51 protein-coding genes and 1 pseudogene (1 of these 52 running past the window's edge) are annotated in these 57,671 nt (G+C 59.8%); 21 read left to right on the top strand and 31 right to left on the bottom strand.

Annotated features, from left to right (window positions below):
- Window positions 1-447 precede the first annotated feature (447 nt).
- The 10 genes from D2E25_RS06640 (at window position 448) to D2E25_RS06685 (ending at window position 11,307) form a co-directional block, all read left to right on the top strand.
- Window positions 448-654, top strand: a complete 207-nt coding sequence (locus tag D2E25_RS06640) for a hypothetical protein (protein ID WP_025263185.1) — start codon at window positions 448-450, stop codon at window positions 652-654.
- Between the two features lie 18 nt (window positions 655-672).
- Window positions 673-1,518, top strand: a complete 846-nt coding sequence (locus tag D2E25_RS06645; RefSeq protein ID WP_125981113.1) for a VirB6/TrbL-like conjugal transfer protein, CD1112 family — start codon at window positions 673-675, stop codon at window positions 1,516-1,518.
- A gap of 42 nt (window positions 1,519-1,560) precedes the next feature.
- Window positions 1,561-1,941: a PrgI family protein gene (locus tag D2E25_RS06650; RefSeq protein ID WP_125981115.1), complete on the top strand. Its 381-nt coding sequence runs from the start codon at window positions 1,561-1,563 to the stop codon at window positions 1,939-1,941.
- The gene (locus D2E25_RS06655) at window positions 1,934-4,330 is read left to right on the top strand and encodes a VirB4-like conjugal transfer ATPase, CD1110 family (RefSeq protein WP_125981117.1); all 2,397 of its coding nucleotides are present in this window, start codon (window positions 1,934-1,936) and stop codon (window positions 4,328-4,330) included. Before D2E25_RS06650 ends, D2E25_RS06655 begins: the two co-directional genes overlap by 8 nt.
- A gap of 524 nt (window positions 4,331-4,854) precedes the next feature.
- Window positions 4,855-5,919, top strand: coding sequence for a CHAP domain-containing protein (locus D2E25_RS06660; RefSeq protein ID WP_241217077.1), 1,065 nt, complete (start codon window positions 4,855-4,857; stop codon window positions 5,917-5,919).
- A 21-nt stretch (window positions 5,920-5,940) separates the two neighbouring features.
- Window positions 5,941-7,182: a hypothetical protein gene (locus D2E25_RS06665; RefSeq protein WP_239511820.1), complete on the top strand. Its 1,242-nt coding sequence runs from the start codon at window positions 5,941-5,943 to the stop codon at window positions 7,180-7,182.
- 443 nt (window positions 7,183-7,625) lie between these two features.
- Complete coding sequence (locus D2E25_RS10895; protein WP_420897336.1) at window positions 7,626-7,880, top strand: lactococcin 972 family bacteriocin; 255 nt, start codon at window positions 7,626-7,628, stop codon at window positions 7,878-7,880.
- Window positions 7,881-8,007: 127 nt separating this feature from the next.
- Complete coding sequence (locus D2E25_RS06675; RefSeq protein WP_125981122.1) at window positions 8,008-8,304, top strand: hypothetical protein; 297 nt, start codon at window positions 8,008-8,010, stop codon at window positions 8,302-8,304.
- 133 nt (window positions 8,305-8,437) lie between these two features.
- Entirely contained in the window at window positions 8,438-10,597 is a 2,160-nt protein-coding gene (locus tag D2E25_RS06680; protein WP_125981124.1) for a hypothetical protein, read from the top strand.
- A 59-nt stretch (window positions 10,598-10,656) separates the two neighbouring features.
- Window positions 10,657-11,307, top strand: coding sequence for an ABC transporter ATP-binding protein (locus D2E25_RS06685; RefSeq protein ID WP_125981126.1), 651 nt, complete (start codon window positions 10,657-10,659; stop codon window positions 11,305-11,307).
- 280 nt (window positions 11,308-11,587) lie between these two features.
- Here D2E25_RS06685 and D2E25_RS06690 read toward each other — a convergent pair.
- The 13 genes and pseudogenes from D2E25_RS06690 to D2E25_RS06750 all read right to left on the bottom strand — a co-directional run.
- Window positions 11,588-12,512, bottom strand: a pseudogene (locus D2E25_RS06690) (IS256-like element ISBibr1 family transposase); the annotation flags it as partial.
- 438 nt (window positions 12,513-12,950) lie between these two features.
- Complete coding sequence (locus D2E25_RS06695) at window positions 12,951-13,610, bottom strand: ATP-binding cassette domain-containing protein (protein WP_125981128.1); 660 nt, start codon at window positions 13,608-13,610, stop codon at window positions 12,951-12,953.
- 3 nt (window positions 13,611-13,613) lie between these two features.
- Window positions 13,614-15,710: a hypothetical protein gene (locus D2E25_RS06700; protein ID WP_125981130.1), complete on the bottom strand. Its 2,097-nt coding sequence runs from the start codon at window positions 15,708-15,710 to the stop codon at window positions 13,614-13,616.
- A 189-nt stretch (window positions 15,711-15,899) separates the two neighbouring features.
- Window positions 15,900-16,106 carry a lactococcin 972 family bacteriocin gene (locus D2E25_RS06705; RefSeq protein ID WP_125981132.1) on the bottom strand — a complete coding sequence of 69 codons (207 nt, stop codon included), beginning with the start codon at window positions 16,104-16,106 and terminating at the stop codon, window positions 15,900-15,902.
- Between the two features lie 348 nt (window positions 16,107-16,454).
- Complete coding sequence (locus D2E25_RS06710; protein ID WP_125981135.1) at window positions 16,455-18,113, bottom strand: VirD4-like conjugal transfer protein, CD1115 family; 1,659 nt, start codon at window positions 18,111-18,113, stop codon at window positions 16,455-16,457.
- Window positions 18,110-18,544 carry a hypothetical protein gene (locus D2E25_RS06715; protein WP_125981137.1) on the bottom strand — a complete coding sequence of 145 codons (435 nt, stop codon included), beginning with the start codon at window positions 18,542-18,544 and terminating at the stop codon, window positions 18,110-18,112. Before D2E25_RS06715 ends, D2E25_RS06710 begins: the two co-directional genes overlap by 4 nt.
- Complete coding sequence (locus D2E25_RS06720) at window positions 18,541-18,849, bottom strand: hypothetical protein (protein ID WP_125981140.1); 309 nt, start codon at window positions 18,847-18,849, stop codon at window positions 18,541-18,543. The genes D2E25_RS06715 and D2E25_RS06720 overlap by 4 nt, the downstream gene beginning before the upstream one ends.
- Complete coding sequence (locus D2E25_RS06725) at window positions 18,846-19,559, bottom strand: hypothetical protein (protein WP_125981142.1); 714 nt, start codon at window positions 19,557-19,559, stop codon at window positions 18,846-18,848. The genes D2E25_RS06720 and D2E25_RS06725 overlap by 4 nt, the downstream gene beginning before the upstream one ends.
- A gap of 18 nt (window positions 19,560-19,577) precedes the next feature.
- Window positions 19,578-21,038: an antirestriction protein ArdA gene (locus tag D2E25_RS06730; protein ID WP_125981144.1), complete on the bottom strand. Its 1,461-nt coding sequence runs from the start codon at window positions 21,036-21,038 to the stop codon at window positions 19,578-19,580.
- Entirely contained in the window at window positions 21,035-22,033 is a 999-nt protein-coding gene (locus tag D2E25_RS10695; protein ID WP_239511819.1) for a hypothetical protein, read from the bottom strand. Before D2E25_RS10695 ends, D2E25_RS06730 begins: the two co-directional genes overlap by 4 nt.
- A 39-nt stretch (window positions 22,034-22,072) precedes the next feature.
- On the bottom strand, window positions 22,073-22,975 hold the full coding sequence (locus D2E25_RS06740; protein ID WP_125981147.1) for a PcfB family protein: 903 nt from the start codon (window positions 22,973-22,975) through the stop codon (window positions 22,073-22,075).
- Between the two features lie 51 nt (window positions 22,976-23,026).
- The gene (locus D2E25_RS06745; protein ID WP_125981150.1) at window positions 23,027-24,478 is read right to left on the bottom strand and encodes a relaxase/mobilization nuclease domain-containing protein; all 1,452 of its coding nucleotides are present in this window, start codon (window positions 24,476-24,478) and stop codon (window positions 23,027-23,029) included.
- On the bottom strand, window positions 24,469-24,873 hold the full coding sequence (locus D2E25_RS06750) for a MobC family plasmid mobilization relaxosome protein (protein ID WP_125981152.1): 405 nt from the start codon (window positions 24,871-24,873) through the stop codon (window positions 24,469-24,471). Before D2E25_RS06750 ends, D2E25_RS06745 begins: the two co-directional genes overlap by 10 nt.
- A 259-nt stretch (window positions 24,874-25,132) precedes the next feature.
- Here D2E25_RS06750 and D2E25_RS06755 point away from each other — a divergent pair, with 259 nt between their 5' ends.
- Entirely contained in the window at window positions 25,133-25,669 is a 537-nt protein-coding gene (locus tag D2E25_RS06755) for a hypothetical protein (RefSeq protein ID WP_125981155.1), read from the top strand.
- A gap of 28 nt (window positions 25,670-25,697) precedes the next feature.
- Complete coding sequence (locus D2E25_RS06760) at window positions 25,698-26,030, top strand: hypothetical protein (protein ID WP_125981157.1); 333 nt, start codon at window positions 25,698-25,700, stop codon at window positions 26,028-26,030.
- Between the two features lie 118 nt (window positions 26,031-26,148).
- Here D2E25_RS06760 and D2E25_RS06765 read toward each other — a convergent pair whose 3' ends face one another.
- The 3 genes from D2E25_RS06765 to D2E25_RS06775 form a co-directional block, all read right to left on the bottom strand.
- Window positions 26,149-27,711, bottom strand: a complete 1,563-nt coding sequence (locus D2E25_RS06765) for a ParB/RepB/Spo0J family partition protein (protein ID WP_125981159.1) — start codon at window positions 27,709-27,711, stop codon at window positions 26,149-26,151.
- Between the two features lie 88 nt (window positions 27,712-27,799).
- Window positions 27,800-28,417: a DUF4192 family protein gene (locus D2E25_RS06770; RefSeq protein ID WP_125981161.1), complete on the bottom strand. Its 618-nt coding sequence runs from the start codon at window positions 28,415-28,417 to the stop codon at window positions 27,800-27,802.
- A 517-nt stretch (window positions 28,418-28,934) separates the two neighbouring features.
- Window positions 28,935-30,260 carry an ABC transporter substrate-binding protein gene (locus D2E25_RS06775; RefSeq protein ID WP_125981164.1) on the bottom strand — a complete coding sequence of 442 codons (1,326 nt, stop codon included), beginning with the start codon at window positions 30,258-30,260 and terminating at the stop codon, window positions 28,935-28,937.
- Between the two features lie 233 nt (window positions 30,261-30,493).
- Here D2E25_RS06775 and D2E25_RS06780 point away from each other — a divergent pair, with 233 nt between their 5' ends.
- From D2E25_RS06780 to D2E25_RS06805, 6 genes are all read left to right on the top strand, one after another.
- Window positions 30,494-31,612 (top strand): ROK family protein, encoded by a 1,119-nt coding sequence (locus D2E25_RS06780; protein ID WP_125981166.1) that lies wholly within the window; start codon window positions 30,494-30,496, stop codon window positions 31,610-31,612.
- A gap of 130 nt (window positions 31,613-31,742) precedes the next feature.
- Window positions 31,743-32,672: an ROK family protein gene (locus tag D2E25_RS06785; RefSeq protein ID WP_163194572.1), complete on the top strand. Its 930-nt coding sequence runs from the start codon at window positions 31,743-31,745 to the stop codon at window positions 32,670-32,672.
- 396 nt (window positions 32,673-33,068) lie between these two features.
- Entirely contained in the window at window positions 33,069-34,379 is a 1,311-nt protein-coding gene (locus tag D2E25_RS06790) for a sugar ABC transporter substrate-binding protein (protein WP_204311310.1), read from the top strand.
- A 10-nt stretch (window positions 34,380-34,389) separates the two neighbouring features.
- A complete protein-coding gene (locus D2E25_RS06795; protein ID WP_164514759.1) occupies window positions 34,390-35,325 on the top strand; it encodes a carbohydrate ABC transporter permease in 936 nt (311 codons plus the stop codon).
- 2 nt (window positions 35,326-35,327) lie between these two features.
- Window positions 35,328-36,200, top strand: a complete 873-nt coding sequence (locus tag D2E25_RS06800) for a carbohydrate ABC transporter permease (protein WP_100495472.1) — start codon at window positions 35,328-35,330, stop codon at window positions 36,198-36,200.
- A gap of 132 nt (window positions 36,201-36,332) precedes the next feature.
- A complete protein-coding gene (locus D2E25_RS06805; RefSeq protein ID WP_125981168.1) occupies window positions 36,333-38,354 on the top strand; it encodes a beta-N-acetylhexosaminidase in 2,022 nt (673 codons plus the stop codon).
- 122 nt (window positions 38,355-38,476) lie between these two features.
- Here the strand turns inward: D2E25_RS06805 and D2E25_RS06810 are convergent, their stop codons facing one another.
- Window positions 38,477-39,754, bottom strand: a complete 1,278-nt coding sequence (locus D2E25_RS06810) for a tyrosine-type recombinase/integrase (RefSeq protein WP_125981170.1) — start codon at window positions 39,752-39,754, stop codon at window positions 38,477-38,479.
- A gap of 652 nt (window positions 39,755-40,406) precedes the next feature.
- Here D2E25_RS06810 and D2E25_RS06820 point away from each other — a divergent pair.
- Entirely contained in the window at window positions 40,407-40,979 is a 573-nt protein-coding gene (locus tag D2E25_RS06820; protein WP_125981175.1) for a DUF2599 domain-containing protein, read from the top strand.
- A 302-nt stretch (window positions 40,980-41,281) separates the two neighbouring features.
- Here the strand turns inward: D2E25_RS06820 and D2E25_RS10700 are convergent, their stop codons facing one another.
- The 11 genes from D2E25_RS10700 to D2E25_RS06870 form a co-directional block, all read right to left on the bottom strand.
- Window positions 41,282-42,019: a hypothetical protein gene (locus D2E25_RS10700; RefSeq protein WP_239511817.1), complete on the bottom strand. Its 738-nt coding sequence runs from the start codon at window positions 42,017-42,019 to the stop codon at window positions 41,282-41,284.
- On the bottom strand, window positions 42,016-42,516 hold the full coding sequence (locus tag D2E25_RS06830) for a hypothetical protein (RefSeq protein WP_241217078.1): 501 nt from the start codon (window positions 42,514-42,516) through the stop codon (window positions 42,016-42,018). The genes D2E25_RS10700 and D2E25_RS06830 overlap by 4 nt, the downstream gene beginning before the upstream one ends.
- 296 nt (window positions 42,517-42,812) lie before the next feature.
- Window positions 42,813-44,057 carry a tyrosine-type recombinase/integrase gene (locus tag D2E25_RS06835; RefSeq protein WP_125981177.1) on the bottom strand — a complete coding sequence of 415 codons (1,245 nt, stop codon included), beginning with the start codon at window positions 44,055-44,057 and terminating at the stop codon, window positions 42,813-42,815.
- A gap of 627 nt (window positions 44,058-44,684) precedes the next feature.
- On the bottom strand, window positions 44,685-44,960 hold the full coding sequence (locus D2E25_RS10705; RefSeq protein ID WP_241217079.1) for a hypothetical protein: 276 nt from the start codon (window positions 44,958-44,960) through the stop codon (window positions 44,685-44,687).
- A gap of 10 nt (window positions 44,961-44,970) precedes the next feature.
- The gene (locus tag D2E25_RS10710) at window positions 44,971-45,123 is read right to left on the bottom strand and encodes a hypothetical protein (protein ID WP_241217080.1); all 153 of its coding nucleotides are present in this window, start codon (window positions 45,121-45,123) and stop codon (window positions 44,971-44,973) included.
- A 64-nt stretch (window positions 45,124-45,187) separates the two neighbouring features.
- The gene (locus D2E25_RS06845; protein WP_206430755.1) at window positions 45,188-46,552 is read right to left on the bottom strand and encodes an ATP-binding protein; all 1,365 of its coding nucleotides are present in this window, start codon (window positions 46,550-46,552) and stop codon (window positions 45,188-45,190) included.
- Between the two features lie 377 nt (window positions 46,553-46,929).
- A complete protein-coding gene (locus D2E25_RS06850; RefSeq protein ID WP_125981182.1) occupies window positions 46,930-48,915 on the bottom strand; it encodes a CAP domain-containing protein in 1,986 nt (661 codons plus the stop codon).
- A complete protein-coding gene (locus D2E25_RS06855; protein ID WP_125981184.1) occupies window positions 48,855-50,171 on the bottom strand; it encodes a coiled-coil domain-containing protein in 1,317 nt (438 codons plus the stop codon). Before D2E25_RS06855 ends, D2E25_RS06850 begins: the two co-directional genes overlap by 61 nt.
- 174 nt (window positions 50,172-50,345) lie before the next feature.
- Window positions 50,346-50,906, bottom strand: coding sequence for a low molecular weight protein-tyrosine-phosphatase (locus tag D2E25_RS06860; RefSeq protein WP_125981186.1), 561 nt, complete (start codon window positions 50,904-50,906; stop codon window positions 50,346-50,348).
- Window positions 50,907-51,034: 128 nt separating this feature from the next.
- On the bottom strand, window positions 51,035-51,691 hold the full coding sequence (locus D2E25_RS06865) for a dihydrofolate reductase (RefSeq protein WP_125981188.1): 657 nt from the start codon (window positions 51,689-51,691) through the stop codon (window positions 51,035-51,037).
- 67 nt (window positions 51,692-51,758) lie between these two features.
- Complete coding sequence (locus tag D2E25_RS06870; RefSeq protein WP_206430756.1) at window positions 51,759-52,559, bottom strand: thymidylate synthase; 801 nt, start codon at window positions 52,557-52,559, stop codon at window positions 51,759-51,761.
- Between the two features lie 283 nt (window positions 52,560-52,842).
- Between D2E25_RS06870 and D2E25_RS06875 the strand changes: the two genes are divergently transcribed.
- A complete protein-coding gene (locus tag D2E25_RS06875) occupies window positions 52,843-53,256 on the top strand; it encodes an OsmC family protein (RefSeq protein WP_125981192.1) in 414 nt (137 codons plus the stop codon).
- 220 nt (window positions 53,257-53,476) lie between these two features.
- On the opposite strand, the gene D2E25_RS06880 is transcribed toward D2E25_RS06875, so the two are convergent.
- The 3 genes from D2E25_RS06880 to D2E25_RS06890 form a co-directional block, all read right to left on the bottom strand.
- Window positions 53,477-54,514 carry a universal stress protein gene (locus D2E25_RS06880; protein ID WP_125981195.1) on the bottom strand — a complete coding sequence of 346 codons (1,038 nt, stop codon included), beginning with the start codon at window positions 54,512-54,514 and terminating at the stop codon, window positions 53,477-53,479.
- A gap of 330 nt (window positions 54,515-54,844) precedes the next feature.
- Entirely contained in the window at window positions 54,845-55,639 is a 795-nt protein-coding gene (locus tag D2E25_RS06885) for a C40 family peptidase (protein ID WP_241217082.1), read from the bottom strand.
- Window positions 55,640-55,750: 111 nt separating this feature from the next.
- Window positions 55,751-56,713: a CHAP domain-containing protein gene (locus tag D2E25_RS06890; protein WP_125981197.1), complete on the bottom strand. Its 963-nt coding sequence runs from the start codon at window positions 56,711-56,713 to the stop codon at window positions 55,751-55,753.
- Between the two features lie 337 nt (window positions 56,714-57,050).
- On the opposite strand from D2E25_RS06890, the gene serC reads away from it, so the two are divergent.
- A protein-coding gene (serC, locus tag D2E25_RS06895; protein ID WP_125981199.1) for a phosphoserine transaminase crosses the window boundary here: on the top strand, window positions 57,051-57,671 show its 5' portion. The gene runs 522 nt beyond the window's last position; only the first 621 of its 1,143 coding nucleotides appear in the window; the start codon lies at window positions 57,051-57,053; its stop codon lies off the right edge, out of view.

Below are 57,671 nucleotides of genomic sequence, written 5' to 3' on the forward strand. Positions count from 1 at the left end.
CACCATCACCACCCTCCACATCAAGGAACGACACCTCTTCACCTACTTCAAAGAACGATAAAGCGCAGAAAATCATTGGAATTACGTGATCCGTAGATTCCACAATTCTCATCATCGTCGGCGGACACTATCGGCACGGCAGCCTATCGATTCATAGGCTGCCGTTTTCATCTATCAATGCTCTCACGAAGGACGCGTAAGACATTTAGCAACCACATCAACGATAAACTCTCAGTATCTTTCCGATAAAAATAGTTATCGACTTATCAAAACAACCTTCGGAAATCCCTGCTATGGGATGCATAGTCGCATCTTCGGGGACATCCCCATGTTCTGAACTATTCAGAAAGTCTGTCCGCCGCTATTCCGCCGGTTTTCCCTGACGATGGGTGTCAAACGGAGGCCGTTGCCTGTCGGGCTCCTTGATCGTCGTCAGAGGAGGCCGTCGTGGATTTGTTGAATCAGGTGCTTCAGTTGTTCGTCAGGTTCGCCACTATCGGCGGCGGCCTGTGGCTGGTGTGGGGCGCCGTCACCTTTGGCGGCGGTCTGAAGGATCATAACGGGCCGCAGACACAGTCTGGACTGTGGCAGATCGTGGGTGGGGGCATGATCATCGCGGCCGCGCAGATTTTCAACGCGGTGGCTCTGGGCTGAGCTGGTTCGGGGCCTGCTGTGGAGGACTTCATCGTAGCCATGCTCAACATGATCGGCGGCGGAGGTGCCGGTTCGATTACGGCCGGGCTGTTGTCTCAGGCGCCGGAGACGTGGAATCCCGCTCTTTACCAGTTGGCGGTGAATGTGCATGGAGTCGCCGTCAAGCCTCTGACGTCGGTGGTGCTCGCGGTCATGTTCACGTTGGAGCTGGCGCGTAACTCGACGCGCATCGAGTCGGACCGTGATCTGGGTGTGAAGATCGTGGCCGGCACCATGTTCAAGATCGCGTTGGTGTTCATCGCCGTGCAGAACGCCAGCCTATTCATTCAGATGTTCAATCAGGTCACGCAGTTCCTCATGCAGGGCGTGTCTTCTCAGATGTCGTATGAGGCGACGGGCGACGGCGGTCAGCTGGGTGATCTGATGCGTGACCAGATTCGCGATGCCGGGGTGATGGGGCAGGCGGCGTTGTTCTTTCTGCTGGTGATCCCGTGGCTGTTGTCCCAGTTGGCGTCGGTGGTCTTCACGGTGGTGCTATATGTGCGGTTCGTCGAATTGTATGCGTTGACGGCGTTCCAGTCGTTGCCATTCGCATTTCTGGTGCATGAGGACACCAAGCCGATCGGCGTGGGCTTCTTCAAGTCGTATGCGCGCACGTCGGTGAATGCGGTATGCGTGTTCATCTGTCTGGTGTTCTATCAGCGGATCGTGGTCGATGCCGTGAAAATCCCGGATTCCGCGGACAAAGGCATGGTGGCGTGGGTGACGGGCAACTTCGGCAATCTCATGATGGCTGGCATCCTGCTGTTCTTCGTGATCGCGGTGAGCCAGCGTGTCAGCCGGACCATAGCCGGCGGCGAGTAGCCGCTTACCACAACCGGGGCCAATCAGGGAAAGGATTCTTTCATGTTGCAGATGCGCGTATATAAGGAGATCGCCAATGTCGAGGCGAAGGTGATGTGGGGGCTGAGCTGGCGTCAACTGGCGGCCGCCGCGTGCATGCTCGTTCTGGGCGGAGGCGAGGCTGCGGTGTTCTGGTCGTTGGGGCTGTCCGATCTGGGGTCGTATCTGCTGTTTGTGGTGTGTCTGCCGTTCGCGCTGTGGGGTTGGTGGCGTCCGAAGGGGCTGAAGCCTGAACGGTATCTGGGATACATGCTGCGCCAGCGTTTCGGTCCGAAGATCTATTTGCTTGAATCCTATGTTCCCGCGAGGTTTCCCGGCAAACCGTCGTTGAGGGAGAAGACCCGTAGACGAATCAAGGGAAGGAAGGCACGTCGTCATGTCTGACATCAGCAGCGGCAAGGCGGTCAAAGGCAACGGCAAGCGACATGGAAAGGCAGGGAACAGGCGATCCGGGAATCGTCGCATGCTTCGTTCGTCGAAGGAGTTGCTTGGCTATGATTCGATGCTGTCCAATGGCATCGCGTTCCTTGGCTGCGATCGGTGGAGTGTGTCGCTGCGAATCAGCGACATCAATTATCAGGTCGCGACCCAGGATCAACAGTTGGACGTCGTGGACCGGTGGGGGCGTTTCCTGAATTCGGTCGGCGAGAATATGGGTGTCCAGATCACGGTCGCCACGCGCATGCTGGATCCCGAGGAGGTGACGCGCAGCATCGCCATGTCGCTTCAGGGCGATGCGTTGGACGGATTGCGCGGGGACTTCAACCGCAATGTGCGTCGGCGTCTCGCCGGTCGTTCGCAGGGTGCGGTGACGGACAAGTATCTGACGTTGACGTTGCGTGAGCGGGACGGGGAACGTGCGGTCACGCTGCTGAACCGTGCCGCGTTGCGTGCCACGGCGCAGCTGCGGTCGGTGGGCGGCTGCGTCGGCGTCCGCTTGAACCGTCAGTCGCGTCTGGCGGTGTTGCACGGGATGCTGCGGCACGGTGTCCGGTTCTCGTTCACCGAGGATGGTTTCCTGAAATCGCATGGCATGTCCACGAAGGATTATGTGGCCCCGTTCGCCGTGGACGTGTCGGATCGCCGTCGGCTCCGGTTGAGCTCGGGCACTGCGGAGGTGTGGCATCAGTGTCTTTTGGTGCGTGATTTCCCGGATTATCTGAGTGATCAGCTGGTGTCGTCCATCACGGACATCAAGGCGGATATCACGGTCGGCATTCATCTGTCCCCGCGGGGCAAGGCTGAGGGCTTGAAGCTCGTGAACCGGACGATCGCCGAGATGGATATGCAGGCCATCGACGAGCGGCGCAAGAATCGCAAACAGCATCTGCCCGAGGACATGCTGCCTCATGATCTTCAGGAATCCATGACTCAGGCGGGCGAACTGCGCGATGATCTGGAGCATAACGGCGACCGTCTGGTGGATTCCCTCATGATCGTGGACGTGTCGGCGGACAGTCGCGAGCAACTGGACCAGACGGTTCGTGACGTGACGGCCGCGATCGATGGACAGTCATGTGTGGCCGAGACCTTGGCCTACATGCAGGTGGAGGGACTGAACGCCGTGCTGCCATTGGGCAATCCTTTGCCGCCGATGCGTCGCACACTGACCACGTCGAGCGCGGCGATTTTGGTGCCGTTCACGTCGCAGGAGCTGTTCGAGCCGGGCGGGGTGTTCCATGGGGCGAACGCCCGCACCGGCAATCCCGTGGTCATCGACCGTACGAAAGGCATGAACGGCAACGGATTCGTTTTGGGTACGACCGGTTCGGGCAAGAGCCAAGCGGCGAAGAACGAGATCACCCAGATCTATCTGACCCGTACGGACGATGATCTGATCGTCATCGACCCGGAACGTGAGTTCACGCCGTTGTGCACCGGTCTTGGCGGCGAGCGAGTCGAGATCGGGGAATCGTCGCGCGCGCATATAAACGCGCTGGATATCGAGTATGAGGATGATTCCGAGGGTGATCCGATCCGGTCGAAATGCGCGAGCGTGCTGAACATGCTCGGCGTGCTGATCGGAGGACAGGACGGCATCGACCGCATGCAGCGCAGTCTGATCGATCGTACGGTCATCGGCATGTATCGCGAGGTGCGGGAGCATCCCGAACTGGGCATGCCCACGCTCGTCACCCTGCATGATCGTCTCGCGGCTCTGGACGAGCCAGGTGCCCGTGATGCGGCACGAGCATTGGAGATCTACGCGACCGGCAGTCTGAATGCCTTCGCCCATGTCACCGATGTGAACACGTCCAGCCGGTTCCTGGTCTATGACGTTTCCGGCTTGGGAGCTGAGCTGCGCACGTTTGGCATGCTCGTCGTCCTGGATCAGATATGGAACCGGGTCGTCAGGAATCGCCGTCTCGGCCGGCGCACCTGGCTATGGGTGGACGAGTTCCATCTGCTGTTCTCGAACCGGTATGCGGCCGAATACTTCCTGCGTCTGTACAAGCGCGCCCGCAAATGGGGCTTGTGTCCCACCGGCATCACGCAGAACATCGAGGAACTACTGGCCAACCAGGACGCGCGTCTGATGCTCGCAAACAGCGACTTCCTGCTGCTGCTGAACCAGACCGCCACGGATGCCGACGCCTTGTGCGAGCTGCTGAAGCTGTCCGATGAGCAGCGGGCGTTTTTCACCGGGGTACAGCCCGGTCAGGGCATGGCCAAGAGCGGCACCGCGTTCATACCGTTCGACGGGCGTATCGATGCCGATAGTCTGCTTTACCGGCTGTACACCACGAAATTCGAGGATCGGAAACCCGAATGAGACCCGTCGTCCCAGACTCATTCCACGCCACGCGCAATCTCGTTCGGCCGAACGGCACGATTCATGGCTTGAAGGTCCGTCATGTCAATGGACTCTCACATGGTCCCGTGCTGGCCGGGCTAAAACAGCCACAAACTATCATCAGGAACAGTGAATCCGAAGCGTCGCACCCGATCGGCACAACAACCGTCAGCGCTTTGAACCGTGGTGTGAAAGCGACACGGTCCGTGCTTGAATCGCAATCGACACAGACGGAGACCAGCGAGGACGACAACCCGTTATCACCAATGGCCCCCGTAAGCCGGATATGCGACGGCGTGACCGGTATTATTCGCACAAGACATATCGCAAGAGGTTCAACGGCGCGTGCCGCGGCGGGAAGAACGGCTTCGGTTCGTGCCAGACGTGCGAGGCGTTCCGGCAAGACCGTACGATCGGGTGTTCAGAGGGCCAAATCCGCTGCCAGAGCTTCGACGCAGATTGCACGACAAGTCACACAGGCGGTTTCTCGGACCGTAACGGCGGTGAAGGCCGGTGTCGCAGCATCGGCATCAACTGCGGTCAGCATTCCATTTTTATTGGGCGCAGCGGCGGTGCTGATGGTCTTCAGTCTGCTGCTGTGGTTCATCCCCACCGTTGCCGTCGGAGATGACGGAGGCTGCGAGGCCAGTGTGATCGAAGTCCCGGACGAGGCGAAGCCATGGGTAAGCGAGGCGGCTCGATCGAGCGGATTGAGCGCTGATTTCATCGCGGCGATCATGAAGCAGGAATCCGGTTTCCGACCGGATGCGTATGCCGACGACAGCAACGGCGGAACATGGGGATTGCTGCAGATGAACAGGAGCGTATGGCGCGGCGTGCATCCAGAAGGCGCCGACCAGACGCCGCCTGAAGGCATCACCGAGCCCATGGTCCACGCCCATTACGGCGGCATATATCTGAAAAACCGCTTGGAAGACGTCAAACAACTCAAAGCCGCGCATCCGGGCATGCCGTTCGCCGAGCTTGACGACCTGACGGCTTTGGTCATCGCCCATAACGCGGGCGAAGGCAACCTCATGAGGTACCCGGATATTCCCAACATCACCAAACGGTATCTCGACAACGTGAAGCCGGCGATTGATGCGGGAGGCGGCTGTTCGGCCACGGCAGGACGAACCATCGGCAAGCTCACGCCACCGTTGGTCATGCAGTCTGGCACGCTGAACGTGGATGTGGCGGCGACCGGCGCGCCCGTGGGCAAGATCACCACCTATGAAACCGGCCAATGCACATGGTGGGCGGCCGCTCGCCGATTGCAGATCGGCAAACCGGTGGACGGATACATGGGCGACGGCTGGATGTGGGCGTCAAGCGCCAGAAAATTCGGATACCCGACGGGCGGCGGCATACAGCTCGGCGACGTGGCGAGCTTCGCCAAAGGCTATCTCGGCGCAAGCTCCGATTATGGACACGTCGCCATCGTCGAGGAAATCAAGGACGACGGCAGCATCGTCGTCAGCGAATCCGGCGGCGGCCTCCCATACGCATGGCTCAGGACCCTCACCAAGGAACAGGCCAACAATCCCAGCATCACTTACATCCACTAATCCTGAGGGAAAGAAGGAATCATGCGTCGTATCAATCCCAAACTTGATTCGTACGAGCTTGCCGATCTTATGAGCGATTCCGACAACTGGGATCTTCTTGCGCAAATCCACGATCATCCCAGTACATGGGCGGAACTCGGCCAATGGGCTGCACATGCCATCGCACATCCCGAAACCGCCGGAGCTCCACCGGAACCGTTGGCAGACAGGAAATCCAAGCATCGGTTGTTTCCCATCACACCCGTCATCGACGATGAGTTACCGCGCGATGTGCGGAACAGTAACGCTCCCGCCTCCGAGCCCGACAAGCGGACGGGAACGACGATAGGCATGCCGATGGAGGACGGAGAGCACACCAGGGATGACGTGTCCTTGGCAGAAGATTCATCTACTGACGACGCGGATGAGGTAGTCGTCCATCGGCATATCCCTTTTACTCGCATCGCCGGCATCATGCTCGCTTCGGTCATCGTAACGGGATTAGCCGCAGGCCTTGTCATGACGAAGAAGAACTACGACCATCGGGAGGCGCTCACGTCATGCAATCACGCAATCAAGCAATCTGACATAGTGCGGATTGAATGGAACAAGGCATTGGAACAGGCGGAACCATATGCGAAGCTCCAGGATAAAGATGTGCAGGATCCCAAATCTTTGGAACTGCTCAGCAAAATCATGCAATATCAACCATCGGTCTCAACGGAGAATTGCGATCCGAGTCTGACGGCCGACCGTCTCGATCGCAATTGCGCAGAAACAGAGAAAACGAACAACCAGCTCAGAATCCAAATCAGGAACCTGCATGACACCGTTGACACGGTCAAGGCATCACAGGAACAACAACAGATCGACAACGCACAGAACGTACTGAGCCAAACCATTGAAGACGCCGATAGGCTCTACAAAGAATCTGAGAACAAGGTCAGGGACGACAACACCCGTGCACGACTCAATGAGCAGATCACCCGTGCACGGCTCATGACGCGCGACCAGCAGAGTCTTGATGTCTATAACAGAACCATCCAGGACCTCAACGCAGTCATGCAAATTGTCCGGGATTCCATGACGACTGTGGAGAACGAGGAAATATCCGATGCGGGCCGTTCGGATGGTTCCACGCAGCCAGGATCAGATTCCCAATCATCGGACCAACAGCCCGCACCATCATCGGAAGGTTTATCCTCGCCAGTCACGCAAGGCAATCCCGCTTGGGATGTGCCTGGGCAATCGGTAACCCCCTCATTCCCCGATCGGCTGGGATAGCATCATCGCTGGCTGTACTGTCATCTAAAGATGACAGTACAGCCAGCTGTGCGAGCAATCTCTTTCTATAAGTGACAAACTCTATACCGTAAGCAAGGATTAGCGACAGGAGAACCAATGTAAGTCCGCTCTGCAACAATTTCATGTTCCATCAATCAATACGGTAGGCATAGATGGGCACTGTGAAATCATCGGTGATTTTGAATCCATCGGGAAGGAAGTTGCAATCGACGTTATTCACGGCGATTATTCCTATGCAAATACATGATGAGGACTATATACACTGCATCAGTACCGAGCGAGATGGCATCGAGACAATTCTCGATGGCAAACGTCTCGAGGCATGCATCGCGGCATTGGTCCGGCAATAGCCCTACAACCTTAACAATGAATACGCAAAGGAGCTTTTCATGAGAAAAACAAAAGCGCTACTATGCACGCTGATGGCAGTCACTCTCTTCGTTGCCCCTGCAAGTACCGCTTTCGCCGATGGCCCAGCATCGGGTGGAGTTCTTCAGACCGGTTCAAGCTGGGGAATGTTCTGGGTGAAATACAACCACCCCTCAAGAAACCACTCAGTCACGATTCAATGCGGTAACACGACGATACGATCAATAACCGCACCTCCCGGGGTATGGGCCGAGGCAAAGGTATCTACATGGTGGTGTTCACCCCACTACAGCTACCAATTGGACTAATTTGATTCGATCGTTGTGAGACCTCTCGCGCGTATACGACATGGAAAGGAGGGTAAATCCACTAAACAACAACACGTTATTAACCACATTTCCCAAAAGAATAAGCATGATTTCAAAGGAGAAAAACATGTTCGATAAAATCAAGAAGCCTGTTGTTGCAGCGCTGCTCACAGTCACCGTTCTGTTTGGCGGAGCGGGAATGGCCTTTGCGGACACCGTGTACTATCAGGGTGTTGCCGTTTCATGGGACCATGGGCGAACCGCAGGCGTATTCAGTTATTCCAATGTACAAACTAGCCGATTTTCGCATCTCGCCACTGCAAATACCGTTTCTTCTGGATGGCAAGAACCGGGAGTTCCGGCAAAGGCATTAGCATTCGTCGGAACCGGTCAAGCCACAGCATTTTGGGATTGCCGTGGTTGAGTAGGAAATAATCGGTATGTTTCGCGCTTAATTCTGATTCTTTTCAATTAAGCGCGAAACATACCGATCTGCGTTGAAGGGATCACACGCAATGCGTAGGTGGCTGCGTTGGACGTCGTATCTAATCGTTTGCATGATGGCGGTGTTGTCGGGCGTGCTGTCGCTGTTTACTTTGAGCGATGGATATCTGGCGGCGATGCGCGCGTATCCGTCACAGGGGCGGATGTTGTCGCTGACGGATGTGTCTCAGGACCGCTCCGCTCGGACGTTGAGCACTCTGACGAGTGTCGTGGCTCAGGCGCGGGCGGTCGTTGTGCGTTCGGATGTACTGCTTTCGCCGGTGGATGGATCTGTAGAAGGGTATCGTCTGGGCGTGTATGGTGACGTGGCCGCGCATCCCGATGAGATGGCGTTCCGTTACCAAGACGCTAATGTACTGGACGCAAAATTGTTGTCGCGTTTGCTTCAATCGGATGTCGATGCGACTCTGGGTTTGGACCGAGTGAGCGCCGACACGATCGTCTCTTTACCGAGCGCGAGGTTCGGCGCACGGCTGACCGTGATCCAGTTAGATGCGTTGGTGCGCAGGTCCGGGACAGTCAACGGCGACTATCGGATCATCGGCCTTGACGATGCCGGGTTCCGGTCTTTGGTGCGGCAAGTGAGCAAGGCGAGCGGTGTGGATGCGGACCGGTTGACGTCACCATTACATGGCTCTAGCACAGAGGACAGTTTCATGCGGCTTATCGTGCTCGCGTTACTGGTCGTGGCGGCCGGGGCGCTAGTGTTACTGTCGGTGTTGGGTGCATTCCAGGAGTTCTCCCGTTTGGGTGTGTACCTGATGTTGGGATGGTCGCGTTTGGGATATGCCGCGCATATATACCGGTCTTTGTTAGTGTGTTCCCTCGTGGTGATGGCGGTGCCGTTCGCTGTGACTTTGTGGGGCATGGAGGGTTTCCCTCTCACCGTGCAACTGGCTGTGTCGGGTTTGACGCCCGGTTTGATAGTAGCCGGCATTGTATTGGCCGCGTCAGCGTTGGGCGCGTTGGTGCTGCTGTCGGTGCGTCCGGTCTCGGCGATACGCAACCGCGTATCCAAGAAGGCACTGCTGGTCGTGATCGCCATGGTGTACGTGCTGGCATCCGTCGGTCTGGTAGCGGGCGCTCATGCGTTGGACGCGCCGATGAACGAGGTCTCCAAGCTCGGTCAGGTGAACATGCGCTGGAGCCGTTATGATTCGCTCCGTCTCTTGTACAAGGAGTCGCGCGGCACGAACCATACCGAATCGTCGGGCCTGTCCGGCGACCATATGCGCGAAGTATACGACTGGTATACATCCATCGAGGGTAAAGACGGCGTGTACATCGCCAACACCCGCCACTTCAACACCGGTTTGCTCGCACAATGGAAGGGACTGTACGAGCAGGTGCCCGAGCAGGCGTTCTGGTACTTCATTGCCTCCCCGAACTACCTGAACGACCAGGGATTCGACCTAGATCCGGACACAGCCGCGCGTGCCGAGGCCGGCGAGCGGATGTTCCTAATTCCCGACACCATGGACTCCGCGGAGCAGGAACGCATGAGAGGCTACCTGACCGAGACCAGCATGAAATACAAGGACTGGACCAGCAGCATCCATACCACGTTCATGGATGCCGGCAAGATCGGATTCGCCACCTACCATCCGTCCACGCCCTTGTTCACATGGAGCGACGACCTGAGCCAGCCCGCCGAAACCACGGATCCGGTGATCCTCGTGGCCACCGGTGCGGATATGACGCCGTTCGAGGCGGAAAGCCTCGGCGCGACCGGGCTGACGAACAGCTACGTCAAACTCAGCGAGACCGCTGCCCAGCGGTATACGGCAACTACATATCTTGCCCAATACCAGCTGGAGGACAACAACCCGATCTACCGGCCCGCCAGCGACTTCATCGCCGGACTGCGCAAAAGCCTGACCGAGTTCATCCAACTGTTCGGCGGCATCGCCTTGCTCGCGGCACTGTTCCAACTGGTCGGCATGGTCACCCTGTGCCGCATCTACGCGGTGACGTACCGGGAGACCATCGCCGTCAAACGGCTCCTCGGCTACTCGCTCACGGACATCTTCGCGCCCGCGTTCATCATGGTCGTCGCGGTGTCCGCCATGTCGATTCTGGCCGCCATATTGCTCGGGTCGACCGCAGGCATCGCCGCCACCGCCATGATGCTTGTATTCCAGCTGATCCTGCTTGCCGTCCAGTCCCGCACGTTGTCCTCCGGACAGGTGCAGGTCATGATCAAATCCGAATAAGCTCGCCGCGCGCATGCATACGGCCGTCCCTATCATTAACCCCGCAAAGGAGCATCATCATGAACACGAAGCTCGTCGCCGACCACCTCTCAAAAACCTACGGCAGCCGCACCATCCTGCACGGCCTGTCCTTCAGCGTGGAGGAAGGTACCAGCATGGCCATCACCGGCCCGTCCGGCTCGGGCAAATCCACGCTGCTGAACATCATCGGCCTGCTGGACGCACCCACCGGCGGCGCAATCATGCTCGACGGGCAGCCACTGCCGGGCATTGACAGCCGCAATGCGACCATGCTGCGCCGCAACAAGATCAACTACCTGTTCCAGTCATACGCACTTATCAATGACATGAGCGCCCTTGACAACGTCACGCTCGGCATGCGTTTCACCCGCGACAGCAATCAGGTCAGACAACGCAAGGCCAAGGCCATGCTTGCCCGGCTCGGCCTCGGCCACGTCACAGGCGACAAGATCATGACTCTCTCCGGTGGCGAACAGCAGCGCGTCGCCCTCGCACGATGCATCCTGAAACCCGGTGACCTGATCCTCGCTGACGAACCCACCGGTGCCCTCGACCACGATCTCGCCCAACACGTCTTCGACGAAATGCTCCGACTCCAACACGAATACGGCAAGACCCTCATCGTCGTCACCCACGATCCCGGCATAGCCGCACAATGCGATCACGCCATCGAGTTACAGGTGGTTTGACGAGAACGCTGTCATATCGCTTTTGATTTAGTGGTATACCTCTGAGTAGGTAGATGCACTGGCTGGTGGAGATGCGCCCGAGTCCGTCCGAGGGTGAGAAGTTTCGGGGTTTTGCGGGGACTACGCGCCCAACTGCCGTTGAGTCCTTTGGTCTGCTTGGTTCATTGGATCTATTGTGGCGTTTGAGACCGGTTGGAGTAAGGACGACTAAGGAGGGGTTCGCTCTATGGGTGGCAAGGGGTATTGGTCGCGTCTGCCCGCTACCCGATATGAACTCATCCCAGCCAATGCCGGTACTGTATTCTGGCACGCTCGTGTCCTCGGCGCCGACCTTGACGGGTAATGGTCTTGTCGGCTTGTAGGCTTGGACCTGATGAGCACCCCGGGGCCAGTCGTGATTTTTCGCAGCACCATCCATTTGCATGCGCGTCGCATGTGTTCCTTAGGCAGTCTGCGATGGTTGAGGAACACATGCTTTCGGCGAGTTAACGCCACCCTTCATCCGATTTGTGGTGTGCGCCACCGGTCCGCCGACAGTGAGTGCGGGTTCGGGAAGCATGAACAGCCTCTCCAGCCGTCGGTAGCGAATGTCGCAGCTCCTGATGAATCCACTACTCCGGTTTGGATGCCTTCAGATTATCCCTAGCATAGGTGCGTTCGGCGATGGAAGGTCCCCACCTGAGGCGCCACGCGTTGAGCGTCTTACCCCACCGGGTCGCCGTTCCCGCATCGTGCACCAGACCAACGCGTGGATCCACGCGACCGGTCATACGACGCCGCAGGCCGTCTCGGCCACTGCACAGCCCGTCCGTGATCAGACCGTCTGGGACGGGGATGTATGAGAACAGCGCCATATAAGCGGCCTTCGACTCGTTCGGACACCATTGGAGACCCTGTGCCTTGTCGTTCTCACTATCTATGGCTATGATCAGGCGCTGACCGTGGTTCATGTACGTGCTGTCAGCCATCACCGTATGATGTCTGGCCACTGAAGGCGGGATAACGGGCCAGACGTTTCAGCATCACGTGATCCGTTTGCTCAGAGCCCGCGAATCGCCGTCACACATGGACTGGCTCGTGCGGCTGAGCAGCCAGCCGAGGAATGTACGAGCTGTCTGACTGTGCCATCCCTTCTTGCAGCATCGTCGAACTCAGTGAGTGAGTGGGCCACACATTCCCATCGTTGGTTCTGCCGTCTTCTTCATCTCCCGTCCGTAGACTGGGCATTTCTTCGCCTTACCGGCCTTACGTACTCATAAGTCCAGCCCATCACCGTAACGTCTCTGTCCCCGGGAAGAAAAGCTCCCCTGACACATCCACTGTTACAAGGCAAACCCCAGTTACAAACACCGCAAAAGTTCCTATAACCCATGATTTGGTCACCTCGCCGGTCGCTGATGTATTTGGTGGTGCTGGGTTCATTACCGTCAAGGAAGAGCGGGCCGTCGCAGTGCCGGTGATGTCTCCCTGTCATCCTTGTAGAGGCTTTTGCCTTGGCTGATCCGGAGGATGATGATGCAGCTGATGCGCCGGCTTCGTATAGTGGTGAGCCACACGCAGTCGGTAATCTTGCGAATGCGGCGAATCACAAACTGTGATTCCAGCCGTGGCCGGAAGCTATACAAGTATAGCTTCCGGGTTCGTTATCCGAGTTGGATGGTGTCGTCGCAGGCGTTGGTGACTTGGTCGGAGTGGGTGGCGATGATGACGACGGCGCCGTTCTCGGCCATGCTGCGCAGGGTGTGGATGACCATGTCAGCGTTGTCGTGGTCGAGGGCGCCGGTGGGTTCGTCGGCGAGGATGATGCCGGGGCGTTTGACGATGAGGCGCGCCAACGCGACGCGCTGCTGTTCGCCGCCGGAGAGCTGGTAGACGGGGTCGTGTTCACGTCCCTTGAGTCCGACGCGGTCCAATGCCCGGCTGATTCGGTTTCGCCTGTCCTGCCGGCTGGCTGTGCCGTGCATTGCCACGTCGAGGTTCTGTTCGATGTCGGCGTTGTCGATCAGCGCGTAGTCCTGGAACAGGTAGCCCAGGGTGCGTTTGCGGAACAGCCTGGCATGACGCGGGTTCATGGCCGTCAGGTCGTCTGGGCCGCATTCCAGGGTTCCGGCGGTGGCGTGTTCGAGCAGGCCGATGATGTTCAGCAACGTCGATTTGCCCGAGCCGGACGGTCCGGTCAGCGCGATCATCTGTCCCGGTTCGATGCGGAACGTGAGGTCGTGCCACAGGGTTCGTTTCCCGAAGGTCTTCCCGAGTTTGGTGGCGATGATGGGAGCTCCGGGCAGGGAGTGGTGATCGTGCATGGTTTATTCCTCTCTGGAGTGATTGGCGGCGAGGGCGCGCTCGTAGCGCGCGGTCGCCAGCAGGTAGATGAGCATGTTCACGATGGTGACAGCGGCGATGAACGCGGGCTGCCAGCCGCCCAGCAGGTAGATGTCGGCGACGCTCTGGGAGCCCGTGGGGGTTCCGGCGCGCAGCCCGCTTTGGATGACCAGGTATGCCGAGTAGAGGATCGGTGTGAGGGCCAGGACGGTTTCGACGGTGATCGCGAGCCGGTGGGTGGCCGGAAAGCTCCAGCCGTGCACGTAGCGGGCGAAGATGCGTTGGGCACCGCTGCGCACATGCGTCTGGGCGGCGGCGATGGCCGAGGCGATGAGGATGGCGATGGCGACGAGCACGTTCATCAGGTGGGTGCGCAGATTTGCCTGAAGTTTCGCGAAGTCCGCAGCCGCTTTTGCGCTGACGCTGCTCACGGCGTAGATGAACGGCTGTAGCCCGGCCTCGCGCAGCGAGACGAGCGCCTGGTCCGGGTCGGTGAGCATGGCATTGCCTCCGGAGGCGTAAGCCGTGTAGTCGTCGGGAGAGAGCACTCCGGTGTCGGAATCCACGCCGACGAGCACCGCGTCGTGGAACAGGGTCTTCTGGTTCGGCATGTTCTGCTGTCCGTAGCCGAACAGGGACTGGCCGGGCTTGCCCGTCAGCACGGTGATCCGGGGCGTCGCGACGCCATGCATCTGGCTCTGCGAGCCGATGAACGCCCGTACGATGTTCTCGATCTTCTCGCGTTGATCCTGTTTCGAGGCTGGTATCACCACCAGCACCCCATGGTCCGGCACTCGTGTGATCCGCTGGCCCGAGGCGTCTTGCACCGTCTGCGCGTGCAGATAGTTCGAATTCACCATCAGCACGTCCCCGGACAGGGAGGACGTACCGTCCGCGGACGAGCCCGTCTGGTTCGCAAAGGCGGAAAGCTGTTCCAGCGTGTATCCCTCCTCGGCGAGGATCATCCGCCCTTGTCGCTCCTGTGAGATCAGCCATTGGCCCGTCGCGGCCGAATACCGGTCCTGCTCATCCTGGGAGAGCCGGGGGTTGAGTCTGATGGCGCTGGCCCGGCCCGCCGTGGCCCATGCCTGTTGGGCTTCGGCCTGGTCCAAGGCCTGGCCTGCGGCCATCCCCGCGTAGATGACCGCCCAGACGGCCAGGATGACGGCGGGCACGCGCACGCAGTAGACCAGCCCGGACGCCAAACGCGCCGGCAGACGTCCCTTGAGCGCGGCCAGCATCGACGAACGGGACGCCACCGCAAACCCGATGAGATACGCCACGACGATCACCATGAGGAACACGGCGAACACACCGGCCGCCAACGCCAACGCCGCGCCCATATGCGACGCATGGTTGTACAGCGCCAGGAATCCCATGAACCCCAGCAGCACAGCCAGAGTCGAGGCCAGGGCCTGGCGGATGTTGGCGCGGGCGTCACGCGCGATGACGCTCCAGTCGGAGTTGCCCTGCAGACGCTGCACGGCATACCCTTTGACGTTCATCAACGCGAACATGCCCGCCAGCATCGCGCACAGCAGAACCGTCACCGCAAAACTCACCCCCAGCGGCTGATTGCTCAGCCACTGCGCGTACGAAGCCGTGTAGTCGGTCTTGACATCCACGTCGTATCCGTCGGCATGGAACCGCTCGGCGAACGCCCGGGTCGCGGCCGGATCGCCGTACACGTAGTAGCTGCCGCGAGGATCCTGCCCCGAAAGCCGGCCGAAAGGCAGCACCGTCGTGTTCATCGAACGCGTGAACCCCGGATACCCGTCGGCCAGCCAACGGGCCGGTTCCCCCGACCTGTCCCCGACAGCCACATACACGGACCTCGCGCCGCCCGGATCCTTGATATCCTCCACCAGCTTGACGATGTCGGCGCCCGTGTCGCCGGCCGTCCGTTCGATCCCCACGATGGTCGACGAACTGGGCACGGACGGCATCGACCCCGACACCTGCACCGTGCCCTGCACACCCAACGGCGCCACGGCATCCAACCCACTGAGCATCACGAACGAACCAATAACGGCGACCAACACCGCCACCAGCACCGCAAACTGAATGGTCCTACCTCGCATCACGGCCTCCATGCAAAATCAAAGGGTTTGCCTGAACTAAGGGCTCAGGCAAACCCGTTCTTGACGATTACACTTATGAATCAGGCATACCGCCAATACGCATGGTCGATACGGAACGGGTTGCTATCCCAAGCCCAAGCATGCGACTCTATTCCAGCAACCGCATCAGGAGAGCGTTGAAGGCCTGCGTCACCCTCCACGCTTGAACCATGTGCTGTCGGCATGATAGTAGTGCGACCAGTTCGTGCTGGGAAGTAGATTTGCGATGCCGTAATTCCAGGTTCCACCACCTGCCGAAACAACTGCGGCCATGGCCGTACCAGCTGTACCCGCAGCCAAACCGAGCGCCAACAACGCAGCGCCCACCGATTTGACAGCTTTATGTCCCTTTTCCATCGTTACCTCCTTGTAACTTACCGTTGGAGAATCCGGTATTGAATTCCCCAGTACAAGCGAAACACCCCGCGCAGAAACCCACAATGTGAAACGTTGGAACTGCCATCTGAAGATGACAATGATCTCGTATGTTTCAATCAAAGATATCCGGAAGCCGGAGTCGAATCAGTTTGTCTTCACGACAGGATCATCGGTCATGCCCAGGTATCTTGGTTGAAACTTATGCAACGACCTAAAGCCACACAGTTTCCCAGCAATCCGCCTTATCACCTTCCACGCGACAAGTAAAGGAGAGACGGTCTCGCCAACGGATCACATCAGCCAAAGAGTCCCATAGTAAATTGCCAATTACTTCTTCTGGCTGAAAAATGGTGGTATGCCTCTGAGTAGGTAGATGCACTGGCTGGTGGGGATGCGTCCGAGTTCGTCCGGAGTGAGGAGTTTACGAGCGTTTTTGCGGGTGCTGCGTGTCCAGCTGCCGTTGAGACCTTTGGTTTCGCTGGTTTCAATGACATCGATGGTCTGGTCTCCGAGTCGGTCGCTGATGTATTTGGTGGTGCTGGGTTCGTTGCCGCCGAGGAAGAGCTGGCTGTCGCAGTTGCCCGCGATGGTCTCCCAGTCATCTCGGTAGAGGCTTTTGCCTTGGCTTACGGTCTGGAGGATGATGCTGCAGCTGATGCGCCGGCTTCGTATGGTGGCGATGAGTCTTACGAAGTTGGGGATTTTGCCGATGTTGGCGAATTCGTCGAGCATGCAGTGCACGTCGCGGTCGAGCACGCCGTCGGGTTTGGCGTCGGCTTTGCGTACAAGCGTTTCGAAGAGGCATTGGTAGAAGACGCTGGCGATGAAGGAGAATGTGGCGTTGGTGTCAGGTAGTTCGAGATAGATGATGCGTTTGCCTTGGTCGAGGGTTTCGAGCCGGATGTCGTCGCCGTCGAGGATCCGGCGTACCTCGCGCACTTGGAGGGGCGCGATGTGGACACCGGTGGTGATGATGATGCTTTTCTTGGTTTCGCCGGCGCCTTTGAGGAACGTGTTGTATTGGGCGCATGCGAACGCGAGCCCGTCGAGCATGTTCCGGGTCTCCTCATCGTAGTCGTCGGGGTGTTCGCGCATGCGGTGGATTTCGGTTTGGGTTTCGGCGAAGAGCGCGTCGATGATGTATTCCTTGTCTTCGTCCTGTTCGCTGGCTCCCATGCGGTCGAGGATGTCGGTGACTTGGTTGAGAGTGGGGCTGTTTTCGGTGTAGTAGGTCCATGCGATGAGGGCGCATAGGAGTGCTTTTTCGGCGTCCTGCCAGAAGCTGTCTCCGGTTTTGCGGTCTCCGTTGGCGTTGGTGACGAGGTTGTCGGTCAGGCGCAGGATCGCGGATTGGGGTTCTTCGGAATCGATGTAGCGCATGGGATTGAACCGGTCGGACCGGTCGAGGTGGATGAGGTCGAGCGTGTTGACTTGGTAGCCGCGGTCGCGCATGGCGTGTTCCGTGTCGCGTTTGAGTTCGCCTTTGGGGTCGGTGACGGCCCAGTTCATGTCCACGGACAATAGGTTGGGTTTGACATAGTAGCGGGTTTTTCCGGAGCCTGATGACCCGAGCAGGAGTGCGTTGAGGTTGCGTAGGGTGCGTCGCGTGTCTATGGAGAGCCGTTCGGTCGCGGTGAATCGAATGTTGTGGGATTCGATGGGGTCGATGAACGGTTTGATGTCCTTCGGGGTGCCCCAGTGGGCAGAGCCGTGTTCCTCGCCGCTGCGCAGGTTCAGGCGCGCCGTGTACTTGTATGCCCAGATCAGCAGGCCGACGCCCATTGCGGCGAGCCCGCACAGCAGGTCGGTATGGTTCGTGGACAGGTGGAATGGATGGTACAGGTCGAGCCAGAACCTGTTCATCAGGTCGATCACGCTCGTGCCTTCATCCAGGTCGGTGCGTATCTGATAGCCGATCTTGTCGCCCAGCCAGAACAGCGTGAACAGTCCCATGGCCGCGGGCATTATGGCTTGCAGTCGTTTCATTGGTTTCCCCTGTCTCTTTCCGTGCCGCTGCGGTGCTGCGTCATGGTTCGTCGCATGTCATCTCCAACGGGTGCTTCGGCCGCTTGCGGGATCCGACTGTTGATGCGGTGTTCGGCGCGAACGCGGATGTTCGTGAGCGTCTGTTCCTTGGTCCATGGCGGATCGTCGGCCGTCGGATGCATGACGGCGGTGTCCGCCGGCAAAAGCTCATCGTGCCCGGGCGTCGGCTGTCTGTTTCCCGCGTCGGCGGCGTTGGTGATGCGCGTGAGGCCTTGGCGGTTCTCGATGGTGTCGTCTCCGTCGCACATCGCGGCAAGGATGCGCCCCACGGGTGTTTCCGCATCGTAGATGGCCGGGTTCCCGCGTGTGATTGGAGTGCCAACGGTTTCCTCGCCTGCATCGATGATCGTGATTGTTCGCGCCGCGTTCACGGGAGTGTGTCCTTGACGCTGGTGTGCAGGGCCATCTCGTCGGCCAGGATGTAGGCTTCGTCGGCGTTTTCCTCTTCGTGGATGATGCCGTGGACGATGAGCTGTCGTCCCTGCAGCGCGCCCTGTTCGCGCAAGTATGCCGCATGGTCTCCGGCCGCGTGCACGCGGATGATGAGCGGCGTGTCCAAGGTGCCGGCGTTCACGGTCAGGGTTGCCGTCGTCCTGCCGTCGCCGTCGGTGTGGAATCTGGCGTCATCGGTGAGGATGCCGCGCGCATAGGCCTGCGGATGTCGGGCGTCGCTCATCGGCTTGGCCTGCGTTTTCTGGCGGGTTTGCCGATGTTCGGGGCTTTGCCTTGGACGGCGTTGATGGCGTCGCGTCCGATGGCGCGGGCGTCGCGGCCGCCGCCGGTGAGCGCGTCGGATTCTGCGCGGGCCTTGGCCACCCGGACGTGCTTGGAGGAGAGCGTGTCGAGGGCCTGCTCCCGTGCGGCCATGACACGGATGCTCCACGGGTCCCGGTAGTCGTCGATCGGCTGGCTGATGCGGGTGCGGTCGGGCAGGTCGTTGCGTCGGGTCTTGCGGTCCACTGGGTAGGAGCGGCATGCGGGGTTCGTGGATCGGATGTAGTGGATTGCGGTGGCGAGGTCGGCGATGCGTTCCTCCGCCGTTTTGTCCATGTCGATGAGCACGCGGCCCTGCACGTGTTGTTCGTCACATACGGTGCGCGTCCATGTTTCGTAGTCGCGCACGTCAACGGTGTCCCGTTGTTCGCGGTCGTGCTGGTATCGCGTGGCGTCGAACCGGTAGGTGATGTCATGCGGGTGCACGTCGGCCGACCATTCGGGCAACGGTTCGATGGGGATCTCGCGCAGGGTGACGAGCCGGTACGGTGGTTCGATGTCCCCGTAGGAGCCTTGGGGCTGGAGGATGCCGAAGCCTTCCATGCGCAGCTCGTAGCCGAGGCGTTTGAGTTCATCCTGCAGTTGCCGGTAGGCGGTGTCCATGGTGGTCATGCTGGTCTCCTCGGCGGCTTATCGGTTGCGGGTCTTCGTCCGGTCCGGCGTGGATGGATGGGCTGTGGGGTCGTCGGCGCGTTGGCCCGCCCGTTGGCGTATGCCGTCGAGCACCGCGTCCTTGCCTTTCGACGTGTTCAGCTCTTCCTCTTTCGCTGGTTTGGGGTTGAAGGAGGTTATGGGTGCGGGCAGCGCGTATCCTTGGTCGATCGGGGTGATGCCATTGGTGGGGTCGAGTTCGTCGGCGGGTCTGGCGCCCATGGTTTCGGCGAGTATCGCGGCTGTGTCGCCGCGCCCGGTCCGGTCGGCGATGATACGTTGGAGAGTGTCTTCCAATCCGGCGCTGATGTCGGTGGAATCGGCGGGCATGATGCACTGGTAGACGGGTGCTCCCCAGTTCGTCGCCGTGCCGGCGAGCGTGTATTCCATGATGCGTTCGCCGGGTTCGAGCAGCGATTCGAGCCGGAACGGTTCCCGTGTCGGCATCTGGTCGGGATTGGCGTGTTCTGCTGCGTGTTCGGCGACGAGTCGGGCGAACGTGGCCGAGCCTGAGGGCATGTCGCCGTCCAGCTGGTCGGCCACCGGTTTGACGAGGTCCCGAACCTGTTGGCGCAGGGTTTCGTCATCGGTGTCGTTGGCCTGCATGATGCGTTCGGTGATGCGTGTGGCGTCGTCCGATCGCATCACGTTGTCGTGCGTGTCTCCCCAGCGTTCGATCATCCGCATTGCGTCGGAGACCGTCGGCATCGTGGCGTCGAGGCCGGGCTCGTCGTCGGTGTAGGCGTCGATGATCTGCTTGAGTTCCGTGCCGGAATACCGTTTGGTGTCGGGGATGGTGGAGTCGAGCAGGAACCCGTGGTCGGCGAGGGTGACGTTGTCGTTGATGGCGGCGTCGCGCCCGTATTTCGCCACGTCGAAGTACATGCCGTATGGTCCGTCAAGGAGTTTCGCGAGTTCGGTGCTTTGGTTGACGCAATGCCAGCCGTACATCTCGTCCAGGTCGGGCGTGTTCTCCTGTGTGATGCCTTGCGGCGGGTCGTAGGTCATGTATTCGATGTCCTCGGATTGGACGAGCAGGTTCGCCAGTCCGATCGGGTCGTGCACGCCGTTCATGTCGGCCGCCAGCCGTACCGCCTCCAATGCTTCGGGCTGGTCTTGCGCGAAGATCCGGGCGGCTTGTGCGAGCGTGTTCAGGGCGTGGAGGTCTTCGTATTCGCCGGGCCGGTAGTCGAGTGCGGCGAGCAGGCCCGTGTATTCGTGGTCGAAGATGCCGTATTCCTCATAAGTGACGCCTCCTTGGCGTCCGATCTCATAGGCTTGCTGCGCGTCGAGCGTCAGTCCTACCTGTTCGGTGAGGAACCGGTCGATCCGCTGCTCGTCCGTGGGCAGGCGCAGCCATCCGCCGATGAGCGTGCCCTCGTTGTATCGGCCGAGGTTGCCTACCCATACGTTGATCGTCAGATCGTCTTCCGCCATCATCGGCTCCTTGTCTGTGTTTGCGTCTGCGTTCTTGTCTGCGTGGTGTATGGTGTTTGCGTGCGACGTTCGGCCCTGTCCTTGATGGCGTCGAGCGTCCGGCTCTTGCCGGCCGGCAGGGATTGCTCGGCCGCCTGTTCGGGGTTCTCCGGATCGGCTGCTGTGGGTGGTTCCTCGCCGGCTGGGGTGCCGGTGGTGGCGGTGACCGGTTTGTTTTCGGCGCGTTGCCTCGCATAGGCCATGCGTTGCGCTTTGACGGCGCGGCACAGCTGCCATGCGTCGTCAATGCGCATGGTCTCGCGTTGCTCGCCTTTGCCGCGCCACAGTTCCACGGGTTCGCCGGGTTTGAAGCTGACGGTCACGTCGCGCCCGTTCAGTTTGGCGTCCCTCGCATGGTCGGTCAGGAAGCGGTCGAGCTGCCATCCGGTCAGGTCCACGCCGCGGATGCTGGTGCCTTGCGGTATCGCCACGCGCATCTTGTCGAACGAGCGCCCGTCCTTGGAGGTCATCCGGTACAGGTGCACGTAGCTGTTGGGGAAATTCACGCGCGGCCAGATCTCCCTTGTTCTTCCACCGGCCGCGGGTTGCGCCGGCCGCTCGCCGCCGGGCCGGCCGACGGCCGTCTCGTCCCGCCTCGGCTCCGGGACCTGGACCTGCGCGTTCTCGGGCTGCTCGGGCTGCCATCGCGTCGGCGTCTGCATGGCGTCGGGCGTGTTCCATGATCGTGCGGCCTGCGTGCGGATGCGTTGGGCGATCTCGTCGGAGGCCTGGTCGAGGTCCGGCGCAGGGAAGCTGATCGAGGCGTCGGGCCATGCCTGGTTGTGGCGTCGGATCGCGTCATCGACGACCATGCGGGCGACCTGGCCCAGCCGATCGTCCTGCGGCATGCCGGCGGCCGCGTATTGCTCGCCGCGTCGTGCGATGTCCGCCAGGGCCTGCCGGTCGTTGTCGATGAGGTTGTCCATGAGCCAACGCGCGTTGGCTGAAAGCTCGGGCATGGCGATGCTCCTTTCCGGTCATGGTCGTCGCGCATCCGTTCACCGGGTGCGGGCGCGTTGCTTCGAGGGCGCGGTGCGGCGTTGGCCTTCGATGCGTTTGCCGGCCCGCGTGCGGATGTCGTTCAGGGTCTGCTGCTTGGTTTTGGGGCGGCGCACGCCGCCGTCCGGGGCGGGGATGTCCATGCGGTTCCAGTCCAGGCCCCGTGAGCGTGCGGTCAGGGTTTCGATAGTGTCGGCGATGCGTCTGGCCTGGCCGGCCGGGTAGGTGAAGCGCACCGTGTCGTCGGCGACCCGTTGCGTGTGGTGGGGTATGTGGAGCCGGTCGAGCTGGTCGGTGATGATCGCGGCGTCGCGGTCCCAGGGCACCGTGCGGAAGTCGAACCGGCCGTTCGATGGCGATTCGGCGTCGAAGGCGAGGCGCAGCGCGTCGTCGGAGGGTTCGAGGAACGGGTTCGGCTCCTCTCGTTCCGGTGTCGGCATTGTCTCCGTGGCCGGCCGTGCGGGGTCGGCGTCGCCGGGTTCGGGAGTCGTGGCGGTCTCCTGCCGGGCGAGTTCCCGGTTGAGGCGTTCGACGATGCGTGAGACGACGTGGTTGACCTCGTCGGCGTCCTTGCCTTGGAAGTGGAGGAAGGTGCGGCCGGTGTCGCGGTCGTGCTCGATGTGGAAGGTGATGCCGGCCTTTTTCAGGTCGTGTTCGAGCTGTCGGGCGTATCGTCCGGTGACTTCCTGCACGTTGATCGGCTCGCCGGTGCGATGCAGGGTTTTGCCGTCCACCTTGCCGGTGGTCCTGATCTGCCGTAATGTCTCGCCGGTGGCATGCACGCCGATGCCGAGCAGGTGCAGCGCCTTGTCGAGCCCGTATTTGGTCACGTCGATGATGACGCGCGTGCCTTGCTCGCTGACGCGCATCATGAGTTCCTGTGCCTGGTCCTCGGCCGCCATGGGATTCTCCCGTCATCCGTCGTGGTTCGTTGCGTTCCAGCTTCCGCCGGCTCACCGGTTCCTGCGGCGGACACGATGCCCGTCATCGCGGCGTTGTTCGCGCCGTGCGCCGTCGGAGCGTTCGGCGGTTGGCGTGGTGCGGGCGATGAGCCGGCGCAGGGCGAGGGCGTCGGAGGCCAGGCCACGGGTCTCCTGCTCCTCGATGGCGAGCTGGGCCTCCAGTCCCGTGGCGTCGGCTCCCTGATCATGGTTGTCGGCGATGAGCGCGATCAGGGCGCGCATGTGCTTCGCGTTGCGTTCGACGGAGTCGGTGAGTCGGCCGAGCGTCGCCAGCCGGCCGTCGCCTTCGTCGATGACCTGGGCGAGCACCTTGAGCTCGCGCAGGCTGTCGGCGAGCCGGTCGCAGGCGATTGCCTGACGCAGCGCGCGTCCGTTCACGCCGGTCAGGTCCTGGCCGTCGAACCGTTGACGGCAGTAGTCCTCCAGTCGCAGCGTGGGCCGCGCGAACCATGCGTACAGGCCCTCGCAGTCCGTTGAACGTGCATAGCCGCCGTTCTCGTCGGTGAGCACCTGTCTGACGTCGTCGGACAGGTAGGCGTGCCAGATCCTTCCGTCGCGCACGAGCCGGTCGCACGGTATGGTCAGGTGCAGGCGTCCGTGCGTGCCGGGCACCCGAACGGTCACCGCCGTATCCGTCCGACGGGCGATCATGGCCTCGTGGAAGGTGATCTCGCTGAGCGTGCGCCGGTGGATTTTGCCCATGATGGCGAGCATGTTGTATGCCACGCCCAGTCGCCGGTCTCGGATTCCGCGGGTCTGCCCGCATGGCGTGTAGGTGATGCGTCCGCCGCGCACGGTCGCGTTGACGCCGAGCGTCGCGAGTTCGCGGCGGAAGCCCGCGAAGTCATGGGCGTTCATGCAGGCCGTGTCGATGCTGGTGCGCAGCTGGTCCTTGATGTTGCCGCCTCTGGCGCTCAGGTGGAGTTCCCCGATCGACGGGGCCACGCGCCCGGACTGTTCCGGCATGAGGGTGTGAAGCCCGTATTCGCGGCACAGCCGGTCGCTGATCTTCCGCCATTCGCCCAGGGTTCCTTTCCTCAGACGCAGGGCCTTGCCCGTGATCCGGTCTGCCGGGCAGATGAGGATGTGGTTGTGCATGTGGGACCTGTCGGTGTGGGTGGCGATCACGTAGTCGTGCGTGCCTCCGGTGATCTCCCGGACGAACCGTTCCCCAATCAGATGCGCCAATCGGGGCGTGACCTGGTCGGTGGGATCGAACGATTGGATCACATGCAGCGCCAACACGGCACCCTGCCGGCGTGAGCCGCCTTTCGTGGCGTCCAACGCACGTTCGAAGCCGCGGGCGATGGACTCGGCGTCCGTGATGTCATCGCCGACGGTGGTCGAGGCCCACCGGTAGCCGTCGGTCTTGGCCGGGTTCGTCACGTAGACGATGCTGCGAACGAGCGTGCTTTTGATCTTGCCGATCTTGACTACAGCCATTCGGGCACCCCTTTGGGATCAACGTCGGTCTCCACCCGGATGCTCAGGCCCGCGACCAGCCGTTCCGCCTGGCGCAGCTCGTCGAACACGCGCGAGAGCATGGCCAGGTCCGTCTCCCGCGTGGTGTTCGCGTGACGGGCGATCTGGTTGACGTTGTTGCCGATCCTCGCCAGTTGGGCGCTCACGTCATGCAGGTTCGCGGGCACGGTGATGTTGACGCGGTGGGCGCATCTGATCCGGTTGCGGGCGAACGCCATCCATCCCACGGGCCTGAGCCCGGCCTGGATGCGCTGACGGTTCTCCACTTTGAGCGAGTCCGCCACCCACCGCCATTCCTCCTCGCTGAACGTGACCGCCTTGCGGATCGTCCTGGAACGGTTGCCTTTCCAACCCATCGACGCCTCCTCATATCGGGTTCCACGGTTGTCCCGCGATCGGCCCCGAGCTTCGCGGGGCCGCGCCGGTGTACGTACACCGGCGATGCTTGCTACACACCAACCGCCCCTCCGGGGAGGGGATGGTTGCAGCACCGGTCAGTTTCGCCTGGGAGCCACGCCATGCGCGGCGGACTTCAGGTCACGTTTCGCATGCCGACGCCGGTTCCGTTTCGTGTCCGCCGGCATCATTGCCGGCGTCGTTCTACGATGCGGGACAGTGAAGAACAATCACCGTGAGGAGACCGTCATGGCGAAGCCGAGGGAACGCAACCGGGCGATGCGCGCCATCGCCGACAACGCATTGGATGCCGAGTTGGAGGCGCTTCGGCGCAAACGCGGCGAACTGTCGCGTTTGGGTATCCTGCTGGACGACATGCGCTGGGCCGCGGAACGATTCCGTGACGCCGCCCAATCGTTCTGCGACGACCATCACATGCCTCGCGCCCAGCTCGTGCGCACGCTCAGGATGGAGCCAAGGGAGACGGGCATGGCGTTCCATGCCGTCACGCCCGACTACGGGCAGGCCAATCCCGCCGATAGTCACGGCGAAATCCATGATGGCGAGGATTCGTCCCTCGAATCCGACGGCCGACCGGCATCCGCCGTCGATACGCCGGAGATTGTCCTGACGGAAGGCAACGCCGCAACGGCGAATGCGGCCGATGCCGGTGACGCCGGAGAATCCGGTTCGATTGGATTGGACCCGGAGGGATTGCGATTCGGTTTCCCGCGTCCTGGCGGCTACGCTGGATGACATTGGCTACATACGGGAGGTGACGGCGATGCCGATGCTGCTGGTGATGCTTGGCCTGTCGCTGGCGACGGGCGTGATACGCATGCTGATGCGTGGCGTGGCCTCGTGCCTTGCCCTGCTCGCGCACCCGTTGCGGCTCGTGGTGTTCCTCGCGAACTCCGTGTTCACGGCATTCGCCATGCTGTCGGGATTGCTTATGCTGGCGTTCCTGCTCATGCATTTCCTCGCCGGCTCGGACGCTCCGGCATTGGACGGCTCGTTCGCGTTGATCGTCGCCGCGTTTCTCACGGCCGTGCTTGCGAGCATGCTCATGGATTGGTGCGACGCGCGGCTCCGACGACGTTCCTCCCGCCACGGCTGAACGTCACCCGCCGCCGCTTGGCTCCGGAAGGCGCGGGCGCGCATGCGCCGTCACGTTTCGCCATTCGCGCCCGGAATGGGGGCGGAACCCGTATTCCGGTTCCGCCCCCGTCCGTCGCTTATTCGGCGTCTTCCGGCTCGCCGGATGCGTCGTCGGCTTGCGACGCCCCAGCGTCGTCCGGTTCGCTGTCCTGCCCTATGCCGGTATCCTCGCCATTGTCGTCGTCATCGATTGGTACGAGAGAGCCGTTGAGGGCTTCGACTTCCGTGTCCGAGGTGCGGTAGCCGAATGTTTCCAACGCCTCGTACAACGGTGCGGCGTGTTCCGCGATGGTCGCCGCGTCACGCCACGTTTCCCAACTGACGCGCTCTTCGGCCAAGGCGTAGAGCAGTCCGAACGCGGCCCGTTGCGGGTCGCCGGCAATCATCGCGGTGACGGACTCGCGTAACGGGTCTTCGGCCTCGTCCTCCGGCTTTGCATCATCGGCGTCGCCGCCGCCCGCCGTGCCGATGCCGGTGATTTGCTCCCAGATTTCCTCGGCGTTGCTATTCCAATGGTCGAATCCCTCGGTGAGCGTATCGAGCGCGAATCTTGCGGACAGCATGGCGACGGCTTTGCCGATGCCCTTCGGCTGGGATTTCAGTTCCATGAGATGCGTCACGAACGCGATGCGCAAATCACGGCTTGCCCGCGCGAACTCCTTGGCCGGTGCCGTCTCGCGTTCCTCGCGTTCCCGTTCCTCGCGCCAACGCGCCTCACGCGCCTCGCGGGCCGCGGTCTCAGCCTCCTCGTCCACGGTTTCGTACAGGGCGATGCCGCGCGCCCATGACGCGCCTTCGGCCCGCACCCCCACGACGGGCGTGGCTCCGTCATGGGAGTCGCGCCATGCGTCGATGGCCTTGGCGATGTCGCCCGTGGTCAGCATCGTGGTGCGACGCAATCCCTTTGGCGAGTCATACCAGTTGTCCGTGTTCGGCTGTTCGTCGGCCGCATCGATGCCCATGCGTTCCAATTCGGCTCGCGCCGTGTCGAGCCATTCGCGCCATGTTCGCTCCTGCCGGGCGTGCTTGACGGCCATGTTCCAGTTCTTGCCGCCCGCCGCCTCGGCGAGCCGTTCCTGAAGGTCTGGATGCCGGTCGAAGTCGGCGATGGTCTCCCAGTCGTCGATGCTCAGCTGGGCTGTTCCGGCCTTGCTTCGCGCGTTCTCGCCGATGGCGGCTATCTTCAAGCGTCGGCGCACCAATGACGCGGAACGGCCGGTGCGTTGTGCCGCCTCGTCCACACCCACGCCCAAATCGAGAAGCCCCTGATAGCCGTCGGCCTCCTCGATGACGGTCAGGTCGGCGCGCTGGCTGTTCTCCACGAGCATGAGCTCGCGTTGCTCCCGTTCCGACAAATCGGCCACCACGGCGGGCACCCGGCTCAATCCGGCGAGTTTGGCGGCGGCGAGGCGGCGATGCCCGATGACGAGCAGGTAGCGTCCCTGCGGCGTGGGAGTGACGAGCAGGTTCTGCCGGATGCCCTGCGCGCGTATCGAATCCGCGAGTTCCGACACATCGCCCACGTCGCGGCGCGGGTTCGCGGGGTTCGGGTCGATAAGTCCCACGTCCAGCATGACGATGTTCGATTCCTCCATGTCTTCGTCGGTCGCTACGGGACGTTCGATGATTGCGGTTTCCATGATTGTCTCCTTGAAAAAACGGATGATTGGGGATTGGCTGGGGCTTCCGGAATCGGAAGCCCCCACCAGATGAATCCACGGCCAACGCTCAGTGGCGGCGGCGTTCCGTCCACGCGGGGCGGATGCCGTGTTCGCTGGCCGCGAGCACGAGGGATGCCAGCGAGCAGTCGTCGTCCAAGGCCAAGGCCTTGAGCGCGCGCACCGCGGCGGCGGTCGAACGGTCGGCCATCCACAGCAGGTACGCGCACGACGCCATCGGCTGTGCCTTGTATCCGTCCGGAGCGTCGGCCGTCACCGATTCCAGCAACGCCGTCGCGCGTTCCCCGCGTCGCGTGTCCGGCTGATAGGCGGCGTCCTTGAACGCCCGTGACAGTTCGCGCATGACCACGGCCGCCGACTCCATCGAATGCGGCTGGGCGTACAGCATGTGCAGTTCACCGCCGCCCATTTCGCGCAAAGATGCGAGTATCAGCGCGTCCCGCATGCTCAGGCACTCGGTCATCAGCACCGCCAGCGTGACGCGCTCCTCATGGGAGAAACCGCCCTCGTCGCGCGACAGCAGGCCGTTCCACCTGTCCATCAGGGGCGCGAACCACTTGTCGGTCGCTTCCGCCGGCCCAAGTTCACGCCGGTCCTGAAGGAACCCGTCGCGTACGCGCTTCGCCAGTCCGGTTCCCGCCGTGCGGGTGTCCACCATGTCGTTCATGTCCATCGGTCCTTTCCGTGTGGTTTCCATTTCGGACACCACCCGCCTGCCATGCGCGCAGGCGGAGAGACCGGAGGCGTGGACCGTGACGATCCGGGCCGTAGCGAAGACGGCATGCTGGTCCGCCGTCGCAGCGCAGGCACGGGAGCGGCGCGGGACACGGCGCAGGGAACACAGACGGAGCGCATGGCATGCTGGTGGTGGCCGCAAACCCCTCGTCAGATTCCGCGCGGCCCACCGCCGCGAGCATGCGAGCGGCCAGACAACACGGTCATGCGCGCAGCGCATGACCCGGGGCCGCGTTCCCGCGCCGATTGCGGAGAGTATGTCGAACAGCCCCGCCTGGAGCATTCTCTTCGCAATCGGCAAGGTCGCCGTTTCGGTGCCGGGCACAAATCCCGGCCATGATTGTCTATGGAACGACATTCGGAACGTAAAAAGCACCCTGCCCGGAAGGAGACGGGGCAGAGTGCTTACTCGTGTCGGCGGAAGATACCGCCACGCTCGCCGTAGATGATTATTGAACGGTGAAACCTTGATCTTCGGCGTAGAGTTTCAGCGCCTTTTGCCACTTGTCAGCGGCAGCCTTGAAAGTCTCCTTGCCGGAGAAGAATGATCCCATATTGTCGTTGTAGATGGAGCGGGCGTAGGGTTCGAAGGGCAGGAACTCCCATTTGCCGGTGACGTCCTTGGCGGCCTGGGAGAAGACCTCGTTGTATTTCTGGCCGCCGAAGAACTCGTTGTCGCTGCCGTCGGCGTTTCTGAGCGTGGTCTTGGCGAGGAAGTCCTTCTGGTTGAGGGTCTTGGTGGTGGCGGGGAAGCTGCCGTTGGATACGCGGGCGTCGATGCCTTCGTCGTTGGTGGTGACGTATTCGACGAACTTCTTGGCGGCGTCGAGTTTGCCGTCGGGGATCTTCTTGGTGATGGCCAGGCCGCTGCCGCCGTATTCGCCGTTGATGGGCGTGCCGTCAATGGTGGGCAGGAGGGCTACGCGGAATTTGCCGGTGGCTTGGGGCACGCCCTGCAGGAGGTTGTTGGCCATCCATGCGCCGCTGATGAGGCTGGCGATGGAGCCGTCGCCCAGTGACTTCATCCAGTCGTCGGTCCAGGTCTTCGTGTGGACGTCGATGAGGTCTTCGTCGCGCATCTTCTGCCAGAGGTTCATGAACCGCTGGGCGCCCTTGTCCTTGGTGATATTGATGGTCAGTTTTTCGTCGTTGAGTTTGTAGGCGTGGCCGCTCATGGCCCACATCATCGCGTTGAACAGGCCCGCGTCGCCGGAGTCGGAGGTGATGTAGGAGCCGGTGGCGCGGATCTTCTTCGCGTCCTCGTAGAACTCGTCCCAGGTGGTCGGTGGTTCGCTGATGCCGGCTTTGTCGAACACGTCCTTGTCGTAGAAGTAGGCCATGGGGCCCGAGTCGGCGGGCATTGCGTACAGGCCGCCGTTGATGTTCACGGAGTTCCATGTGCCGGGGGTGAACGTCTTCTTGAGCTTGACGGTGTCGTAGATCTTGCTCAGGTCCATGAGCGTGCCGGAGTGCACGAACTGCGGGATGGCGAGGTATTCGATCAGGGTGACGTCGGGCAGGCCGTTGCCGGCCTGGGCCGCGTTGTTGAGCGCGGTGTAGGTCTCCTCGGTGCTGCCGACGTTGCTCACCTTCACCGTGATGTCGGGGTTGGCCTTCATGAAGTTTTTGGCGGCGCGATCGATGCTGGCGTCCCATGACCATACCGTCAGTTCGGTCTTGCCCGAGCTTGTGGTCGTGTTGCCGCATCCCGCGAGCGGGATGAGCAGGGCTCCGATGGCGGCCGTGGCTATGGCTGCGCGTGTGGTGTTGTTCATGTTGGTCTTCTTTCCGTGCTTGACCGTCTTTGGCCGTATGTCGCAACTATTTTGTTTGGATGTCGAACATGATTATGTACAGAGATGGGAAACTTGTCAAAGTGCCGGGGTTTTCATATTGTCAGTCCCCTGATGGGTGTTATTCTGAAAGCCGTTCGAGGATGACGCCGGGATGTCCGTCCCGATAATGTGATTCCGCATTTCCGCAATCGTCTCACCCGAGGAGGGCTCCCATGTACGCTAAATCCAATCCCAGCGACGCAAGGGCCAACAACCGTAGACTGTTGTTCCGGCTGCTGTTCCCCGACCGGCAACTGTCGCGCGCCGACCTATGCAAGGAGACGGGGCTCTCGCGCGCCACCGCCACGGATGTGACCGGCGAGATGATCGACGACGGCCTGCTACGTGAACTGGGGTCGGGGAAACGGGATGGCCGCGGCAAGCCGGGCACCTTGCTGGCCATCGATACGGACGTGCTTCGTCTGGTGTGCATCGATCTGTCGCGCCCGTATGTGATGACCGGCGCCGTGATGGATCTGCGGGCCAGAATCGTGGAGCGTCGCGAACGTGTGCTTGATGATGGCGACCGGGTCGATCTCGACGACGTGCTTTCGCTCGTCGGTCAGATGATCCGGCTTGCCGGTTCGGGGCTCGTGGGCATCGGCGTCGCCGTACCCGGCGTGGTCTCCGGTTCGGGGAGAGTGATTTCCAGTTCCAATCTCGGCTGGGACAACGTGGAACTTCGCGACCTGCTCGAAGGCGAGTTCTCTCTGCCCGTTCGCGTGGACAACGACGCCAATGCGGCCCTGCTGGCCGACCGGTTCCTCGGCCATGGCAATCCCAACTGCCTGCTCGTGCAGATCACCCGGGGCGTCGGCGCCTCGGTGCTGCTCAACGACGAGTTCGTGGAGGGCGACGACCATGCGGCCGGCAAGATCGGCCATGTCGTGATCGACCCTGCCGGCCCGGCGTGCACCTGCGGCAAGCGCGGCTGTCTGGAGACCTATGTCTCCGCCATCGCGTTGCGCGACCGCATTCGCAGGGATCCGAATCGACGTGCGGACATTTTGGCCACGGCCGGCGCGAGGCTCGGCGGCGCGCTGGCGATGCCGGCGAGCCTGCTGAACCTGCATGACATCGCCGTCTATGGGCCTCCCGATATCGTCGGAGAGACGCTGCTCGGCGCATGCAGCGAAACCGTCAACGCCCTGTCCCGGAACGACTATCAGAGCAAGATGCGGGTGCGCCGGTGCGAGCTCGGCGATGACGCCACCCTGCGCGGGCAGGCGGTCTCCGTGCTGCGCGAGATCGTGGGCAGGCGCGGGCTGTCCGCGGCGGCCGCCTCGTCCTGACGGACGTGCGCCCCGCCGCCGGGCGCGCGTGGCGTGGTGTATCATCGCTTCCCGGATCCAATATGTAAGGATTCCGAACATAATGGCGGGCGGACGAAACAGGAGTCCGCCCTCGGGAACGGAGATCGTCATGACGATGAATGCCAGTGGTATGCCGGAAACAGAGAACCTGCGCGTCGGCGTGGATGTCGGAGGAACGAAGATCGAGGCGGTGCTGACCGATGCGGCCGGCACGGTTCTCGCATCCGCGCGCAGGGCAGCCCGGAAAGGCGGCGACGAGGTCGTGGAGGATGTGGTCGCCATCGTGCGGCAGGTGGCCGGAATGCGGTTCGATGAGGTGAGATCCGTGGGCATCGGCATCCCCGGACTGGTGCACCGCGACACCGGGCGTGTGGAGAATGTGGTCAATCTCGGAATCGAGAACCTGGAGCTGGGAGGCCGTGCATCCGGCATGCTGGGGCTTCCCGTGTGGGTGGACAACGATGTGAACGCCGCGGCGCTGGGGGCCTATGGGACGCTGCCCGACCGGCTCAGGCACGGCAGGATGGCGTTCGTCAACCTGGGGACGGGGCTGGCGGCCGGCTTCGTCCGCGCCGGTCTCGTCGAACGCGGCGACACTGGCGCCCTCGGGGAGATCGGCCACCTGCCGGTGGACCCCAACCGCATGGCGTGCAAATGCGGTCAGCGCGGATGTCTGGAGACCGCATGCTCGGGAGGGGGCCTGCGGCGCATGTGGCCCGTTGCGGATCCTCCGCTGCCCGACATCCTCGCGAAGGCCGACGGCGGCGACGACGAAGCGGAACGGGTTCTCGGCATCGCGCTGCATGCCCTCGCCGACGTCGTGCAGATCGTCGCCCAGGCCGCGGATCCTTCGGTCATCGTCATCGGAGGCGGTGTTTCCCGCGCCGGGTCCCCGTTGCTTGATGCGCTGCGCGGGGAACTGTGCAACAGGGAGGCCTCCAGCGGATTCATCGCGGGTCTGCGGCTGACGGAACGCCTGCGGCTCGCCGATGCGTCGATTCCGATTGGCGCGCTCGGAGCGTCCCTCATCGCCTGCTGACCAGACCCCGGTGCCGACGGACCATCGGCGCGCCGAAACCAGATTCCTTAAACTCCGACAGACGGGGTGCACCACATCCATTATTTTGTTCGACTGACTTGCAAAAAAGGTTAAGGCGTCATATCCTTGGCTTTCAAGGAGGTTGAAACCAACTACAGGAATTACGCAAGGCTTACTAACAAAATATCCGGTCTTGCTGCGGCGCGATGCCCAGAAGTGGTGTGGCGTCATGTTCCTCGGTATCGCTACGGACGTCGGCAACGGCGTCCGTAGCGGCATCGCCCGCGCATGGCAGCGCGGGCGGATACGGACCCGGGACCGTCGTGCGCAGCGGCACGTCGCGCCATTCCTCCGAACGACGGCGTCGGGCAGGCATTCCAGGAAAAGGAAACCATCATGAGAACGAAGAGGATTTCAGCGGCCATCGCCTTGGCGGCCGCGTCGGCGCTCACCCTGTCGGGATGCTCGATGGGAGCCCCGTCCGGCGGCTCGCAGCAGGATGCGTCCGCAGGTGGCAAGCTGACGGTGTGGATCATGCAGGGCGACCAGAGCGAGGACACCATCAAGGCGATCAACGAGCGGTTCACCAAGGAGACGGGCGTCAAGGTCGATGTGCAGACCCAGGTGTGGGCCGATATCAATACGAAGGTGACGACCGCGCTGTCCACGGACACGCCGCCGGACGTGATCGATCTGGGCAACACGCAGGTCGCAGGGTTCGCCGTGAGCGGCGGCCTTTTGGATCTGACGGACAAGGCCGACGACATGAGGCAGGGGCACACCTGGCTGTCCGGCCTTGAGGAGCCCGCCACCATCGACGGCAGACTGTATGGCATTCCCGCGCTGGGAGCCGCCGGCGCCGTGATCTACAACAAGAAGATGTGGTCCGCGGCCGGAATCGACAATCCTCCGAGCACGTACGAGGAGCTTGAGACCGATCTCCAGAAGCTCCGGGATGCGAACACCGACAAGGATTTCTCCCCGTTCTATATGCCGGGGCGTGACTGGAAGTCGGCGGCGCGGTGGATCTGGGATGCCGGCGGCGATTTCGCCGAACAGCAGTCGGACGGAACCTGGAAGAGCACCTTGTCGAGCGACGCCTCGCTCAAGGGCATCGACCAATGGCTGGAATTCCAGCACAAGTGGTCCTCCGAGGCATCCCGCTCGCTGGACACCGGCAACCCCGATTTCAGCCAGCTGCTGGCCGAAGGCAAGACCGGTGCGATCCTGAACAACAGCGCCGGCATCCGCACCATCCAGCAGTACAACCCCGACCTCACGACCGACGATCTGGGATCGTTCCCCATGCCCGGCGCCAGCGGCAAGCTCCAGCCGGCAATGATGGCCGGATCGGTGTGGGGCGTCGCGCAGAAGAGCAAGCGCCAGGAGCTGGCGCTCAAGTGGATCAAGATCGCCGCGAGCCCCGAGATCCAGAAGGACTACGTGTTCGCCAAGGACGGATGGATGCCCAACTACGTCGAAGGCCTCGACGAGGTCATGAAGTCCGCGGACTTCCCGTCCTACCTGACCGGCTTCTTCGAATCAGCGAAGGACACCAAGGCCACACCGGCGTCACCGCAATGGCTGACCATCGAGAACGACAGCTCCCTGAACTGCTTCGGAGACATCGCCACCGGCGCGACCACGGCCAAGGCCGCGGCCAAGTCGTTCGACGAGCATGCGGACTCCCTGTACGCGAAGAAGTAGGGGAAGCGTGATGAGCAATGCGCAATCGACGGCGGCCGCCGTCCCCGTGGTGAAGCGGCGTCGCAATCTGACGCCCCTGTGGCTGCTGACGCCCGCCGGCGTGATCATCGTCGCGCTGGTCGTGGTGCCGTTGGTCTTCCTGGTCTTCACGTCGTTCACGGACTTCAACCAGAAGACCCTGTTCACGGGCTCGTTCAACATCGTCGGGTTCGACCAGTACGAGAACGTGCTGACCGACCCGGAGTTCTACAAGTCGCTGGCCCGCACGTTCGGGTTCGCTGCCGCGCTCGTGGCCGGCAGCGTGCTGATCGGCATGGGCGTGGCCCAGCTGATGACCAAGCTGGGGCCGGTGATGCGCTGGCTGGTCACGTTCGTGCTGATCTTCGCGTGGGCCATGCCGAACGTGGCCTCGTCGGTGGTGTGGAAGTGGCTGTTCCAGCCGGGGTACGGCGTGGTCAACTGGCTGCTGACCCAGACCCATTTGTTCGGCGACGTAACGAACCTGTCGTGGACCGACAACACGTGGCTCGCGTTCCTGGAGATCTGGCTGCTGGTCGTCTGGCAGGCCGTCCCGTACATCGCGATCAACCTGTACGCGGCGACCACGCAGGTGGACAAGTCCTGCCTTGAAGCGGCCCAGCTGGACGGCTGTTCGAAGCTGCGCTGCTACTGGCAGATCACCGTGCCGCTGATCAAGCCGAGCCTGATGGTCATCACGATGCTGTCGGTGATCTGGGACTTCAACGTGTTCAACCAGATCTGGCTCGTCTCCCAGGGAGGCCCCCGCGAGACGACCGCGACGATCGGCATCTTCACCTACAAGAAGGCGTTCGTGTCGTTCGACATCGGCACCGGCGCCGCCGCGAGCGTGCTAGTCACGCTCATCCTGCTCGCCCTGACGAGCGTGTACATCCGCTACCTGCTCAAATCCGGGGAGGACCTGTGACCATGAATAGGGCAACCGCAAACCACGGCATCGCGCCGCGCGCCAAGCGCAGCGCATCGGCCGAGCTGCGCCGCATCGGCACGATCGTATTGGCCGTCGTGTTCTGCATCGTGTGGATCTTCCCGGTCTACTGGATGTTCGTCACGTCGATCAAGCCGCGCAACCAGATCATGACCGCCACTCCCGTGTTCTGGCCCGCGAAGCTGTCGATCGACAACTTCATGGTGGCCGTCACCCAGACCTCGTTCCTGACGAACCTGAAGAACAGCGTGATCGTGACCGCCGTGTCAATCGTCCTGTCGATCGTCCTCGCGTTCTTCGCGTGCGCGGCCCTGACCCTCTACCGGTTCCGCGGCCGTAAGGCGATCATGGTGTTCGTGCTGGCCATCCAGATGACCTCGGGCGGCATCATCCCGCAGTTCATCATCTTCAACCAGTTCGGCCTGCTCAACAAGTACAGCGGCCTGATCCTCGCGTACATCGCCATGGTCCTGCCGTTCGCGATCTGGAACATGCGCGGCTTCTTCCTGAACATCCCGAAGGACATCTTCGAGTCCGCGGCCGTCGAGGGAGCCAACGACTGGCAGATCCTGTGGAAGATCACCTTCCCCCTGGCCGCGCCCGGCATCGTGTCCACGTCCGTGTTCGCGTTCATCAACGCCTGGAACGACTACATGACCGCCTACACGTTCATGAAGGACCAGTCCAAGTACACGCTGCCCGTATGGCTCTCCTCGTTCTCCACGCCCACCATGGGCACCGACTTCGGCGGACAGATGGCCGCATCCGTCATCTTCTCCCTGCCCGTCGTGATCTTCTTCATGATCATTCAACGCAACATCATGAAGGGCGTCACCACTGGAGCCGTCAAATAACACAAACGGAGCGATGAACAATGCGTGCGGCGCCGGGACCATTTCCGCGAGTGGTTCCGGCGCCGCGCGTCATCTCGGAACCCAAAACGCAATATACCGCAATCAAAGGTGAACCACTGAGAAAGGACTTCCATGAGCGATCAAGCAACCCTGAAGGGATGGACCATCATTCCCACGCCGCAGACCGTACAACACAAGGCGGGCGTCTCACTGCTGCCGATGTGCGGCCGAGTCAACGAGCCACGTGCGTTCGGAGACGAACGGCAGGTACTCGCAACGCAACTTGCCGACGACATCCATGCGGTTACGGGATTGGAATGGGACATCGCCACGGGTGACCGTTGGCCTGGATTCATCACATTGACGACACTGGACGATCTCGATGCGCGTCCATCCGGCGCGTACACGCTCGACATCGCCAAGGACGGCGTGGCCGTCAGGGGCGCGGACTTCGAGGGCGTGCGCAACGGCGTGCAGACCCTGCGCCAACTCATCCGCCAATGCGGCGCCGCCCTGCCCTGCCTGCACATCGAGGACCAGCCCGCCTTCGAAACGCGCGGCTACTACCTCGACGTCACCCGCGGCCGCGTCCCCACCCTCGACTGGCTCAAGACCTGGGCCGACAAACTCTGCCTCTACAAGTACAACCAGCTCCAGCTCTACGTCGAACACACCTTCGCGTTCGACGGCATGAGCGAGACCTGGCGCGGCTCCAGCCCGCTCACCCCGCGCGACATCCTCGAATTCGACGACTACTGCGCCGAACGGGGCATCGAGCTCGTGCCGTCCGTCTCCACGTTCGGCCACCTCTACATGGCCCTGCGCACCCAGTCCCTGCGCGACCTCGGCGAATTCCCCGAGACCGCCGACGAGCCGTTCGGGTTCATCGACCGCATGCGCCACCACACGCTCAACATCAGCGACGACCGCGCCTTCGACCTGTCCACGAAGCTCATCGACGACTACCTGCAATTGTTCCGCTCCGACAAATTCAACATCTGCGCCGACGAGACCTTCGACCTCGGCAAGGGCCGCTCCAAACCCCTCGCCGAGAGGATCGGCGTCGCCGCCATGTACGCCGACTACGTCACCCGCCTGTGCCGCCACCTCGAAACCCAAGGCAAAAAGCCGATGATGTGGGGCGACATCGCCCTCGAACACCCCGAAATCCTGAAACGACTCCCCGAGACCGTCACCCTGCTCAACTGGCAGTACGACCCGCAGGTCGACGACGGGAAGATCCGCACCGTCGCCGAATCCGGCGCCAGACAGATCGTCTGCCCGGCCGTATGGTGCTGGAACGCGCTCCTGCCGCGCATCGACGACGCGTGGAACAACATCACCCGCATGGCCCGCTACGGCACGCAATACCAAGCCGAAGGCATGCTCGTCACCGACTGGGGCGACCTCGGCCACGTCAACGACCCGCGCATGGCCATCCCCGGCATGATCATCGGCGCACAGGAAGCTTGGAACCCGGGACGAATCCCGAACGAGGCCGACATGCTCAGCCGCATCTCCCGACTCGAATACCATGACGCCAGCGGAGAACTGCTTGATATCCTTGCTCGTGCAAGCCATGCGGCCTGCTTCCAATGGAACCACCTGATCACTTGGCTGGAACTTGATGACGGACAGGACGGCGTCAACACTGGGGTCCTGCAAACCATCCAGGGACTGCTACCGGAAAACGAACGACCGGACGATGTAATCCGCGCCCTCCAAGACGAAAGCCAGACACCGTCACTTGCGGAATCCCGACGGATGCTGCTCCGCTATCTGAAGCACCACATTGCACTCGGTGAAACCGCAGATCACCTTCTGCAGACCAGCGCCCGACGAATCGCCACAATCGTCGCTGCCGCAGGATCACAGGCCACCGCGAACGCCGCGGCACTCCGCATGGCCATCGAAGGGCAGCGACTTCTGAACCAAATCGGTCTCCGACTTGCGTCCGATGTCGGAGCCATCGACTCTATGCAGTCAAGTGCCGCATCTCAGCATGATGATACGGCGCGTCTTGCCGAAGCGCTGGAAATATGGATGGAGGCGTATGCGGCGCAATGGCGTACTCTCAGCCGAGACTCCGAACTTCGTCGGCTGCAAGATATGGTGTGGGAGTTAACGGACTATCTGCGCTTCCAATCCGCCTGATGCTGCGATTGTGAGACTTCGACCAGTCAGATACCAAAATGCCGTGAGGAACCAATTCCGATCCCTCACGGCATTTCCTATACGAAGGTGAGTCACGTATCGCGATGGTGCATCACTTTGGTCTAGGACTCACGCCGCTGAATACCGCTCATAAATGATTCGGCAAGCTCGTCAACCACTTGACTCTGATGCGAGGCGACAGTGAGCTGGTAGTACCGGATAGCCACCTTCTCACTGACGTGTCCCAATTGATTCATGACTTCCCGCAACGTTCCACCCTGAATCATGAGTAATGTTGCATGACTGGCTCGTAATGCCTGGAATGTCAGATCGGGACGTCCTGCTTTCAACCGAGCCTTGGCGAACTGGCCGTCCAGCGTTGTCTGGGACATGATTCTTGCACGTTTGGGCACGAACACCGGCGAATCCGGTCGGGTCAGATCGCAGTAATCAGAAAGGTGCTGTCGAATAAGAGGAATCAGCGTATCCGGGATGTGTACGTTCCTGATGCTGGATTCCGTTTTCGTCTTGCCGAATTGGAGATCCCCTCTGTCAGCGACACCGCGATTCACGGAGTGCCGGACGTGAAGTATCTGTCTGTTCAGATCGATGTCTTGCACCTGAAGCCCACAGAGTTCGCCACATCGCAGACCACCCACTAAAGTCGAGAGGAATACGGACAGTCTGGTGTAATCGGGCATGGCGTCAGCCAGCAGGATCAATTCGGAAGGAGTCACCGGCGGCACGTTGATGCGGGCGGGCTGTGGTGCTGGCGGAATATGGAATATGAAGGGATTGAAGGACAACAATGGCTCCGAACCGTCCAATCCGCCTCGGGTAGCTGATTCCAGTACCGCCTTCAGCCGCATGCATGAGCGTCGGAACGCCCACCGTCCTTCCGGGTGAGGCGCATCATACCAAGCCTTGATAATGGACGGAGTGATCTCGTTAAGCGGCAGGTCTCCAAGACTTGGCAGAAAATGGCCAATGTCCAGATAAAGATTGCGACGCGTGCCACCGGCGATACCATTGCCGTCGGGCAGCCGGTATTCCTCGGCCCATCGCATCACATAGTCGCGGAACAACATATTGCGTTGTGTTTGGCTCTTTTCCGCGACGGCTTTTCGTCGGCTTCGTTCTGTTGGATGAACCCATTCGGCGATGCCGTTACGATGGAGGCTGACAAGATACTTTTCGGCTTCCAGCCATCTACGGGCTTCGAGCTCCTGATCCGGCTTGAACTGGCGTTGGACGCGTTTGCCGGGTTCTAATGGATTCGGATATCGAACCTGCCATGCGATTAGCATGCCGGTTCTGTCATAACGGGCCAGCACGGTTCCCCACTTGCTTCGCGGCGGCTTCTGCGGATGGTTTCCATGGGAATGCCTGATTTTCGGCATATTGATCTCCCTCGATCGCGAAAAGGCGCACCCTGCGTGCGCCTTGTGGGGAGATTGAAACCAAGGAACAGTGTAAGTGAATATGCTGAAAGAGTCGTTGCTTGTTTTTGTCATCTTGAGATGACAAACCGTCCAGGGTATCTTGAGTTCGACTGCATAGGATTCGATACTTTATATCTTGGTCTTAAGTCTGAGAATCATCTTCTGGTGCTGACCCTGAAGCTATTCACAGACTGACTACATATTGAGAAAATTATTTGTCTGACCCCGATATGCCTTAATCGTGTAGGAAGACGGACTCAAAGGAGAGAAATGACTATATCAAACACTATTGAGTTGGCTCCGATGTGGACGTTTCTTCTCTATTGTTCGATGATTGGATGCAATATCTATTATCTGCATTATCTTGATCGGCACCGATTCCAGTTGATTCCTGCACGCTTTTTCGTCCTGCCGATACTTATCTCGATCGTCTCTGCCGTTTTTGTAATGCTGACATATTGCGATGTCGCTTATTCAGCAAAAGCAGATATGGATATGAGAGATTTCTATATCTCATACATCCCTTTGGTTTCCATCCTGTTGGGAATTCTCATACTCATGGAAATCATATATTCCATAAAAATTTCCCTATCCAAGAAGAAGAATAGCAATGCGTAATAATCGACTGGTCAAATCGACGGCCTCCCTCTTGCTCGCCGTCGCGGTCTCCTTCTCCTCGGTAATGGTGGCCTCCGCGACGGAGACGACCTCCACCAATGCGGCTAAGACGCCGCAATATGCGCAGTCACATTATCCTTCCGAAGCGGAGATTGAAGCATATCTCAATGATCCGCAATACAAGAAATATGGTCGCACCAGAGAAGACGTGGAAGCCTACCTCAAGGCTAACGCTGAAGAAGATGCCGCTACCACTACCACCATGGAAGCGGGTTTGTATAGCTCCTGGAGCACGGACCTGTTTTCCGATGGATATTGGATGAATCGCAGCGGCGTATGGTCCTTGTCCATTATGCCTAGAAGAGCGCTTCTATGGGATACCGACCGCGGATGGGGACAGGTTTACGATCGTTTCCATACAAGTAGACATTGGACTTACTATTCGGCATGGGCTGACGCATCCATGAGAAAACAGTTCAATTGTCATGCTCAGTATGGAATGCTAAAGACCCCTTATCACCTAGAGCCATCAAGGTCGGACGTAAGCTCCATCACTTGCAATTAGGGTTGTGCGGGCGGGAACATAAGTCCGCCCACACAAATCCCATAGAACATCATTGCCATCCTGCACTCGCTGTCGCCGGCACACCAGCGGAAAAACGCCGCGTCCACCAGCTGTCGGATACTCTGGTTCTGCTAAATCAAAATTGACATCAAAAAGAGAAGCCACCATGTCAAAGCTGGTTTAACAAAGCGTCGAATATCAAGTATTCGGCTGTATTCCGCCGTAAGTAAGAGGATATGACATTTTGAGCTACATAATTCAGAATTTCATGTCCTCATACATACAACCTGTTTACAGGCCCGTCACCAGGTGGCGAGTGTTTCGATAGCGTCCAGTCCATCCTGACGATGTGATTCATCAAGGTTGTCCCAGTAAGGTGAATCCTCGGTGAGCTTGTCGTGCAGGAGTTTGATGCGTCTGCGATCGGTGTTGCTGTGCAGGCGCATGAGTTCAGCGTCAGGGTCCGGGATGAGCGACGCAAGCATGGCGGCGTCGTAGAGGTGGCGGTCACCGTAGCCGGCGTGGTCGGCGCTGTAGGCCGCGCTCTTGAGTATCAGCGCGCCGAGCAGGTCCGGGATACGGATTGTGACTTCGGTGCCGCTTTGGTCGTCGATGAGCCGGACCTGCATGCTGCGCTCCACGGCCTGAGCGCCGCCCGGCATGGACAGCACCGGCGTACCGGCGATGGTCGCGTCAGTCCCGAGGAACTTGGGCAGGTGATCGGCGACCAACAGATCCACGACGTCACCGTTCGGCGCACTCATGCGTGTCGTGTATCCGGTCAGCGTGCCCGGTTGCGTCTCGAACCCGCGGGCGGCGAGGATGCTGCGCAGCCTAGCGATGCCGCGTCGGTCGGCCATGAGGTCGGCGAGCAGGTCGGCGTCGGTGGTGGGGCGCGCTGTCAATCCTCCCATGATGGCGTGCAGTTGGACCATGAGCCCGCCCGTGAGCAGCCATGATTCCGGGATGTTCGCCGCGGCGACCGCGTACACGGTGCTCCATGGATGGCCCGTGTTGGGGATGTGGGTTGTCGGAATCATGCCTGATGCTCCTTGCGATGATATTCGTCGATCAGCTGTTGAAGGGTTTCCAGACCGGCGCGGCGTTCTCTCGGGTCGTTGGATTCGGCCAGGTCGGCCGCACATACGCCGAGAGGCATAGGGCCCTCACCGGCGGGAAGACCGTCGGTGACATGGAGCCGTACCCGGACCGGAGTCGCGCCTTGCTTCAACCGGCATTGCCGAATGGCGTCGTTCAGAGCATCGGCGGTGACGTAGCCTTCCACCACGTCTGTGGCGGTCAATTGGAACGAGGCGGCCAATGCTCCGGTGGCGGCGGAGGGACGGATGAGGGTTTCGACCTCGGCGAGGTTGGAATCCCTGCACCAGTATTCGACCGTCGTCGCACGCCTGCGCGCGAGACGGGTCAGATTCTCCGCATCCATCTGCCTCAGGTATCCCCTGAGCCGGTATCGCTGCTGCCGGCCCAGCCATGGCGCGTCGAGCCCGCTGAGCATGTATAGCGCCCCGAACGCCATGTCTGGTGAATAAGGGCGCCCATCCGCACCCTGCCACTGTGCTTGGCGACGTACGGAATCCTCCGTAATCAGCGAGCCGCCTCCCGCGGAAAGAGATTCAAGCCGGCCAGCAGCGCGAAGCGCGCTGACCCGTCGCTCACTCACTCCGAGCCTACGGGCGGCTTCCCGCCGTGTGAGCAGCGTCCGATTCGTTCTGATAGCCATATTCCTATTGTATACAGAACTATTCCAGATTGGGAATAGTTCTGTATACACCGGGCAACAGGGCGTCTCAATCCGTGTTCGTCTGCATGTGGTCATTGCGCTGCTTTGATGAAGTCTTCGGCGAGTTGGTTGACGATCTGGTTGCGGTGTCGGGCGACGATGCGCTGGTAGTGCTTGATGGCGACCTTCTCGCTGACGTGGCCGAGTTCGTCCATGACTTCCCGCAGGGTGCCGCCCTTGAGCATGAGCAGGGTCGCGTGGCTCGCTCGCAGGGATTGGAAGGTCAGGTCGGGGCGGCCGGCTTTCTCCCTGGCTTTGCGGAACTGGGCCTCCAGGGTGGTCTGGCTCATCACCGAGGCTCGTCTGGGACGGAAGACCATGGCTTCCGGGTCCGTCCATTCGCAGTGTCTGAGCAGATGGTCGTGAATCAGGGGAACGAGCCCGTCGGGGATGGGTACGGTGCGTCGGCTGGAGTCGGTCTTGGTCCTGGCGATGCGTGTCGAACCGCGATCCGCATAGCCCCTGTTGACGGAATGGCGCACGGTCAGGCGTTTGGCCTTCAGGTCGATGTCCTTGACCTGCAGGCCGCACAGCTCGCCGCAACGGAGGCCTCCGACGAGCGTGGCGAGTATCACCGCCAGTCTCGTGTAGTCGGGCATATTCTCCGCGATCAGCTTGAGTTCCAGCGGCGTGACCGGCGGAACGTCCTCCCTGGCGGATCGCGGCGCCGGCGGTATGGGCAGAATGAACGGGTTGTCACGGATCAGCGGCGGGGAGCCGTCCATGCTCATCTTCGTGGCGCTGGTGAACGCCGCCTTCAGGCGCATGCATGAGCGACGGAACGCCCATTGCCCCTCGGGGTGCGGCGCATCGTACCAGCGTTTGATGTCCTTCGGCGTGATCTCGGTCAGAAGCTTGCCCTTGAAGCCCGGCATGAAGTGCGCGATGTCGAGATACAGGTTCCGGCGCGTGCCGCCGGCTATCCTCTCGCCGTTCGGCAGCCGGTATCCTTCCGCCCACCGGGTCACGTAATCCTCGAACGAGATAAGGCTCGCGCGCTTCCTGCGGCGGCGTTCTGACGGATGGACCCATTCCTGGATGTTCTTGCGGTCCAGTTCCACCAGATGCCGTTCCTCTTCGAGCCACTGGTGCGCCTCGTGCTCCATGTCCGGCTTGAACTGACGCTGGACCTTCTTGCCCGGTCGTTTCGGGTCCGGGTACCGCACCTGCCAGGCGACGAGATTGCCTGCGGTATCGTAGCGCGGCGTCACGGTGCCGAACCTGCTCCGCCGCCCCGGCGACGGCCCCATACTGTCCTTCTTCGTCCTTGCGGACATGATGATGCTCCTTGTGCTGAATCCAAGATCGATGGCATGGCATAACGGCCTCGGAAAAATGCCACCAAAAATGCCACCAAGTGGCCGAATACGCTCTCAGTGAGCCATTGCACCTAAAAATGCACCTCTAGTGCCTTAGGCCTTGCAATCATTGAGGTTTAGGCTGATTCGATCACTCGTCACAGGTCGTTTCGACCATCAGCCGCATGAAGATGACGATAAGGAGCAACACTGCTTGCGTGTCTATTGGAAGAAAGCGGGAACCGTTGCTATGATTGATTTTGTAAGTAATGAAGGTAAATTTATTTGCCCCCGGAGTGGTGGAGATGGACCTGTACGACGCTGGGCCGTATCCCCCTCTCTGGGGGTACGAGCGACAAAAGCGTTGGAATCCAAGATTCCAACGCTTTTCTTTTTTTCAACCTGTACCGCTTTAGACGGATGTTGGACGGCAGCGATATTTCGGGTTATAAGCCCACTCACTACATTCCTATAGTCTCTAGTTCGCCTGCCAGGTCGAGTTCCACGAATGCGAGGTTACTACCGCGTTCGAGCGAGTGGCAGTCTTGCATGCCGTATTGCCAGGATTCCTCCGCGCCCTCCACGACCAGCAGGACGATCTTGCGTTTAGCCACGGTTCGCCCCCGTTCCGGCAGCATTGAGCGCGGCCAGATCGTCGTCGATGTCGTCGTCCTCGTCGGGGTGGCCGGCGGCGTAGAGGCTGTTGCCGAACATGCGCGGGATGGGCGAATCGTAGATGTCGGGGCCATCCCATCCGAGTTCGCTGGCCGTCAGGTACCGTTTGCGCTGGTTGTTCGTGGAGGACTTGCGCGGGATGGTCACGAACCGGTTATCAGGATCGGTCACCGTCGTGCGGATGCAGCTGTTCGGCAGCACCTCCAACGCCCGCAGGTTATGGGGCAGTGAACACCAATTGCCCCGCACACCCGTCCGCCAGCTGGCTCAGCATGTCGCCGAGCAGCAGCTCGAACGCGCCAGAGTCGAACTCGTCCACAGCGACCAGCGCGTTCTCGTCGTTATATGCGTGCTTGAGATAACGGTACACACAGCCGGCGGTATTTGTTCACACAGGAAGTCGCGCGGTGGTCACTGCCACCAAAGATGCCCGTTTATAGTAGTCCGCTCATGTAGAGCGGGAGCTGGATGCGGTTTCCCTGCGCGTCAGCGACAAGTGGTTTGGGCGCGAGTACGTATTCCGTACCGATTCGTTTACCATACATAGCACGCATTTTGTCCAGCGAGGACGTCGAATATCGTTTACCAGACTTGACCTCGATCGGACTGATTCTATACCGGCCAGCCGCGTTCTCGTATGGCTCGGCCAGTAGGAAATCGATTTCGACGCGCATTCTGCTGCTATTCGCGTCCGACTGGGAGAAATAAAACAGTTTGTGACCAGATGCCTTGAGTTGTTGGGCGACGATGTTTTCAACGATCATGCCTTCATTGAGTTCGATCTTGCCAAACAGGATGTCACGGTACACGTTTTCCTTAGTACTGCGACTATCAGAAAACGCGTGCGTGACCAGCAGTCCAGTGTCAGCCATGTAGCATTTAACCGCGGACTGTTCCATATTCATACCCAATCCAATGTTCGGGTCGGTAGATCGGAAACAGGGATTGATCAATCTAGCGTCCGCAAGCCAGAAGAACGAAGCTTGGTAGGCCTGATATCGCGCTCCCTTGCGCAGTGACGCGAGACGGAATCGTTTCTCATGGCGTGACAATTGCGCCGGAATTTCATCGAAGATGGCTGCGATATTCTTTGCCTCAATCTCGCCATATTTTTCAATGTCTTGACGATATAGGCGTAGGATCGAGCGTTTTGCTTCATCAGCAGCCATAAAGCTGTTATCAGTGACGTATCGTGCAATGACTTGCGGCATGCCTCCGACGAGCATGTATTCGCGGAACAGTCGTTCTGCCTTTCGATGCAACATGTCAGGCAACGGCTGTTTGTCTTGGTAGTTGCTGTTAATCAAATCAGCGAGCGGTCGTTCGCCCAAGGCCCACAGAAATTCCTCGAAGTCGAAAGGATTGAGTTCGAGAGATTCCTCTTCGGACGGGATGAGAATGTCCTTCACATTGCGTTGGATTGATACGAGGGAACCAGTTTCTAGATAGTCATAACGGCCGTCTGCAACCAGCTGTTTGGTGAATGCTCTTGCTTGTGGACAGAATTGGACTTCATCGAAGATGATCAGCGTATCTCGCTCGACTGGCTCAAAGGCGTAGAACGCGAAAAGGTAACGGAAGAATGAGTCGACATCATGCCGTTGATGAAGAAAAAGGTCGATTACCTCACGCGGAGCTTGGGAAAAATCGATGAGCAAATACTTTGCATATTCCCGACGTCCGAATTCCTCTGCGAGTACGCTTTTGCCCACACGACGTGCTCCCTCGATCAGCATAGAAGCGCGACCGTTACTTTGCTTCCATTCTTGTAAACGTTGATATGCCTTACGTTGATATATCATGACCGCCCCCTAGGGATACACAAATGATGGGTAACGTATGCACCTATTATGACACAAATGATGGGTAAGCGAAGGACGGAAATATACACAAATGATGGGTAACGGAGCCAGCATAGGTAGACGGCGGTATTTATTACAAGAGCAATATCAACGACATTAGGAAATTGGATGATGGGAACACAGACGTATTGGAAATCGGCGATACCACGTGTTCTACCATTACATCTCAATCAGTGGCCCGGCATCCAATGGAAAAACAAACCAACTATGGATTCTTGAGTCGGTTGATTGAAAATGCGTAGGGGCCGCCGAAGCGACCCCTAGCCTAACAGCGATCATAAGCCTACCGGCTTACGCTCGTCGTGATATATAGATTACTTCAGCGCGTCGAAAGGCGTGCCTTCTAGGTTCCAGCCGGCGCTGCTGGCTGCATCGCGTTCTGCGCTGTTTGTGGTGAACAGATGGTCGCCGTTGCCGGGATTGTACAGGCGGTACACGTCGTTCGTACCCTCGGCGTCCTCCGGAGCGAGGAACGCGACACCCTCATACTGCCAGCCGGAGCGCACCAGCATGTCCTGCTCGGTCTTGCTCGCGGTGAGCATGTGCTTGCCGCCCGGATTGTAGTAGCGCTTGACCTCCACGCCGTCCTTCGCAACGCCCTTGAACGCCACGCCCTCCGACTTCCACACGCCAGAAGCGACCAGCGTGTCGCGCTCGTAGGCGCTGGCCGTCAGCAAGTGCTCGCCGCTAGCCGTGTTGTACACGCGGTACACGTCCCGTGCCTCAGTCTCCGGCTTCACAGTTGGGTCCGGGCCCGGCGTAGGCGTCGGAGTCGGCGCAGGCGTCAGCTCATCCACCAGCTTCTTGGCATCGTCACGCACCTTGACCGCGGCCTGCAGATCCTTCTCGGCCTGCTCGACAGCCGCAGCCTTCTTCTGCTCGACGATCTTGTCCAGGCTCGACTGGGCGGTATCGACCACGCCAGCAGCTTCTTCAGCGGATTCCTTGGCCTTATTCAAAGCGTTCTTCAGGTTCTTCAAATCTGCGTTGCCGGTCGCGTCGATCAGGTCGTTGTACTCCTGCTCAGCCGTATCAGCAGCGGTCTTCTTCGCATTGGTATCCGACTGGAGCGACGTGAGCTCCTTGCGTGCTGCAGCAAGCTCATCTGCAACGTTCTGGTAGTCGGCAGCAGCGTCGTCAGCCTTAGTCTTAGCAGCAGCAGCTGCACTAGCCGCCTTGTTGGCTGCAGCCTGAGCATTGTCTGCAGCAGCGCGCTTTGCAGCCAGATCGTCGGCCTTCGATTGAGCATTCTTGGCTGCCGTATCAGCCTCATCGGAAGCCTTCTTAGCAGTCTGTTCGGCCGCGGCTGCCGTATCAGCAGCAGTCTTAGCCGTCTGCGCAGCAGTCTCCAGTCCAGCGATAGAACCCTTGGTATCAGCAAGCGCCTTGTCGGCGGCATCCTGCTTCGACTTCGCCGCATCAGCGGCAGCCTTCAGCTGGTCCACCTGTTCCTTGGTCGGAATCTGCGCGCCCGCACCAAGATCCTTCTTCGCATCATCCAGTGCCTTCTGTGCGGTCTCAAGACTCTGTTCAGCAGCGGCCTGGTTGCTAACGGCAGTCTGATAGGCAGCCGTCTTTTCAGTAAGCGCGCTCTGAGCTTCGGCCAGCGCAGTGGCGGCAGCGGTAGCTTCCTGCTGCGCTGTCGTGTAGGCCGAATCAGCAGCAGTCTTATCAGACTGTGCTTTCGACACATCGTTCTTCAGCTGTTCCTCATACTGGTCGATGCGAGTCAGATATTCCTCGGGCGTGTATTCCGGATCATCTGGAGCAGGGTACATTGGCAGGCATCCAGCTTCAAAACATTCTTTAGCATTGAACTCCTGCGCAAAAGTCGTACCAAGCATGCCATTGATCGTCATTTTCACATGACTTATGCCAGCACCGGTAACAACATATTTCACACCCGTATCAGCCACTCCAGCAAGGCCATTCACAATATTCGTGTAATGACCTGTCTGGCATCTGCTATTTTCACTAGTGGGAACGCAGCCCTTACCTGACTGAATATCCTTATAATTTTGCTCTTCTTGGTCATACCAACCACGGTAGGCAATTGCAATCGGATTGCTATAGCCTACGTTTGCTGCTACATTTTCGCCAACCTCGAACTGCTTCGAATGCGGGCTCTCGTTAAAACCAGGCTCCTGGAACTGGCGAGAATAAATATACGATGCATAGTTGGCATTCGCCTGACCCATTGCCATGAGACGATCCGTGATTTTCAGCGGATCAAGACCATTCAAAGCACGCTTCTTATTTGTCTCAACAACAATCTGCACGGATTCACGGAAATTCTCCATGCTGGTAGCGGAATCACTATCGCCGATATACGGTGTAACCCACTGCTCGATGAGCTCCGGCTGCTGGACTGCGTGGTACCAGTTAGCACGTCAGCCGCTTCGGGAGCGCCCATGGTCTGGAAGAAATCAATGGAACCGTTCTTGACGCGCTGCTGAACCTGATCGTTCGCAGTATCGGCGGCATCGGCAGCACTCTTCGCAGCAGTAGCAGCCTGATCCTTAGCGGTCTTATTTGCAGACGCGGTATCAACTGCAGTCTTTGCTGCGGTCTTCTCACTTTCGGCCGTTGCTACTGCTTGATCGGCCTGCTGCTTTGCCGCAGTAGCCTTGTTGACCTCATTTTGCAGTTCGGTGAGATTGTATAGGCCCAGCGCCTTCTGATACTCCGCTTGTGCCGCAGCCGCATTGGCTTTCGCTTGATCAGCGGCCGCCTGCAGGTCAGACACACTATCCTGAGCGTTCTTCAACGCGGTAGCTGCCTCAGTGTATGCCTGCTGCTTTGCTTGCGCGTCTTGTTGCGCATCCTCATATGCTTTGGCCTTCGTGGCAGCATCCTCGGAAGCTTTCTGCGCAGCCTGTTTGGCAGCAGCTACAGCCTCGACGCTAGCACCCGCCTGTGTGGCGGCTTCTTCAGCCTGCTCGTACGCAGTCTGCTTGTCCTTGGCGGTCTGCTCGGCTTGTTCGTATGCTGCTTTAGCATCATTCTTGTGCTGCTCGGCTTGATTAGCCTCGTTCTGCTTCTGCTCAACTTCGGAAGCCTTGGCATTAGACAGTTTCTTGGCAGCCTCATAGGCAGCCTTTGCCTCGACTACCTTCTGCTCAGCAGCAGCGAGTTTCTCAGGACTGATACCAAGTTCTTCGATCTTGGCATCGTAATCCGCCTGCGCCTTATCAACAGCTGTCTGAGCGTCCGCTTGCTTTTGCTTCGCAGCATCGAGCGCAGCTTGGGCAGCTTCGACATCCTTGTCGCTCTTCGCCAGATCGGCGGCGGTCAGCTTTTTCGCAGCATCGAGCGCGGCCTGCTTGGCGTCGACGTCTTTCTGCGCCGCTTCAAGCTTCGCTTTGGCTTCTTCCAGGGTTGTGCTGGTTTGAATGACAGCGTCTACTGCTGCACTCGGATTCGATTCTGCAGCGAGCGCGCCCGGGGACATCATGCCCACTGCGATCAACGAGGCTAGACCAGCCGTCGCAACCCTTGCAACAGTTGGCATACCGGACGGATTGGATTTACGAATACCACTGCTATGTTTTGCCATAGTCTCTTCTCCATCATGGTATGTTCCCTGCACGGCACAGGGAACCTTAAAGAAAACTGTACGCCCCCTTAGCCTGTTTTGTCATCGGTGTTTTGAGATATGTTGCCGTACAAAAAAACGGCTGCATCCGTTCGAATGCAGCCGTATATGTGTTGCGTTTGGCAAAAGCGAGGGCTACTTCGTTTCCGCGCCGCTTTGCGCACTATCAGCACCAGCACCGTCGAGCTTCTTCAGCACCCAGTCGATGATGTACGGGGCGACTTCTTCGATCTGCTCGATGGCGATCTGGAATTCGCGCGAGCCACCGTACCATGGGTCGACCAGGTCGATCCTGTCCTCCTGGCCGGGTGCCGGCTTGGGCAGGGTCGGGTCGAAGCTGCGGTACATGTGCACTTCAGAACGCTTAGCGGGCGGCAATAATGACAGCAGCGCGCGCATGTGCGAGGCGGTCATCGGCAGGAACAGGTCGCTTTCTTCGATCTCTTCGCGCGTAATACGATGCGCAAAATGATGCGAAGGAATCTCATAGCCGTCGGCGCGCAGTACGCGCACGGCACGACGGTCGATCGGATTGCCGTACTCCTCATCGCTCACGCCGCTGGACATGATCCTTACGCGGTCTTCGCCAATCCCACGCGCTTCAAACTCGGCGCGCAGAATAATTTCAGCCATGGGCGAGCGGCAAATATTGCCAGTGCACACGGTCATGATCGTGTAGGGGTGCTGCTGGGTCATGGTACTACCTTTGCTACGAGGGTTTAGAAGAGAACTATAGGGATGATGCAGCGATCATGACGACCGCTAGCGATCTCTCCCCCAGTCAGCTTCGCCGACAGCCCCCTCGTCAGAAGGGGCTGAAACAGTCAGATCTTCGCGTAGGTGACGAAACGGTAGCGATCGATCAGCTCGCTGGATTTCTTCGGCTTCATCCAGTGGCTTTCGTCGACTACCTGCCACAGGCCAGCTTCGACCAGTCCGTCGATGTCAGGCGCGTACGTGTCCGCGTTGATTTGCGCTTGAAGTTTCGTGACGAACGCTTTGGTAGCGAACGGCAACGCTTCGTGGAAGATTTGCGCGCCGCCGATAACCCAAATCTCACTGCGATCGAGACCATCATCGGGGATGGCTTCCTGACGCGCAATATCGAGTGCCGCACCGAAATCAGAGACTACGGTGGCCCCCAACGCTAGATACTGCGGATCATGCGAAATCACAATGTTGTCGCGGTTGGGTAGCGGACGATACTTCACGTCCAACGATTCCCATGTTTTGCGACCCATGATCACCGGATGCGAGACAGTGAGCTCCTTGAAATGCTTCAAGTCCTCTGGCAGATGCCATGGCATACCGCCCTCGAATCCAATGGCCCCGTGGCGACCTTCATTGTCGCTCGCCTCGGCCCAAATAAGATTCACCGAAAACGTTTTGGGGAAATCGTCACCCCAATCGTCGGTGCGTTGTTGCCCGGAAAATCCGGGCTCCGGTTCGTGATAGCCACTGCGGCTACTATCATGCTCCATTTCATTCACTCCTTGAATCGGACTGGGACATAGTCTAATGGTCGCGTTAGACCGCACGGCAGGGCCGTCAGACTGCAACAGGCGCCTTAATCGTTGGATGATGCTGATATCCGACAACAGTAAAGTCGCTGTAGTCGTAATCGAACAGCGAATCTGCCTTGCGGATTTCAATCTGCGGGTACGGGTATGGGTCACGCCCCAGCTGTTCGAGCACCTGCTCAATGTGATTGTCATACACATGGCAGTCGCCGCCGGTCCACACGAACTCTCCCGGCTGCAAACCTGCCTGCTGAGCGATCATCAACGTCAGTAGCGAGTAGGAGGCGATATTGAACGGCACGCCAAGGAACATGTCGCAGGAACGCTGATACAGCTGGCAGGAGAGCTTGCCATCAGCCACGTAGAACTGGAAAAGCGCATGGCATGGCGGCAACGCCATGTTCTCCACTTCGGCAGGATTCCATGCCGAAACGACCATGCGACGCGAATCAGGATGGTGCTTGACCAAATCGAGCACGTTGGCAATCTGGTCAATAGTACGATTCGGGTCTTCGGGCGTAGGCGCGGGCCAGCTACGCCACTGCACACCGTATACGGGGCCCAGATCGCCGTTTTCATCAGCCCACTCATCCCAAATGTGCACGCCGTGCTCTTGCAGCCAGCGCACGTTTGATGAGCCTTTCAAAAACCAGAGCAGCTCGTACGCGAGACCTTTAAAGAACACGGTTTTGGTAGTGAGCAGCGGGAAGTATTGCGACAAATCAAAACGCATCTGCTGGCCGAACAGCGAAATCGTGCCCGTGCCGGTGCGATCAGACTTGAGCGTACCTTCGGTAAGGATTTTGCGCACAAGGTCCTCGTACGGCATGGGAATATCGGTATTCAGGCGTGCGGGGATGCGAGCGCGGACATCTGCCAACTGTTCGGGTGTCAAAGCCATGCCCACCAGCATAGCGGGGCATGGCTACCGTGCGGCGGATCGCCTCGTCTGCTCGCTTGTTCAGCAGCTCCTCAACGGGCCAGTATGCTTCCGCTGATCGCCGACAATCGGCCGTCGGCGAGCGCAAACCGGCTAGTTGGGATAGATTGGACAGTGATGTGGCACGGTGGGCGTGCCGCAGCGTAACGTAACGGACTTCAAGGAGGACGGCATGGCTAAGCGACTGTGGGTTGAGCGCAACAAAGACGGCTCGTGGGATGCGTTCAGCGATGATGGCGCACATATCAAGTTCGGTAAGGGCCGTGGGCAGTTTACGCCGGGTGATCTGATGAAGGTTGCACTGGCTGGCTGTGCGGCGCTGTCAAGCGAGTTTGCTGTTGAGCATGCGCTGGGCGAAGGCAAGGGCGCGAAGATTGTGGTGGATGGCACCTACGACGCTGATAATGACGCGTACATTAACTTCAACGAGCAGGTGGTAGTGGATGCTACTGATGCTGGTTTGAGCCAAGAGGATGCCGATAAGTTGAAGGAGCGTGTGACTCGCCATATTGAGAAGGGTTGCACGGTCAAGCACACGTATGAGCAGGAGACTCCTGTGCGTATGGAAGTGACGATTCGCCACTGACGGCGAACGCGTCTGCATACAGTCCCAGACATGACTGAGGGGCGTTCCGTGTTGGATTGCGGAACGCCCCTCAGTGTGTTTCACGGCGTGTTTCACGATGTTATTGCGTGAATAGTAGTGGTTGCAAAGATAGTGGTGACGCTCCCCCACCCGGCTTCGCCGGGAGCCCCCTCAACTGAGGGGGCTAGAGCTACCGCTCACGCTGTTGCTTGTTCCGCGCCTACTTGTGTTCGGGATCGATGGTGGATTCGATTTGCTGAACAACTTCGGGCTCTGCAGCCTGCACCGGCAGCTCTTCAACGCCACCGATTGCCTCAAGTGGCTTCGGCTCCACCTCTGCCGGCGAGCTCGGTACTGTGTTCAGACGCGATTCTGCAGCTTCCACGTACTTGCGTGGCACCACATACACCGGACCAACCGCGTGCTGAATGAGTCCCTGGCTCGTAGAGCCAAGCAGCAGGCCGGTAAAGCCGCCACGGCCACGCGAGCCCACTACCACCACATCATGGTCATAGCTCGCCTTGGTAAGCGCCTGCACAGCGTTGCCCGGCACAACCGTCTTAGTAATCTTCAAACCGGGGTGTGCTTCCAACAGCGGCTTGACACGCACATCCAAATCTTCCATGTACGAGTCCATAACGCTCTTATCACCGTCGACACCCTGCACCTTTGGCACTGCGGAAATCACATCGAGCTCAGCACCCCACATGTCCGCGAATCCAGCAGCGATCTCCAGCGCCTTCAAGCCCCACTTCGATTCGTCGGAGCCAACAGCCACCTTGGTGATCGTGTTGTTCAAGTGCATCAGGTTGCCTTCATCATCGGTGTACGGCACCACGACAATCGGGCAGTATGCGTATGCCGGCAGCGACGACGATGTCGTGCCCAGCAGGCGCTCAGCCAAACCGCCCTTGCCGCGGTTACCAATAACGATGAGATTGTAGTTGCGGCTCAGCTCCACGAATACGGATGCCGGATCGCCGGTAACAATCAGCGTTGCCGCTTCCACACCCTGCTCGTCAGCAATGGCCTTAGCTTTGGACAGAATCTCCTGAGCATCAGAATGCGCAGCATTGTCATCACCCATAGCCGTATAGGTAGCATCGAATGAAACCGCAGCATAGCTCGGCAGTGAATACGCGCACACAATTTGCAGCGTCAATCCTGCATGCTTAGCGAAGTTAGCGGCCCACCATGTAGCCTTGTAGCTGGCGTGAGAGCCATCCACCCCCACCAGAATAGCTTTCTCGTTGATCATGGCAACCTCCTTGTGAGATAGCACCCGATGCGGCGGCGCACCGGTCGTACCCTCAAGAATAGCGCGCAAAACGTGCATGGTATGGTTACGCCGAGCCGGTTTCGCTATGTTTTTGTACGGCTTACAGCGTGTTTTTCGCCGGTTGAGAACAGCTTACGACTCATGATAAGGGCAGCGGCACATCCGCATTAATACTGCAACCAGCACGCGCCGATGGCATATTGCTGTATACGGTATGCGAAAAACCATATGAAAAAAGCGCTTCCGCTAGAAAAATCCACTAGCGGAAGCGCTTCACCGTAGTAATGATGCGCGAACACTCGAACGAATTCAGATGATGCGGTAGTACTCAAACGAGGTGTACACTGGCACGATTTCGACGCTCTTGCCGGGGCGCGGAGCGTGAATCATCAGACCATTGCCCACGTAAATGCCCACGTGGCCGGGGTACCACATGAAATCGCCCGGCTCAGGATTGCTCACGCGCGTGCCGTTAGCCTGTGCCCATGTGCGCTGCGATGCGTCAACGCGCGGCAGGCTCAAACCGAACTGCGCGTACACAAACTGTACAAAACCAGAGCAATCAAAACCTGCAGGACTCGTGCCGCCGTACACGTATGGCACGCCTTGGAACTGTGATGCATACGAGACAATGCCAGAACCGTTCGAACTCGACGGTGCGACGACAGCAGTACTGGAGGATGCTGTAGAGCTTGACGACGTAGAAGACAGCGACTGCCTAGAAGCAGAACGGCTGGCAGTCTGCGACTGTGCTTGCGCGGCAGCAGCGGCAGCGGCCTGTGCGGCAGCCTGACGTTCAGCTTCAGCCTGTGCGGCGGCTGCGGCAGCGGCTTCAGCGTCCTTTTCAGCCTGCGACTTAGTTTGTGGAACATTCAGGTCTTCGAGAGTACCCCACGTGGAGTTTTCATCAGCGTCAGTGGACACTGATTCCTTGAGCAAATCCTTGCGGGCGACGTTGACCTTGGGGAACGAACGAGAGGAAGTAATCGTCTTGCTTCCTGAGTCGCTTGTATCCGCGGAAGCGACGGGAGCAGCCAACGAGAACGCCGTGGCGGCAGTAGCGGCAACGGCGATCGTGGAAACAATCTTCTTAAAATGCATCATCAGCGCACAAGCTTACCATATGCGCGTCACGCACCGCAGGCTGAAGGTCACAGTGGAGACATCACAGTGGAGACATACATCACATACTCCAACTGTGATACGCCAAAAAGATCAGTAGTGAATGTACTGGAAGTTGCTCGCCTGAGCGGCAGTAAACGTGCGCGAACCAGGCTTACCGTTGAGTGCAGCACCACATTCAGAAATGGTGATTGAGCCGTCAGCGTTAATCGCCTCAACAATAGCGACATGGCCGTATACGGAGCTAGCACCCTCTTGGCCAGCGCGGAACACCATCACATCGCCAACGTGACGCGGCGTAGTATCCACCCAATAGCCGAGTGCGCGAGCGGAATCCGCCCAGTTCTGGCCATTGCCGAAGTAGGAGCCTACCGGCAAGCCCAGCTGATGCCTGCGCGTATACGCCCACCACGTGCACTGGCTAAACGCGTATGCCAAGCCAACATCACCGGTGTCATGGTTGGGGTTAAAACCTTCAGGCAGCAGGCCAGCATCCTCATCCATAAGAGTAGCTACCTGCGGGTTGTCTGCAGTAGAGCGCGACAGCTGGCTGACATCAATGGCGGAACCCTCGTCATTAAGCTGCCAAGTGCCCTCATCGCTCGTCTTGGTCTGGCTCGTCACCGTCGAATCCGTCAGCGGCGTACGATCTTCAGAACGAGAAACTGCCGTAGCGGTCACGCGCTGCAGCTGAGTAGTCGTAGTAGCCGGGTCGTCAGCAAGCACGCGAGTCGTTGAGGACTGCTGCGGGTTGGCAAACGCCAGCGCGGTCGCTGCCGTACCCACCAAGGCTGCGAGCGACGCAGAAGACATCATGGTTGCTCGGCGCTGTGCAGCGCGTGCGCTTTCGCGGATAGAACGGCGAGTCAGCGGCGCGACTTCGTTCAAACGCGCAGCAAGTGCGGGATCAATCGCCAATGCGGCAGCATCGCCATTAGCGAGCTGGACAGTACGAACTGCCCTAACAGTATGGGAGCCCCGGGATGACTTAAACAATGCTAGCGGGCTGATGCGCTCACCAGAGCCTTGAACAGCCTTATGCGCTGCATGCCTCATACATCCACTCCTTATATTCATCAACGTTCCATGTGACACATGACGTCACAACATCACGGCATCACATAACCGTCACAATGCGACACTCTACAACGACCATGTGTCATAACCAAGCTCCATAAACGCATACCGTACGCATTTCTACCTATTGTGTGGTAGCTCGGGGGCACGAAACAGCGGGGGTTTGAGCCGATTGCAAACGATACCGCACTTTTATTGTGCGCTCACACGAATTCCGGGCGTGTCGCGAGCGCTCTGCCCGTGGGGTCAACACCCCTTATCCCAGTAGCCGGGCGTCACGGAACGTGCATCGTAGTAACTGACTAGGCTGGTAGACATGACTAGTACTGTGAACATTCCTCAAGACCTACTGCCAGAAGATGGCCGATTCGGCTCTGGCCCTAGCAAAATCCGCGCCGATCAAGTAGCCGCTCTAGAGCGCGGTGGCACCAAGCTGCTTGGTACCTCACACCGTCAAACGCCAATTAAGCAGCTTGTTGCTTCTATTCGTGAAGGCTTAGGCGAGTTTTTCCGCCTGCCGGAAGGGTATGAGATTGCGCTCGGCAATGGCGGTGCAAGCGCTTTTTGGGATATGGCGTGCGCGTGCTTGATTAGCCGTCGCGCAGCGTTTGGTACGTATGGTTCCTTCAGCGCGAAGTTTGCTAAGTCGGCGCAGTCGGCACCATTTCTTGAAGACCCGGTGATTTACGAATCTGAGCCGGGCACGTGGCGTTTGCCTGAATTCACTGAGGATGTTGACGCGTACGCGTGGGCGCACAATGAGACATCTACTGGCGTCGCAGCCCCTGTGCAGCGCATTGCTGGCAGTCTTGAACAGGACGCGCTAGTACTCGTGGATGGTACGAGTGCTGCTGGCGCACTGCCTGTTGATGTTTCGCAGACCGACGCATACTATTTCTCCCCGCAGAAAGCGTTCGGCTCCGATGGTGGCCTGTGG

The organism is Bifidobacterium goeldii, assembly GCF_003951095.1.
GTDB classification, from domain to species: Bacteria; Actinomycetota; Actinomycetes; order Actinomycetales; family Bifidobacteriaceae; genus Bifidobacterium; species Bifidobacterium goeldii.

Coding starts and splice junctions, on each gene's coding strand:
- D2E25_RS06650 (WP_125981115.1), top strand. CDS start 1,561: ATGTTGCAGATGCGCGTATATAAGGAGATCGCCAATGTCGAGGCGAAG.
- D2E25_RS06655 (WP_125981117.1), top strand. CDS start 1,934: ATGTCTGACATCAGCAGCGGCAAGGCGGTCAAAGGCAACGGCAAGCGA.
- D2E25_RS06665 (WP_239511820.1), top strand. CDS start 5,941: ATGCGTCGTATCAATCCCAAACTTGATTCGTACGAGCTTGCCGATCTT.
- D2E25_RS10895 (WP_420897336.1), top strand. CDS start 7,626: ATGGCAGTCACTCTCTTCGTTGCCCCTGCAAGTACCGCTTTCGCCGAT.
- D2E25_RS06675 (WP_125981122.1), top strand. CDS start 8,008: ATGTTCGATAAAATCAAGAAGCCTGTTGTTGCAGCGCTGCTCACAGTC.
- D2E25_RS06680 (WP_125981124.1), top strand. CDS start 8,438: ATGATGGCGGTGTTGTCGGGCGTGCTGTCGCTGTTTACTTTGAGCGAT.
- D2E25_RS06685 (WP_125981126.1), top strand. CDS start 10,657: ATGAACACGAAGCTCGTCGCCGACCACCTCTCAAAAACCTACGGCAGC.
- D2E25_RS06695 (WP_125981128.1), bottom strand. CDS start 13,610: ATGCACGATCACCACTCCCTGCCCGGAGCTCCCATCATCGCCACCAAA.
- D2E25_RS06700 (WP_125981130.1), bottom strand. CDS start 15,710: ATGCGAGGTAGGACCATTCAGTTTGCGGTGCTGGTGGCGGTGTTGGTC.
- D2E25_RS06705 (WP_125981132.1), bottom strand. CDS start 16,106: ATGGAAAAGGGACATAAAGCTGTCAAATCGGTGGGCGCTGCGTTGTTG.
- D2E25_RS06710 (WP_125981135.1), bottom strand. CDS start 18,113: ATGAAACGACTGCAAGCCATAATGCCCGCGGCCATGGGACTGTTCACG.
- D2E25_RS06720 (WP_125981140.1), bottom strand. CDS start 18,849: ATGAGCGACGCCCGACATCCGCAGGCCTATGCGCGCGGCATCCTCACC.
- D2E25_RS06725 (WP_125981142.1), bottom strand. CDS start 19,559: ATGACCACCATGGACACCGCCTACCGGCAACTGCAGGATGAACTCAAA.
- D2E25_RS06730 (WP_125981144.1), bottom strand. CDS start 21,038: ATGATGGCGGAAGACGATCTGACGATCAACGTATGGGTAGGCAACCTC.
- D2E25_RS10695 (WP_239511819.1), bottom strand. CDS start 22,033: ATGCCCGAGCTTTCAGCCAACGCGCGTTGGCTCATGGACAACCTCATC.
- D2E25_RS06740 (WP_125981147.1), bottom strand. CDS start 22,975: ATGGCGGCCGAGGACCAGGCACAGGAACTCATGATGCGCGTCAGCGAG.
- D2E25_RS06745 (WP_125981150.1), bottom strand. CDS start 24,478: ATGGCTGTAGTCAAGATCGGCAAGATCAAAAGCACGCTCGTTCGCAGC.
- D2E25_RS06750 (WP_125981152.1), bottom strand. CDS start 24,873: ATGGGTTGGAAAGGCAACCGTTCCAGGACGATCCGCAAGGCGGTCACG.
- D2E25_RS06760 (WP_125981157.1), top strand. CDS start 25,698: ATGCCGATGCTGCTGGTGATGCTTGGCCTGTCGCTGGCGACGGGCGTG.
- D2E25_RS06765 (WP_125981159.1), bottom strand. CDS start 27,711: ATGGAAACCGCAATCATCGAACGTCCCGTAGCGACCGACGAAGACATG.
- D2E25_RS06770 (WP_125981161.1), bottom strand. CDS start 28,417: ATGAACGACATGGTGGACACCCGCACGGCGGGAACCGGACTGGCGAAG.
- D2E25_RS06775 (WP_125981164.1), bottom strand. CDS start 30,260: ATGAACAACACCACACGCGCAGCCATAGCCACGGCCGCCATCGGAGCC.
- D2E25_RS06780 (WP_125981166.1), top strand. CDS start 30,494: ATGTACGCTAAATCCAATCCCAGCGACGCAAGGGCCAACAACCGTAGA.
- D2E25_RS06785 (WP_163194572.1), top strand. CDS start 31,743: ATGACGATGAATGCCAGTGGTATGCCGGAAACAGAGAACCTGCGCGTC.
- D2E25_RS06790 (WP_204311310.1), top strand. CDS start 33,069: ATGAGAACGAAGAGGATTTCAGCGGCCATCGCCTTGGCGGCCGCGTCG.
- D2E25_RS06795 (WP_164514759.1), top strand. CDS start 34,390: ATGAGCAATGCGCAATCGACGGCGGCCGCCGTCCCCGTGGTGAAGCGG.
- D2E25_RS06800 (WP_100495472.1), top strand. CDS start 35,328: ATGAATAGGGCAACCGCAAACCACGGCATCGCGCCGCGCGCCAAGCGC.
- D2E25_RS06805 (WP_125981168.1), top strand. CDS start 36,333: ATGAGCGATCAAGCAACCCTGAAGGGATGGACCATCATTCCCACGCCG.
- D2E25_RS06810 (WP_125981170.1), bottom strand. CDS start 39,754: ATGCCGAAAATCAGGCATTCCCATGGAAACCATCCGCAGAAGCCGCCG.
- D2E25_RS06820 (WP_125981175.1), top strand. CDS start 40,407: ATGCGTAATAATCGACTGGTCAAATCGACGGCCTCCCTCTTGCTCGCC.
- D2E25_RS10700 (WP_239511817.1), bottom strand. CDS start 42,019: ATGATTCCGACAACCCACATCCCCAACACGGGCCATCCATGGAGCACC.
- D2E25_RS06830 (WP_241217078.1), bottom strand. CDS start 42,516: ATGGCGTTCGGGGCGCTATACATGCTCAGCGGGCTCGACGCGCCATGG.
- D2E25_RS06835 (WP_125981177.1), bottom strand. CDS start 44,057: ATGTCCGCAAGGACGAAGAAGGACAGTATGGGGCCGTCGCCGGGGCGG.
- D2E25_RS06850 (WP_125981182.1), bottom strand. CDS start 48,915: ATGGAGAATTTCCGTGAATCCGTGCAGATTGTTGTTGAGACAAATAAG.
- D2E25_RS06855 (WP_125981184.1), bottom strand. CDS start 50,171: ATGGCAAAACATAGCAGTGGTATTCGTAAATCCAATCCGTCCGGTATG.
- D2E25_RS06860 (WP_125981186.1), bottom strand. CDS start 50,906: ATGACCCAGCAGCACCCCTACACGATCATGACCGTGTGCACTGGCAAT.
- D2E25_RS06865 (WP_125981188.1), bottom strand. CDS start 51,691: ATGGAGCATGATAGTAGCCGCAGTGGCTATCACGAACCGGAGCCCGGA.
- D2E25_RS06870 (WP_206430756.1), bottom strand. CDS start 52,559: ATGCCGTACGAGGACCTTGTGCGCAAAATCCTTACCGAAGGTACGCTC.
- D2E25_RS06875 (WP_125981192.1), top strand. CDS start 52,843: ATGGCTAAGCGACTGTGGGTTGAGCGCAACAAAGACGGCTCGTGGGAT.
- D2E25_RS06880 (WP_125981195.1), bottom strand. CDS start 54,514: ATGATCAACGAGAAAGCTATTCTGGTGGGGGTGGATGGCTCTCACGCC.
- D2E25_RS06885 (WP_241217082.1), bottom strand. CDS start 55,639: ATGATGCATTTTAAGAAGATTGTTTCCACGATCGCCGTTGCCGCTACT.
- D2E25_RS06890 (WP_125981197.1), bottom strand. CDS start 56,713: ATGAGGCATGCAGCGCATAAGGCTGTTCAAGGCTCTGGTGAGCGCATC.